A 57,188-nucleotide genomic window follows, 5' to 3' on the forward strand; every position below is an offset into this window, starting at 1 on the left:
CTCATTGCGCCACTCTCCTCTGAAATTCTGTAAGGTTACATGGGAAGAAAATATGACCCTAACAATGCGCGCTGTTGAAGTCCAAGATGATCAGTCACTGAAAATTGTCGAGCTGCCCCGGCCTGAGCCGCAGGGCGCCGAAGTGTTGATCCGGATTGAAGCGTTCGGGGTAAATCGCGGCGATCTGCTTCAGCGGATTGGTCGATACCCGTCACCTCCGGGCGCATCCCCACTGATGGGGCTGGAAGCCTGCGGTGTGGTTGAGGCAGTTGGCCCCGCAGCAGACCGCTGGTCTGTTGGTGACAAGGTCTGCGCGCTTCTGCCGGGCGGTGGCTATGCCAGCTATGCTGTGGCGGATTCCGGGTCTTGCCTACCACTGCCGGAGGGCCTCACCTTTGAGCAGGGCGCGAGCCTGACCGAGACCATGATGACGGTCTGGACCAATGTGTTTGATGTCTGCGCGCTGCAGCCGGGCGAAACTTTCCTCGTGCATGGCGGTACAAGCGGCATTGGCGTGTCCGCGATCCAGATGGCGCGCCAGCATGGCTGTAAAGTTCTCACTACGGCGGGCTCTGCAGCCAAATGCGCGGCGGCAGAAACCTTCGGCGCGCATCGCGCGATCAATTATCGCGAGGAAGATTTTGCAGCGGTCGTCAAAGAAGAGGGCGGCGTTGATGTGATCCTCGATATGGTCGGCGGCGACTATGTTGCGAAGAATATTGCGAGCCTCAACAAGCTCGGTCGCCTCGTAAACATTGCTTACATGAATGGCCCGCAGGTGGATGTGAACCTTCTGCCCGTCATGCTGAAACGTCTCACGATCACCGGCTCCACCCTTCGCGCCCGTACACCGGAAGAAAAACGGCAGGTGCGCGACGGTATGGAAAACCAGTTCTGGCACATGATCGCCGAGGATAAGATCAATCCGGTCGTCTATAAGGTCTTCCCTATGGAAGAGATCGAAGCGGCCCATGAGCTGATGAAATCATCAGAGCATATCGGAAAAATCGTGGTGAAGACTTGAGTTGGTTCGGGAGGAAACCAATCACGTTGGAAGAACTGCTCGGTAAAACAATTCTTGTTGGGCTTACGACGCATCACTCCAATGGGGAAACTTCATTGAGTCAGTTCGTTGGTCGCGTCAGTTTTGTCGAAGCTGAGTCTGGTGTCTGGATGGATCTGCTTGGGTCGAAAAGCGGAGAACAATGGGTTATGCCGCCAGACGTCCGCGGCCTTCAGAGGGCGAAAAAGGGAAGTTATACCTTAGAATCGACAGGCGAGACGGTCGAAGATCCTGACTTTCTGGCGACATGGATACAGGACGACGCGCGTAGCGTGAACTGACCTGATACCCAGACACGCGAAGTGTCAGTCTGTCGTTTCAGGCCTTTGCAATTCTGTGAAACTCGTCGTATAATAAGTGCAACGACAATTTCCCTATAGGAAAACCCCGTCGCCCGGCCAGTGTGCCGGGCGTACGTGTTTTAAGGAGTATTCACATGGCCAATATCCTGATGCCGAAAGCGACGGCTGTATGGCTCATTGATAACACGACGCTCACTTTCAAGCAGATTGGTGACTTTTGCGAACTGCATCACCTTGAAGTTCAGGGCATTGCAGACGGCGATGTTGCGCAATCCATGCGCGGTGTTGACCCTGTTGCGCGCGGCGAGCTGACCCGCGAAGAAATCCGCAAGGGCGAGGCTGACTCCAACTACAGCCTGAAAACAATCGAGCATAAAGTCGACAAGATCGTCACCCAGCAAAAGCGCAAAGGCGCTCGCTATACGCCGATCTCCCGTCGTGGGGACCGCCCGAACGCGATTGCTTGGTTCCTCTACCACCACAAGGAGGTGTCCGACGCGCAGATTTCTAAAATCATCGGCACGACCAAGGCGACAATCAACGCTGTTCGCGACCGTACGCACTGGGACTCAGCGAACATCAAGCCGGTTGACCCTGTAACGCTTGGTCTTTGCACGCAGATCGAACTCGACGACCTGATCTCCAAAGCCTCTGAGAAGCGTCGCAAGATGGACGAAGAAGCGGGTATCACGAACGATCAGGGCCTTGCTCCGATCGAGAATGAAGCGCCTGAGGAAGAAGACACAGAGCGTAAGTCTGGCGAAGGTCTGACCGCTGAGAACCTCTTCAATCTGAAATAATCTGACCGCGCGCGGGTTCGCCGCGAACGGTTTTTCGGACAAGACAATCAAACAGGCGGCTCTATAATGGGCCGCCTGTTTTGCGTTTAGGGTTTCCGGTCATGTGGATGGCGCCGATAGCTGGAGTATTGCGTTTGCGCCGCTTTGTGCAGGCCTACCGGCATGTGCTTCCGGCATTCTACTCGGTCGTTTTTATCCTCATGGTGGCCATCTGGGCGGGATTTGATCTCTGGCTGAATGATGGAGAGATGCGGGAAGTCACAGGCATCGCGATGTTTTACCCGCTTCTCTATGTGGGTTGGACGGTTTTACGTGATGTGGTGACCCATCTATGGAACGGTCTGGTCTGGTGTGTGCAGCGGCTTGACGCGATGGTGCGTAAACGTCCCTGACCAAAACGTTATACCGCCTCTGGCCGCATGAGACGGGCGGCCTAATTCATCGGCATGACTGAACTCTTCACTGATACCCATACCGTTTCGTTTCGCCCCACCCGAAAAGCAGGGCTTGAGCAGCTTGAGCATTTTGCGCCGCGCATGGGCCGCCATTATGCGCAGAACCGAAATGCCGATCTTGGCTCCGGTGAACGCACGAACGTCTCTGCCTTGTCGCCGTGGATCAGAACGCGGCTCGTGCTTGAGGAAGAAGTCGCGCGGAAGGCATTAGACGGGTTCTCTTACGCCTCCGCCGAAAAGTTTCATCAGGAGATTTGCTGGCGGGCCTATTTCAAAGGGTGGATGGAGCACAGGCCGTCCGTCTGGCAGGCGTATCTGGAGCGGCGGGACGAGCATCTCTCCGCATTGGTGGGCAATGCTGGTCTGCGCAAAGCCTATGACGAAGCGGTCAGCGGGCGAACCGGGATTGCCGGCTTCGATAACTGGGCGCGCGAACTGGTCGAAACGGGCTATCTGCACAACCATGCCCGCATGTGGTTTGCCTCCATCTGGATATTCACCCTGAAACTTCCATGGGAGCTGGGCGCGGACTTCTTCCTGAAACATCTGATGGATGGTGACCCGGCATCTAACACACTGTCCTGGCGCTGGGTTGGCGGGCTGCATACGCGCGGCAAGACCTATCTGGCCCGTAAGGATAATATTGAAAAGTACACCGATGGACGGTTTTCGCCTTCCGGGCTCGCGCAGGACGCGCCTCCGCTCGAAGGATTTGAAAATCCGTCTCCGCGCTGGCCCGACCTGCCCGCCGGCAAAGCCGAAGGCAGAACCGGCCTTCTGCTGACCGAAGAAGATATGCATCTCGCCTCGCTGGCGTCCGGCATTGAAGACCTTGTTGCGGTCGCCGGGTGCGTCTTCCCGGATGCGCGGTCTCCATCTGGCGCGGGGGAGGCTGCAAAGCGGTTTGCGAAAGGCGCATTGGACGATGTTTTGCGCCGCGCTATGGAGCGCATGGCGCTTCCGGCACGAAAGCTGAGTGCGGACGACTTTGTTCAAGCGACCGTCGAATGGGCGCTTGAGGCCAAAATGGATACCGTCGCGACGGGGTACGCACCGGTCGGCTGGGTTCGTCCAAAACTGAATGCGCTGAAAGATGCGCTTTCCGAACACGACATCCAGCTTGTAGAGATTGTGCGTGATTGGGACCGCTTGTTCTGGCCCCACGCCACAAAAGGCTTCTTCCCGCTCAAGAAACAGATTCCGGAGGTCTTTGCAGAGCTTGGCATGCCGGTCTGATCTTGGAACTCATGCCAGAGCCACCCATTTCTCTCTCATGAGTGACACAGATATCAAACGAGAGCCGCGTGGCTCCGGCGAGCAATATGTTCTGATGGCGGACGGCCATAAGGCTGTGCTGACCTTTCAGGATGTTGAAGGCGATAAACGCATCACTGACCATACTCTGGTGCCGCGGGAGCTTGGCGGACGCGGTATTGGCGAGAAACCCGTGGCGCGCGCCGTAGAAGATGCGCGCTCTGAGGGTAAGTCTATCGTGCCGACCTGCTGGTTTGTGAAACAGCAGATTGACCGTCGTGAAGAATGGCAGGATGTGCTCGCCTGAGCACTACATCCGCATACGGATGTGTTTCCAGTCATCGGCGGTCATTTCCCAGACAAGTGACTGACGCGTTTGCCCGTTCGGGCCCTTGCTCGTGACCTCACCCATACGCGTCATGCCCATGGCGTCGATCAGCTTGATTGAGCGGATATTATTTTGCGCTGCGGTGAAGCAGAGCCGGTGAACACCCAGAGTTTCGAACACGAAATCTATGCTGCGGAAAATGCCGTCACGGCCACGGCCGCTGGACTGCTGGTCAGGATGTGTGGCGCCGCCAAACTCTGCAGCTGACCAGTTCGGCCAGATGGTGAAATCAAAATATCCGGTGACGCTGCCTGCTTCATCAAAACTGGCCAGCATAAACCCTTCGCCCTTTGTTTGAGCCTCTGCCTTGCGCCGGATATGGCGCAGCACGCTGTCCTTCGTGACGGGTTTCTCGACGGTGTAGATCGGGTCTGAGACGTCCGGCAGGGTGAAGAACTCATACATCGCGTCTAGGTCGTCTTCGGTCACGATTCGGGCATTTCCATCAGGGCGCTGAAACTCAGTCACCTTACGCACGCGATCCCTGATCTTGTCTTCGGTTTTCGGGCTGACGATTTCTCTCGTGACCGGAATGGACATGAATACACCTCTATAGGGCTAACAGTTTTGTGCAGAGACGCGTTGAACGCAATCGGATATGTTTCATCGCAGACCGGGGGGATGGGACATGCAGTTTTCTGAAATCGAAGCGCGCGCCGTCGAAAAGCATGGACGCGAGGCGCTGGAAGACAGGCTAAGTCCTGTGGTCAGTGTGGCAGAAATCGAAGCGATACCTGCTGACCGGTTCCTCTCTGAAGCGACTAAGGTCATTCTTCAGGCCGGGTTTTCATGGTCCCTCATTGATAAGAAATGGCCGAACTTTGAGGCCGCATTTGAAGGTTTCGATGTACATCGCTGGTCCATGATGGGCGAAGAAGACCTCGACCGCCTTCTCAAGACGGAAGGCATCGTTCGCAATGCCGGAAAGCTTCTCAGTGTCGGGAAAAACGCGCTTTATTTTCGGGATATTATAACCGAGCACGGAAGCGTGGGAGCGTTTTTTGCCAGCTGGAAACCGGAAGATTTCTTTGAGAATCTGTCCGCAATGCAGAAACGGACAAACCGGCTCGGCGCGAAAACCGGTCAGATATTTCTGCGGCGCATGGGTGTGGAATCTGTCGTTCTGTCCAATGATGTCGTGCAGGCGCTGATTGGCGCTGGTATCGTCGCAAAAGCACCTACTGCGAAGCGGGACCTTGCAAGTGTTCAGGCTGCTCTGAATATCTGGCGGAAAGAATCGGGAAGAAGTCTCTCGCAGATCAGCCAGATCCTCGCGCTGTCGGTTTAACGCGAAGACTTTCAATGTAGTCATCGACAATTAACCCAGTTCTGTGAAAACTTACGCAAGTTCTGATGGCCGGGCCGGGTTGTGTATGACGGGCAGTAAGCTCAAAGAAAAATTTACGTGGTTCTTCCGTATGACGGAAGAAGACCATCGTGCATCAGAGGCGCTCGGCGCCGTTCTGGTGAAGGATCTTGTTTTCCGCATTGGTATCGAAGCGGTTCTCGCCTGCCTCTGGGCTGCGTGCGGACAGGAAACCTTCGCGATGGTCTGGCTGGCGCTCGTGATTCCGGCCGAGTTTGGCGAGGTTGTTCTCGAGCATCTCAAGAAGCGCGATAAGAATCCGGGTGACGGATACCTCTATGGTCAGTTCTTCGTGTCTCTCTTCGGTGGCGGCACTTGGGCTGGCGGTGGTGTCTATCTCTGGAGCACTGGTGACATCATCCTGATGGCGAGCGGCCTTTTGATGGTTGTTGGGGTCACAGCGCATGTAACTTTCAAGTATTCTGACTGGATCAAGGGCGCGATCATCGCCGCTATACCACCTTTGACAGGTTTGCTCGCTCTCGCGCTCATGCCAATGCCGTTTGTGATGTCTGTACCGGAACGTATACTTATCATCGTCGCGATCGGTGGGCTCATCTATTATATGCTCATCGTCGCGGTGGCGGATGTTCAAAAGCAAATCAAATTGCAACAAGCGCTCGCGGCCGCCTCCGAAGCAAGCCGTACCAAGTCGATTTTCCTCGCGAATATGAGCCATGAAATCCGGACACCGATGAATGGTGTTCTGGGCATGGCCGAAATGCTCGGGCGGACACCGCTCGATGGCAACCAGAAGGAAATGGTATCGGTAATCCGGTCATCAGGTGATGCGCTGATCGGTGTTATTGATGACATTCTGGACCTTTCCAAAATCGAGGCAGGTCATCTGGAACTCGATCATCAGGCCTTCTGGGTGCATGATCTTGTACGTAATCTGGTGATTACTTCCGAACTCAGCGCACATGCCAAAGGCCTTGAATTCCGCCTCGTCTGGAATGAGGAAAAGCCGCTCTGCCTTGAAGGCGACGTGCTGCGACTTCGCCAGATCGTCGGCAATCTGCTCTCCAATGCGATCAAGTTCACAGAAGATGGCGTTGTGACGCTCAGCGTTAAAGCGGATGTGCTGGAGGATAAGGGCGTTTGCGGGCTGTCTTTCGCGGTGGCTGATACCGGCTCCGGCCTGAGCGATGATGATCAGGCGCGCATTTTCGAACCTTTCGTTCAGGTTGATGATTCACTCAGCCGACGTCATGGCGGGTCTGGCTTGGGCCTGTCCATTTCGCACCGGATTGCTGCCATGATGAATGGCTCTCTCGGTGTGCGGAGCAAAAAGGGCGAGGGTGCGGAGTTCTCCTTTTTCTGCGAGCTGCCGCTGGCTGATGATTGCGAAACGGCGAGCGAGATCGACATTGAGGATACGTCAGGTGATGTGGAGCCGACCCATGGTCATCGTCCGCGTATTCTGGTCGCCGAAGATCATGCTCATAACCGGCGTGTTCTGCAGCTCATGCTCGCAACCATGAGCGTCGATGTCTGCTTTGTAGAAAACGGGTGTCAGGCTGTTGAGGCTTATGAGGCGGGTGAGTTTGACCTTCTCCTTCTGGATATCCAGATGCCGGAACTTACCGGCGTGGAAGCACTTCAGGAGATTCGACGGATTGATGCCGAACGCAGGCGTCAGGCCGTGCCGGCACTGGCGCTCACCGCGAATGCCATGAAGCATCAGGTGGATGAATATATCGAGGCAGGCTTTAACGGCCATGTCGCCAAACCGATTGTCGTCGAAACCCTCGTCAACACAATGAATGACGCTTTGACCAGAATGGGCTGACGCGGCCACCTGCACGCGGTAGTGTAGGTTGTAACTGCCGGGGGTTTTCCATTGCGTCGCATTGCCCAGTTTGATCTGAACCTGCTTGAAACCTTCGAGGCGATTTACTCTGAAGGCGGTGTGTCGCGTGCTGCGCGGCATTTAAACCTCTCCCAGCCCGCGGTGAGCCATTCTCTGGCGCGCCTGAGAGAAGCCTTCAATGACGAGCTGTTTATCCGTGAAGGCAATAACCTCGTCCCGACAGCTATGGCGCGGGATATTATTGGCCCGATCCGCGAGGCACTTCGTAATTTCGGCTTCGCGCTGGCGAGCGCTATGCATTTTGATCCGGCGACGTCCAACCGGTTGTTCCGGGTCGGCATGCGCCTGTCAGGTGAGGCGCCGAACTTTGCATCTCTCGTGACCCATATGCGCGAGGCGGCGCCGGAAGTCCGTCTGACGAGTGCCCACTTTGCGCGGCAGGACCTCACCAATCTTCTGGCGAATGGCGATCTCGATCTGGCAATTGATGTCGCCCATAAAGAGCGGGCCGGCCTGAAGCGGGAATTGCTACGCCATGACAGTTTCGTTGTCGCCGCCCGTAAAGGTCATCCAGCTATTGGCGAGACGCTGACGCTCGACACCTATCTGAAGCTGGAGCATGTGTTTGCCTCGCCGCGTTCGGTTGGCCTCGGGCATGAGGATGCCGCGCTATCAAGGATTGGCCGCGAACGAAAAATTGCTGTACGCTGCCAGAATGCTATGTCGGCCTGGCAGATTGTCTCCCGGACCGATATGATACTCACACTGTCACGGCGCTATGCAGAGACGTTTCAGGGGCTTGAAGGAAACGAGCTTCATGAACTGCCGCTCAGCCTGCCGTCTGCAGAAGCTTACATGTACTGGCACGAGGCCACAGAGGCCGATCCGGGCCTGATCTGGCTGAGAGAGCAGATCAGAACGGTTATAAACTAATCTTTATAAGTGCTTGTAGAGCCCATTCGTCAAACGAATGGGCTGCATTCAAAACCCGCATTACCAGTTATGGCCTCTGAGCGGCTAAATTCTCCGTCAAAATACGGAGATATCTATGAGCAGCTTTGTTGACCCAAGCCTGAAGATGAATGACCTCGAAATGTCGGAAGCATCCGTTCCGCTGTTTGAGGCCGTGAAGAAACACATCGAAGAGAACGTAAAGCCGATCCAGGAAGAGTATGAAGAACTCGGCCGCACGCTGGAAGATCGCTGGAGCTTTCACCCGCGCCAGCTTGAACTTCTCGAAGGCGCCAAGAACAAAGCTAAAGAGGCTGGCCTTTGGAACTTCTTCCTGCCGGATTCCCCTATCGGCCACGGCATGACGAACCTTGATTATGCCTATATCGCTGCTGAGCTTGGCAAAGTGCCGCTTGCATCTGAATCGCTGAACTGTAACGCGCCGGACACCGGCAATATGGAAGTGCTGCAGCATGTCGGCACGCCGGAGCAGAAAGAAAAATGGCTTAAACCCCTTCTGAATGGTGAGATCCGCTCTGCCTTTGCGATGACCGAGCCGAATGTTGCCTCCTCGGATGCCAAAAACATCTCCACAACGGCTGTGCTCGACGGTGATGAGTGGGTCATCAATGGCGAGAAATACTACATTTCCGGCGCTGGCGATCCGCGATGCCGCATCATGATTGTCATGGTCAAAACCAGCCCTGACGCCGAGCCGCACAAACAACAGTCTCAAATCCTCGTGCCATTGCCGCATCCGGGCGTAGAGATTGTCGGCCCGATGCATGTCTTCGGTGAGGACCATGCCCCGCGCGGCCATATGCATCTGCGTTTCAAAGATGTCCGTGTCCCGAAAGAAAATATGCTTCTGGGCGAAGGCCGCGGCTTTGAGATTTCCCAGCTTCGTCTTGGCCCGGGCCGTATCCACCACTGCATGCGCACTATCGGTAAGGCAGAACGCGCGCTTGATATGATGGTAGAGCGCGGCCTCTCCCGCGAGGCGTTTGGCCAGCCACTGATCAAGCTTGGCAAAAATCTTGAAACGGTGTCCCGCAACCGGATCGAGATTGAAGCCATGCGCCTGATGGTTCTGAAAGCGGCCAAGGCGATGGATGTAATGGGCAATAAAGAAGCCCGCATCTGGGTCTCCATGGTGAAGGCGATGGTGCCGGAAAAAGCCTGCAAAATCATCGATGACGCGATCCAGATTCATGGCGCGACAGGTATTTCCCAGTGGACGCCGCTGGCCGAGCTTTACACCGATATCCGTCATCTTCGCTTTGCAGACGGTCCGGATGAGGTTCACCACATGGTGGTCGGCCGCGCCGAGCTGAAGCGCCACTAGAATTTAAAAGTCGCTCTGTGACCTTCCAGCCCGCGCAAGCCCTTTGCGCGGGCTCTTTTTATCTCTCGAGAGACCGGATTTCGTCATAGACGCGTATTGGCAGGATGATGGTCGCCATCGCGGTCACAAGCGAAAGAGCGATGGTGAAGATGCCGTCGGTGATGAAGGATGATATGCCGAGGCCTCCGGCAACTTCCATCAGGAAAAAGACAACCAGCATCAGGATGAGCTGGCTGAACAGGCAGAGCAGTATGCCCACAATGTTCTGCCAAACCATTTGTGCGCTGCGTTTTGCGGCTTCGAAACCGAAAAGCTCCTCCACGCAAATCACCGGTACGATCAGGATAAGGAAGAAAGAGCCGACAAGCGACAAAAGCAATCCCGGCCCGTTTAATCCGGCAATAAACTGAACGGCAAATGCCGGCCAGGCGGCGGTGAGGAATGCGGTTGAGAAGATATCGCCTTTTCGCACGGCATTCGCGGTAAGCTCGAACACGGCATAGCGCTTGGCAATCAGGCTGACAGATACCACGACAAGGGCAATCAGCGTGGACATGACGGAGACCATTATCGGATGTGGCATGGCGAATAGCCCCCGAAGAATGACTGCGGCAATCAAATCCGGCAGAACAAAGCCGAATATGGTGACGATCGCGACGAGGCCAGGCCGGTATAGGGGCAGGGTCCAGACGTCTTTAACGACTCTCAGAGCATCCATTTTTCCGGTTTGCACGCGTGTCCCCTGACCTTTGATTCCTGAACCCATCATCCGGTGAACCGGCCATATATGGCAATGGTTTTCAGGTGCGGCGTATCTGAGGCGGGGAGGGCGGCTCAAAGCGGGAAAGGTCCGGCAGGCGAGAAGCCGGATCATCGCCCGGCGCTAAGCCCACACGCGTCAGCGCGCCGACTGCCACATGGTGGAGCCAGTTCAGGTCTGCGCGTTCGCCTTCATCTTCCGATGAAGCCCATAAATCTTCGGGTGGCAGCCAGTGTTGAAAGGGCTGGAACCATAACGGGTTTGGCGGCCTTGCGCGGGCCTGCGCCACCGAGACGGTTGGAAGCCCGTCTCTCCTGTTTGGTATTGGCTGTGAAATTTGTGATCCAGCGCCGTAGAACGGGCTCAAGGCTGGGTTCCTGTTGTTCTCCGCGTCAGCTGCGCTTGCGCGATAGAACGCGCTCAGGGCTGAATTCTTGTAGTTCTCCGCTCCAGCTCTGCTTTCGCGATAGAACGCGCTCAAGGCTGGGTTCTTGTAGTTCTCCGCTTCGGCTCTGCCTTCACGATAGAACGCGCTCAAGGCTGCTCTGCGCGCCAGTCGTTCGGCTATCTGGTCAGCCCGGGCGAGTATGCGCGGCAAGCGGGCCATACGGGCGATCAGATAGGACGCGTCGACAATTGATAGCGGGTCAGGGCGGAAGGCTTTGACGCGGACACGGGTGGAACCGCGCTTGCCCGTTTCAAACACAGGCGTGGTCACAGTGAAACCGCCAATGGGTGGCGTCTTGGCTGTCAGGCGGCGCAGTTCCAGCTCCTGCTGCCAGGCAAGGCCGGTTGGCTGATTATTATGGTTATGCTCGGCCTCGATTTTCGCCTTCGGCTCGACGGCCTGCGCCTGCAACATTTTCGTTTGGTCTCGCAATCCATTCGGATTGCATAGACCGTGCTCAAGGCTGTTCACTTGTGGTGTGCCGATGACAGCGTTGAAAAATTCAGGATTGGCCTGCGCCTTCTCGATCAGAATAGCTGCCAGCCAGAGGATGAAGCATCTCAGCTGGTATTCCGCGCGGCGGATATGGGTGAGCAGCGTCTCGTAATAACGGCGCTGCATATGGCGCGGCTTGTCAGTCGGGCGCGACGCTTCGCATTCAAATTCCAGATATCCGTCCGCATAGGCCTCAACGCCGCCAAAATTACGGCGGAGCCGCCCCGCCATCACGCTGGGCGAGTTCATATCCGGAAGAGATGCGGGTGCTTCATGCATGCCGCTAGTTTAGGGTGGCTCGTGCGGTGTTGGACTAATTGACTGGAAATAGTTGCTCTCGAAGACCTTCGCATACCCCGTCGATTCCTGGAAATAAGCTCCCCGCACCGATTCCCATCAGTCTTAAATCTTTCATAACTTCTGCAGCTTCGTGCTTCGGAATGTCTATTGCCTGTAGTATTTGAACGTTTTTCTCCGCCTCTAGCGTCTCAATCAACCATTCAATGTCATCCACATTAGAAATCATCAGCACTGATTGCTGTGGTATCAGTCGTTCATTCTCAAGACTCATGGGTTCAATCAATTTTACAACCGGCTGTGAATAGGTAGTGAAAAAGATTTGGCCGTTATGGGCGAAAGGGTGTTCTTGCAGAACAAAAATTCGAACCGCCCCTTCAGAAGAAGCCGTAACATTTTTAAACGCAAAGTATGCGGCGACGTAAGGAGAACGGCTCCAATCCAAAAGTGGTGTGGGGTAACCATGGTGCTGCGCGAGCGCCCAAAAAGATGCTAAGATTGTCGGGTTTTTCAAATCGTAAACATGCTTTAAGCGACCTGAAAGCGCATTGTACAATTTCGGAACGTCACCAGTAACGAAGGGTATCAGATCTGAGCGTTTACTGCGATGAAAGGTTGTCCGGAGCGGCCATGCATCGTTTTGTCCTCTGTACACGCAACCGACGGAGTTGCCCTCGTCGATAAACGTTTTGAACGCCCGCCAGCTCATTTTCTTCGCTTTCAATGTCGTTTTGGAAGCGGCATTGAAATTCCTGTTGAGCAGTTTTGCCTTTCCAGAAGTACCGACATCCGAGCGCCACTTTAAATGTAGCTCACCTTGGTTCGACCGATGAAGAACAACTGTTATTTGGCGGGGAAAGCTTGCCGTTGGGTACAATTCGGCTGCTTGTTCCATAGACAGTGGCCGTCCTCCTCCAACTTCAAAGAGGTGCGGTGTGAAGGTCAGAGACTCAGGGAGCTTGCCCTTTTGAAAATTTATAGTGTCATATATTCCCGGGATATCAGTGGCATCTGGATAAAAGAAAATATGCCCCCTTCGGTCTTGGCCAAAGTCGTCGATATCGATCACTATGGTCCCTTTTACATCCCCTTGGTCGAACCCAATCCATTGGCCAGTTAAATCCATTTGGACCCCCTAGATTTGAAGATGTGTCGCGAGGTATACGGGCCGTCCTTGGTCATCAAGCCACCATGCGCTCATCAGCAGGAATGGTGGCGGAGATAAAGCCGCCGCCCAGAACGCGGGTTTCGTCGTCCGCTGAATAGAGCACAGAGGCCTGACCGCGTGCGACGCCTTCTTCCGGATCATTAAAGAACACAGCCGGTTGACCGTTATGCCAGCCGAGATGACCAGGCTTTGGCGGGCGGGTAGACCGTACACGGATGAGTGCGCGGGCCTGACGCTCGCACGCCTCTTCCAGCGTGCCTTCGCCAAGCCAATTCAGCTCTTCCATGGCAAGGCCAGCGGTGAGCAGGGCTTCGCGCGGGCCAACGATGACGCGCCGGTTCGGGGCATCAATCTTCACCACGAAAAGCGGCTCGCCCGTTGCGACGCCAAGGCCGCGGCGCTGGCCGATTGTGTAATGGATGACGCCTTCATGCTTACCCAGAACGCGGCCATCCAGATGCACAATCTCGCCGCCACGACCGGAGCCCGGTCGCAGGCGTTCGACCACTTTTGCGTAAGAGCCATCCGGTACGAAGCAGATATCCTGACTGTCGGGCTTTTGAGCGACCGGCAGCCCGAAATACTCTGCCAGTTCGCGAACGGCTGTTTTTGGCAGGCCGCCCAGCGGGAAGCGCAGAAAGTCGAGCTGTTCCTGTGTGGTGGCAAACAGGAAGTAAGACTGGTCGCGGCTGTCATCATGGGCGCGGTGAAGCTCACCATGGCCGTTATGACCCTGCTCGCGGCGGATATAATGGCCGGTTGCCATCGCGTCAGCGCCAAGATCGTGCGCGGTCGCCAGAAGGTCTTTGAATTTGACCGTCTGGTTGCAGCGAATGCACGGAATAGGCGTGGAGCCGGAGAGGTAGGTGTCGGCAAAATCCTCCATCACCTGCTCTTTGAAGCGGGACTCATAATCCAGCACGTAATGCGGAATGCCGATCTGGTCGGCGACATTGCGGGCGTCGTGAATGTCTTGCCCGGCGCAGCACGCCCCCTTTTTCTGGATGGCGACGCCGTGGTCATACAGCTGGAGCGTGATGCCGACGACATCATAGCCCTGCGCCTTCAGAAGGGCGGCAACAACGGAGCTATCTACACCGCCGGACATGGCGGCGACGACGCGCGTTTCGGATGGGGGTTTGGCAATACCAAGGGAATTGAGGCCGTTCACCATCGGTGATGGCGCGACAAGGTCTTCGATATTCATTGTCTCTCTCCAGCGGGTTCAAGGGCCCGTGCAAAGTGGGTGTTGGTGTGAGTATAAGATATTTGCAGATACTTTGCCAGAACCGCGTGCCTTCAGCGGTCTCCGATTAAAACCGTCCTGATATCGCCTTTCTCGTGGACTGACAGATACAGGAGGTAAGGCAGAAGGAAGCCTGCGCCGCCAATCACCGCAATAAAGCCGAGGGTCAGGCCTAAAGACGAGAATTGATTTCGCCATGCCGTCCAGAGGCCCGAAATCAGTAGCATGAAAAAGAAGTCGAGATTGAATTGCCCCGGCCAGGTAATCGACCCGATGTCTCCGAAGAATATCGGCAGAAGGCCCATGCCGTGATGCGCAATAACGAAACCTGTGTACACAGCCAGTATGAGCCAGAGTGAGATGAGGAAAGCGCGAAAAAGGATCATGGCTGTGGTCTTCGGATTTAGTTTTTGTGAATCCAAATTAGTAGCTTCAGATACGCAAGAGGCAAGACAGCGATTTGACCGTGCTGCTCAGCGTGAAGGACTTTCAATTTCGAGCGTTCCGCGCGACACATTTTGAAACGGCCGAATCGGAGAGGCGCAAATGAACTGGAAAGTTCTGACTGGACCATTAGGGGTATTTCTGGTTTCGGCCTGCGCGACGATTGCGCCTGCACCGACGCTGGAAAGCGCGGAAGGCTTTATGTGGGCCTATACCGAAGCCTGGAATGCGCATGACACTGAAGCGCTGGGCCGTGACTTCTGGCAGATGACCAGCAGTGTGGAAGGAGAGACCGCGCGGCTGGAAATGGTCTTCACCCAGCTTGAAGCCGATGGCTATGACCGCTCGGTCATTCACGAGGTTCTGGTGTGTGATGTTGCGGGCGAAACGGCGCGCGCCGGTATGCGCTTCACACGGTATCTGACGTCCGGTGAGGTTATGGGCGATGATATGCGCGCATCAGGCTATGAGCTTGGATGGGCTGACGAAAAAGGCTGGCGGATTACTGGCATGTTCGCGGCGGTGGCTGATGAACCATTAAGCTGCGAGGCATTGTAAGTGACCATCGTTTCCCACGCACATAAATTCATCTTTCTGAAGACGGCGAAAACGGCAGGGACGTCCATCGAGGTCACCCTGTCGCCGCTATGCGGGCCGGAGGATGTTGTGACGCCGATTTTTCCGCTGGAGCCGGGGCATGAGGCGCGCAATTTCGAGATGGGGCCGCGAAAATTCGTCAATCATATGGGCGGGCGTCAGGTGCGCAAATTTCTCGGTGAGGAGACCTATAACGCGTATTCCAAATTCTGCGTGGAGCGTGAGCCAGTCGATAAATGCCTCTCCCATTTTGCCATGCTGAAACATTCCGGCGACCATGCGGCTGAAGATGTGCCGCAAAGCTGGGAGGCCTATGTCGAGCGGGGCAAGTTCCTCGCCGAGCACAAGCGCTACACAGATGAGGATGGCAGCCTGATTGTCGACCGCGTCATCCGCTATGAGCGGCTTGCCGAGGAGCTGGCGGAGGTGCTTCTGCCTTTGGGTGTCGCATGGCGCGGGCTGACTTCAACGGCGAAATCGGGTTTCCGCAAAGAAGGTGTGCCGCGCCGCGACGAGGTGACCCCCGAGGTTGAGGCGCTGATCTATAAAGCCTTCGAGCATCCGGCCAATCCGTATTTCGGATAGTTATAGATTGTTTCCGCAGCCTTGAGGATCGCGCGACCCATCGCAAAACGGGCGGTCAGATCACATATGTTTCACCTATATTGCCCGTTTGTTCGCAAAAGTTCGACTTAAGGCGTACTCGATTTAGGGTTTTCTCCTCTGCTAAACTCCCCTCAAAATGAAAACTCACGGGGAGACGTAACATGGCTAAATATGCAGACGTCTATAATGACTGGAAATCCGATCCTGGCGCATTTTGGATGGAAGCGGCCAAAGAGATCGACTGGGTCAGCGCACCAACCACCGCCTTCGATGGCGATGCGGGCGTGTATGGCCGCTGGTTTCCCGATGGTGTGTGCAACACGGCCTATAATTGTCTCGACCGGCATGTTGAGGCAGGCCGCGGCGCAGAGACCGCGCTCATATATGACAGCCCGATCACCGGCAGGAAGAAGAGCTACACCTTCGCTGAGCTGACCGAAGAGGTCGCGACTTTCGCGGGCATTCTGAAAGCCAAAGGCGTTGAGAAGGGCGATCGCGTGATCGTCTATATGCCGATGGTCCCGGAAGCGGCGATCGCCATGCTGGCCTGCGCGCGCATTGGCGCGATCCATTCTGTCGTGTTTGGCGGGTTCGCGCCGCACGAGCTGGCGACCCGTATCAACGATGCCAAGCCCAAGATGATGGTGTCTGCAAGCTGCGGTATCGAGCCGAACCGCGTCATCCCTTACAAGCCGATGCTCGACGCGGCGATCGAACAGTCCGTCCACAAGCCAGATGCCTGCATCATTCTCCAGCGCGAAGACGTGACGGCTGAACTCGGCGCGCGCGATCATGACTGGGCGGCATTAGTGGCCGAGGCTAAAGCTGACGGCGTGACGGCTGCGCCAGAGCCGATGGCGGCAACAGATCCGCTCTATATTCTCTACACCTCGGGCACGACGGGTGAGCCAAAGGGCGTAGTCCGCGACACGGGCGGCCATATCGTGGCGCTGAAATGGTCGATGGAAAATGTCTATGCGGTGAAGCCGGGCGATACGTTCTGGGCCGCGTCTGATGTCGGCTGGGTGGTTGGCCACTCCTACATCGTCTATGCGCCGCTGCTTCAGGGCTGCGCGACGATTATGTTCGAAGGTAAGCCTGTCGGCACGCCGGATGCGGGCGTATTCTGGCGTGTGATCGAGGAGCACAAAGTCGCTGCGCTCTTCACGGCGCCAACCGCCTTCCGTGCGATCAAAAAGGAAGATCCGAATGCGGAGCTTCTGGAAAACTACGACACATCATCCCTGCGCACGCTCTTCCTTGCGGGTGAGCGCGCCGACCCGGATACGATCCAGTGGGCCGAACGTAAGCTCGACGTGCCGGTGATCGACAATTGGTGGCAGACAGAGACCGGCTGGCCGATCACGGCCAATCCGCGCGGCATTGAAACCCTGCCGGTGAAGTATGGCTCCTCAACCGTGCCGATGCCGGGCTATGAAATCCATATTCTGGATGAGGGCGGTCATGAGGTTGGCGCGCCATCAACGCTCGGTGCTGTCTGCATCAAACTGCCTCTGCCGCCGGGCTGCCTGCCGACGCTCTGGGGCAATGATGACCGGTTTAGAAACAGCTATCTCAATCACTTCCCGGGCTACTATGAGACATCCGATGCTGGCATGATTGATGAGGATGGTTATCTCCACATCATGGCGCGCACAGATGATATCATCAATGTTGCTGGTCACCGTCTTTCCACCGGCGGTATGGAAGAGGTTCTTTCGGGTCATCAGGCGGTCGCCGAGTGCGCGGTTCTGGGCATTGCTGACCAGTTGAAAGGCCAGATCCCGCTCGGGATGATCGTGCTCAAATCAGGTGTCACCGAAGCGCCTGAAGACATTGAGAAAGCCTGCGTAAAGCTGGTGCGCGAGGAGATTGGCGCGGTGGCTGCGCTTAAACACATCCTCGTTGTGCAGCGTCTTCCAAAAACGCGTTCGGGCAAAATTCTGCGCGCAACCATCCGCAAGATTGCAGACGGGGAGCCATGGAAAATGCCGGCCACGATTGATGATCCTGCCATCCTTGATGAGATCACCGAGGTGCTGAAAGCACGCGGCCTCGTCCAGCACGATCTACAGCCGTTAGCCTGATACCCACTTTCCAGCGCTGACGCATTCTCGCCGCTCTGCCATCAACAGCAGGGCGGCTGTTTTGCGTGCGACACTAAAAGCCCTATAAAAAGTATGTTTATCTGACTAATCTGGTCGTGCGCTTTGGTATCGTCTGATGCGTGAAAGGTTTGTGATAGTCTGCTATCATAAATGGGAGGAAAGACAGATAATGAAATATCCTATCCTTGCAGGGCTCGCGTCTGCGCTCATGCTGGGCGCTTGTGGCAGCTCGGTCGAAATGCCGGAACCGGCCTATGAAGATATCAGCGCAGCGCAAAGCGCGGCGGGCATGTTACAGGAACGCCTGCAGGCGCGATTAATGTCAGCCATGCAAGAGGGCGGCATTGAGGAAGCCATTACGGCCTGTTCTGAAGATGCGCTGATGATTTCGGCTGAAGTGTCAGCTGAAACGGGCCTTGAGATTGGCCGCACATCGCTTCGTGTGCGTAACCCCGCCAATGCGCCGGATGCCTGGGAAACAGAGCAGTTCGCGGTCTTTGAAGAGGCGCGCGCATCAGGCGTGAACCAGATGGCAATGCAGTATTCTGAAGTCGTGGACGAAGAAGGCAGCCATGTCTTTCGCTGGATGAAGCCGATCTTCCTCGGTGACTTCTGCGCGACCTGCCATGGCACGGATATTTCGCCAGAGGTGCAGGCGGCGATTGATGCGGTCTACGCTGATGATCAGGCGACCGGCTTTGAAGTGGGCGATATTCGCGGCGCGTTTACAGTGCGCCGTCCGCTCTAAATTTCGATTTGCGTGTAGGGGGAAATGTGATTGGGTCTCTCCGTTCGGGGAGGCCCTTTCATGTATGGACTGGTTGGAAAATTTATTGCGGCTGACGGCAAGCGCGATGCACTGATCGAGATATTGCTCGGTGGGCTAAAAGACATGCCGGGCTGTTTGTCTTATGTGGTCGCCGCTGATCCGGCTGATGACACAACGATCTGGGTCACAGAGGTCTGGGACCGGGCTGAAAGCCATATGGCGAGCCTCCAGCTGGCGCAGGTTCAGGAAGCGATTGGCAAGGCGCGCCCGATGATTGCAGGCATGGAGCGCGTTGCAGAGACTGACGTGCGCGGTGGAGTTGGGGTTTAGGGCTTTATTGTCATCCCGGATGCTGCGCAGCATTTAATGGTGCGCTGCTGATCCGGGACCCGATGCAAGGGCGACGCGAGTTTCGGGTCCCGCGTCTACGGAGCGTGACTTCGCCCCGCACCGTGCGCGGGATGACAAAATCACACTAGTTGAAGAAACAGATCATCCCAGTTCGGATTATGCTCTTCAATTAGCTGAACCTTCCAGGCACGTCGCCAGCGTTTTAGTTTTTTCTCAGTTTCGATTGCATCTCGAACATCCGCAAAACCTTCGCTCCAGACCAAACGCTTGATTTGATACTTTCGTGTAAACGCAGACGCCTCGCCAGAGCGATGTGCAAACACTCGACCTGCCAGATCGTTTGTCACGCCCACATAGAGGGTGCCGTGCTTTTTAGAAGCAAGAATGTAGGTGTAGTACAAGCGCTCTGACATGTTCGGAACATATCATGAACATTTGCTCGTGTCATCCCGCGCACGTTGCAGCACGCAAGTGGTGCTGCGTAGACGCGAGACCTGATGTTTTGCGCACTCTTGTTATTGCGATTTCCGGCTGACAAAGCTCAGTTTCAGGCATAAAGATTTGGATATGAAAATACGTTTCGCCCTTGCGTCTGACGCGCCAAAGATTGCCGAAATTTATGCGCCATTCGTCGATGGCAGCGCGGTGTCATTCGAGATGGAGCCACCGGCGGCTGACATTATGGCTGGCCGGATTGAAAAGCTCTGGCCGACCCATCCATGGATTGTCGCCGAAGATGAGGGCGAGGTTGTGGGCTATGCCTATGGTTCGCCCTATCGCGAGCGTAAAGCCTATCAATGGGCGGTCGAAGTCACGGTCTATCTGGAACCGGCTGCACGCGGCAAAGGGCTTGGCCGCAAGCTCTACAACGTGCTGATTGATATTCTGACCCGCCAGGGCTTCACCAAAGCCTATGGTGTCGTGACACTGCCGAATGCGGGCAGTGCGGCGCTACACGAGGCGGTTGGCTTTCACCATTTTGCGACCTACCGGAATATCGGTTTCAAGAATGGTAGCTGGCATGATGTCGGCTGGTGGGAGCGTGACCTTGCGCCCTGCATCGTGCCGCAACCGGATCTGAAAACGCTTACCGGGCTTGGCTATTCAGAAGGCGGGTCAGTCTGACCCGTTCTGCGAATTGACCTTGGCGTCGATTTCGCGTGCGATCACGTCGCCAATACCTTCTTCGTCAACCTCGGCGTCTTCGAACAGTTCGGCGTCCGTGCTGTCTTCATCGTCAAAGTCGAATTCGTCCGGAATTGGTTCTGTCGGTATGGTGCGCCAGCCCGTGGCGATCATATCGGCAATCTTGGCTGTGCGCGCGCGGATTTCTGCCGGTGTCCACTGCTTATAGCTGCACACATCAGCAACGCTGCGGAAATAAAGGTCTGCGCCGGATTCTTTATAGATGGACCGTTTGGCGTTGTAGTCGCGATTGGCGACACGCTTGTCGAGGTCGCGTGAAATCGGCACGCCATTGCCCAGAAGATCGAGGCATTCGCGGTGTTCTGCGCGGGTGAAATCAATCTGCCACTGGCTGCCCTGACGCGGGTTCTTCGGCAGGACATGCTCTGACGTTGCAAGCTCCAGATAAGGCGGGGCAGGCTGTCCGTCACGTTCGCAAAGGCCAAGCTCGATCCGGCGGAGCAGGGCGCCGCGCTGATAGAGTTTCGGAAACGGTTTGGAGAGCGCCTCAATCGCTTTTTCAAGCTCGATTTGCGGCACATCGAAGGCATTGCCGCTGGCGAATGCATCCTGACCATTGCGCAGCTGCGCGATCGCATCAGAACAGGTGCGGCGGCGCGGGCCTTCAGAGGTCTCGTTGATGAACCAGACGAAGAAGAGCCGGTCGAGCGCGCGGATATGGCGGTAAATCTCGCCATAATTTCCGTCGAACTGGACAAGGATTTCCATCGCGACCGGAATGAATTCTTTCCACTCATTCGCGGACCGGCCGAGGAAATACAGGGCACGGATGAGATGGTTCGGGTTCTCTTCCGGTTCGTCGAACGGAATGTCGCCCCAGTGAATGTCTGCAAAGGCATCGCCATAGGTTTGCAGGTCTTCAAAGTGGAATTGTTCCGGGCCGCGACCGATCATGGCCGCTTTCAGGCTCGGCCCGAATGTGCGCCCCTGCGGAACCCATTCGCCAGAGGTCGCAAACACCATGGCACGCAGAAGCGTATCGAGATTGTCCGACCCCAGACGATCTTCAAGACCGTCCCAGATGATGGCTGCATCTGCCTGTCGCTCGATTGGCAGGGCTTTAAGAAGGTCCGGCTTTGTGAGGTCGGCTTCGGAAAGCTGCAGGCCGCGATTGTTCAGCACCTGGAAGAGGCGCAGGCCTGACGTGGCAGAAGACGCCGTCAGCACGATCACTTCGCAATTGTTGAGAAGGTAATCGGTAAATTCATTGAGGCGCGGCAGGCCGGTATCATTGATCGGCTGGGTCAGCAGTTCACGCATGCCGTCAGCGACCTCAAACATGGTGAGGTAGCGTTCCGGAATAATGCGTCCGCCCTGAGACGGATTATTGAGCGCCTGCCATGCTGAAATGCGGTTCTCGATCAGGGTTTGCTCTGCTGGCGCAAAGCGCAGGCGCCAGCTGGATTCCAGGAAATTCTCATTGTCGCGCTCATCGCGCACAAGACGGTGCAGGCCGCGCTTGCGGTTTGCGTCTTTCTCAAGGTCGCGCAGAATGCAGAGCAGCATGAAAAGCGTGGTCAGGCGCTGGCGGCCATCAATCACCATACAGTCGCGGCCATTGGCCTCTGTCATGACCAGATTGCCGAGGAAATAGCCCGCATCCTTACGGTTTGCGGCGGCGGCTACGTCATCAATCAGCGTGATCGCTTCTTCCATCGTCCAGCGATACGGACGCTGGAACGCAGGAAACGAAAAGACACGTTTCCCGTTGAAGAGCTCCGCCAGAGTCATCTGTTCTGTTTGGAATGGTGATGACGACGACATTCTGCCTCTCTGCTGGATTTGCCCGGCCCCGATGCACGTTCCCACAAAGATGGGTATATGGCCAGATTTGACGATACCCAAAAGCAGTAGAAGACTTTAAGTTATGGTTATCAGAAATTTCTGTGCCGATCTGGGGAGACGGGAAGACAGATGGAAGTGAGTGAAACGATTAGCCCGTCGCGCCGTCGCGCGATGGAAATCATCGAGAACAGCTATTTTAAAAATGCGATCACCACGCTGATCGTTCTGAATGCGATTACGCTGGGGCTGGAAACGGTTGAGACGCTGCCGCCGCTTTTGCATCTGGGCATCAAATTCTTCGATATTTTCGTTGTGGGCGTGTTCGTGATCGAGCTTCTGCTGAAGCTCTATGCGCACAGGCTGGATTTCTTCCGGTCCGGCTGGAACATTTTCGATTTCTTCGTTGTGGGCGTTTCGATCCTGCCGGGCTCTGGCCCGTTCCAGGTGATGCGGTCTCTGCGCGTGCTGCGGGTTCTGCGTCTTCTGCATGTCGTGCCGATGATGAAGCGGATCGTCGAGGCGCTGTTCAAGGCGCTTCCTGGCATGGGCGCGATTATCGCGGTTCTGGCGGTGCTCATCTATGCGAGCGCGGTGATGGCGACCTCGCTTTATGGCCGCACAGACGATCCCGACGTTCATGCGCTTTTTCATGATCTGCCTGCTTCGGCCTTCACCCTGTTTCAGGTGATGACCATGGATGGCTGGCGCAATGACGTCGTCCAGAAGGTGATGGATGACGGCCATCCTTATGCGTGGGTCTTCTTCCTGAGCTTCATCTTCCTTGCGAGCTTCGCGGTTCTGAACCTCTTCATCGCGCTGATCGTTGAAGCCCTTCAGGCAGAACAGGATGAGCGTACTGAAGAAGCGATCGAGCAGATCGAGGACGAGATTGAGGACACCGAAGAGAAAATGCTCAAAAAGGGCGACGAAATTCTCAGCGTCATCGCCGAGCTGAAAGCTGAAATTGCCGAATTAAAGGCCTCGCAAAACCGGTAAGCTTACCCCCAAAAAAAAGACCCCGGCCGAAGCCGGGGCGATAAGTTCCTCTCAGTGGATTTTAGTAAGTGGGGGGATGAGAGGAGGAGGGGATTACGGCATGAGGACCGTATCGATGACGTGGATAATGCCGTTAGAGGCTTCCACATCAGCCTGAATGACAGTCGCCGAGTTCACCATGACGCCGTCTGTTCCGTCGATTGAGACCGTACCGTTGAGGGTCTCAGCTTCAGTTGTTGTGCCTACCAGATCAGCGGCTTCTACGCGGCCTGCGATCACGTGGTAGGAAAGGATTGCTGCGAGCTGGTCTTTGTTTTCCGGCTCAAGCAGGGTGGCGATTGTGTCTTCACCGAGCGCGGCAAAGGCTTCATCGGTCGGTGCGAAAACTGTCAGCGGGCCGTCGCCGCGAAGGGCGTCGACAAGGCCAGCTGCTTCAGCCGCTGCGAGCAGAGTTGTGAAGCCTGCATCCTGTGCTGTGCCGACGATATCAGCCTGCATTTCAGAATGGTGGCCGGCATAAGTTGTTTCGATTTCAGTCTGTGCGGAACGTGTTGCCGACGCATTTGCACAATCTGCAAAAGCGGGCATGGAAAGAGTCGCAACCAGTGCGGTTGAGGCGATCAGAGATTTCATAATGTGTCACTCCATGTGTCGTCTGTTAGGCGAGCGAGTGAGGATCGATCCGGTGCTCGGCCACCGCGTTTTTTGCGATGGATACTGTGGTTACGACACCGGTCTGGAACTGGATGAGTGCATTACGAAATTGTAAGAGAGGTCACGCGGGCGTGACTGATCGGGCTATTCCTCGGCCCGCCCGAACAGGATGATCGTAAAGCCGCGATCAAGCGCGCAGCGATCGCATTCCCGCTATTGCAGCAGGACGAAAGCCCCGCGCAGACGCTTAGAATGACTATCGTTTCGATCACGGTTTTTTCTTTTCGATGCGCGGTGTAACGGGGATTTCAGAATTACGAAGGTTTAAGCAAAACTCAACAGAGCGTGATCTGACAAAATTAGAATTTTAGGGTATAAGACTCGCAGGATGACCATCTGGAATCGCCTTTTGGAGCGCGCTCAGCGCTTGTTTGATCCTCACCATGAGGACGACCTGCCCGCGCTGGCGGACAATTCTTCATGCGGTCCGGACCCTCAGGATGTAGGTTTTACGGCGGCTGTCGTTGGTCTGGGCGCGAAACTCGCCAAGGCTGACGGCGAAGTCACCGATGATGAGGTTCAGGTTTTCTCAAAGGTTTTCCGTGCCGCACCTGAGGATGCGGCATCTGTTCGCAGGGTGTTCAATCTCGCCCGCCAGACGGTGCGCGGATATGAGGGCTATGCCTCCAAAATTGCCCGCAAATATGGTGACCGGCCATGCCTGTTAGAGGGCGTGCTGGATGGCTTGTTCTACATTGCCGGTGCAGACGGCGTGGTGACGCTGGACGAGATGATCTACCTGCAGAAGGTGTCATCCATTTTTGGCTTCTCCGAAGATGATTTCCGCCGCATCAAAGCGAGCCATATGGGCGCAGACCCTGATGATCCGTACGAAATTCTGGGCGTGAGCCATTCGGCGAACTTTGATGATATTCGCGTCGCTTACCGTAAGCTGATGGCCGATAATCACCCGGACAGGCTGGTGATGAATGGCGTGCCACATGAGTTTGAAGCACGCGCGAATGAAAAAGCGGCAACCATCACTGGTGCATATGCAAAAATCCGTGCCGAGCGTGGCATGCTGATAAGAGCGGATTGACGAACCGCTCAATCGTCCCCACACTCCTATTAGGAGATGAATATGATCAATGCGAATATGACGACTAACGGGCTGGGCGGCGGCGGATCCTTTTTCGGATCTGTGAAACGACTATTTGCCGTTATCGCAACATTCGCGGTCGGCGCTCTGGTTCTCATGGCAGCAGGTGTCGTTGCGATTGCGACAGCGATTGTCGGCCTTATCATCGCTTGCGTAGCGATGTTCATGCGCTTTGCATCTCACTCCAAGCCACAGGCTGAACGTGCGCGCGCTTACACCTCGTCTGAGGATGGTGTTCTGGAAGCCCGTCGTACGGCACGCGGCTGGAAAGTCGACGGCTAGATAGCCCGTCAGGCTGGCATTTTAGCTGGCCTGCAAAACTTCCCTTCAGTTTCGATTGACGTGCACTCCGCTTCTTGTCATCTAGCGGGTTCGCATTTTCCGTGCCCCTGTGGCGGAATTGGTAGACGCGACGGATTCAAAATCCGTTTTCTTCGGGAGTGCCGGTTCGAGTCCGGCCGGGGGCACCATCCGCTTTCGCAAATTTTTTTTGCGAAAAATTTTTCTACAGCGCGATGAATTATGTTTGATCCCCGCTTCGCTATTGCTTCGCTATTGCTTCGCGATGGATCGCGCTCAAGGCTGCGATCCTGAGCGTGAATCGATTGCAGGAAAAATCATGCTTGTTTTGCCTCACGCCGCGCAGCGGCTCCGGCAGGGGGGGGCGAAAGCCCGGCGGCGGTCTGCCGCTGCATGGATTGGGCTTTTGGCTGATTTTGGTTCGAGATTTCACTTACGCTGTTTTCGCTGCGCTCAGTCGCTCCGTGAGGGCGGGCGAAGCCCGAACCGCAGTCGCGGTTTGACGTCACTGAATGCCTGGCGATCTGCTTAGCATATTTTAAAAATTGGTTACGCCGCGCGTTTTGCCTGCAGGATCGGCTCGCGGGCAATGCGGTATCCGAGCAGCACCACAAACAGCGCCAGATAGACATACTGCTCCGTGTCCAGAACTTTGGTCGCCATGAAGAGGTGGATCGCAGCCAGAATGCTGATCACATAGATCAGTTTGTGCAGCTTGTTCCAGTTCTTGCGCAGCTTGCGAATTGCGAAGTTAAAGCTCGTCAGCGCTAGCGGTATGAGCAGGACAAGCGCTGCCATACCCAGCATGATGAAAGGCCGCTTGGTGATGTCTTCAATCGCCTGCGCCATCATGAGCTGCTGATCCAGGATCAGCCAGACAAGGAAATGGAACAACACATACCAGAAGACCAGCAGGCCGAGCCCGCGCCGGTATTTGATAAGGTTCACGCCCGCCAGATCACGCAGCGGCGTAATCGCCAGAGTGAGTAGCAGAAAGCGGATCGCCCAGAGGCCAAGAAATATCTCGAAGGTTTTGACAGGGTCGGTGCCGAGCTGGTTGGTCGCGCCGAGGTAAAAGCCCCATACCGCAGGTATGAGGCCGAGAATATAAAGCGGCCATGCCGGAATTTTACGGACGGCGGAATTAACGCTGCTGGAAACGGACATCAGAAATAACGCGTCAGGTCCATGTCGGCGTACATGTCGGCAACTTCGTCAGCATAGCCATTGAACATGAGCGTTTCACGGCGGTCGGCCCCGAAGAAGCCGCCTGTGCCAATACGACGCTCGGTGGCCTGGCTCCAGCGCGGGTGCGGCACGTTCGGGTTCACATTGGCGTAGAAGCCGTACTCGCTCGGCGCGGAGACATTCCATGTAGATGGAGGCTCCTGCTCTGTAAGGGTGATCTTCACGATGGATTTTATGCCCTTAAAGCCATACTTCCACGGCACAACGAGGCGGACAGGTGCACCGTTCTGGTTCGGCAGGGTTTCACCAAACACGCCCGTCGACAAAATCGTAAGCGGGTGCATGGCTTCATCAAGGCGCAGGCCTTCGCGATATGGCCATGGCAGGGGCTGGAAGAAACCGCGCTGGCCCGGCATTTCTTCAGGACGTACGACTGTTTCAAACGCGACATATTTCGCGCTGGAAAGCGGCTCGACCTGATTGAGAAGTGCGGAAAGCGGGAAGCCGTTCCACGGAATGACCATGGACCAGGCCTCAACGCAGCGCATGCGATAAATGCGCTCTTCGATTGTCTGGCTGGCGATCAGGTCGTCAATGTCGAATGTGCGTGGATTGTTTACGAGGCCGTCGACTTCGATTGTCCACGGGCGCGGGTTGAAGTCGCCGGAATGGCGGGCAGGATCCGTCTTTTGAAGGCCGAATTCGTAGAAATTGTTATAGCCGGTGACGTCCTGATAGGGCGTGACCGGTTCATTGGTTGTGTAGCTGGTGCCGGTCGCAGATTCCTGACCGCAGGCTGCAAGAGGTGCGGCGAGCGTTGTCGCGCCAAGGGCTGCGGCGCTCTTCAGAATAGATCGTCGGTTCAGCCAGACATCCTTCGGCGTGATCTCAGAGGATGGAATATGCGGTGGGCGATAAACAGCCATGTGAGTTAAGTCTCCTCTGGTCTCGTACGCGTCGGGCCAGTGTTAGTTCCGCTAGGTAAGCTATACTGAACAAATTATGGGACATGGCGCTCAAGTCAAAACCAACTTTCTGTGTTCATCCGGTGAAGCGTCTGACATGATTGCTTTTAAAGGGTGGGCACCTAGTTTCCGTTTTCTCAGTCAAAGGGATGTGTTCATGAAAAATCTGTTCGCCGGTGCCGGGCTTAGTCTCGCAATTGCCATCACACCAAACGCGTTTGCGCAGACAGTCGCTCCGCCAAGCGAAGTTATGGACCTGTATGATATTGCGCATGCGCCATCTCCGGAGCGTATTCGCGCTGACATCCAGACGCTTGTCGATTTCGGAACACGTCACACCCTGTCTGAAACTGAAAGCGATACGCGCGGTATTGGCGCTGCGCGTCGCTGGATTTTCGAAGAGTTTGAAGCGATCTCTGCCGAATGCGGTGGCTGTCTGGAGGTCATGTATATCGGCGATACAGTCGAAAACGAGCGACGTGTGCCGGGCCCTGCCGATGTGATCAGTGTCGTGGCCATTCAGCGCGGGACAACCGACCCCAACCGTTTCGTGATGATGTCAGGTGATATCGATAGCCGCGTCTCTGACGTGATGAATTCGACATCAGACTCGCCGGGCGCGAACGACAATGCATCCGGCGTTGCGGGCGCTCTGGAAGCGGCGCGCATCCTTTCGCAGTACGAGTTTGACGGCTCAATCATTTATGCGGCGCTGGCCGGTGAAGAGCAGGGGCTGATCGGTGGTCGTATCGTCGCTCAGCATGCGCTTGATAATGGCTGGGAGATCAAAGCCGTTCTCAACAATGATATGATCTCGAATATTTCCGGCATTGATGGCGTCATCGATAACTCGACTGTGCGAGTATTCTCTGAAGGCACGCGCGCTGTTGAAACCCCTGAAGAGGCGCGTATCCGTCGCTTCACAGGCGGGGAAGTCGACAGCCCGTCGCGAAATCTTGCGCGCTATATCGACCGTATGGCCGATGACTATATGACCAATATGGACGTGATGATGGTCTATCGTCTGGACCGGTTTGGCCGCGGTGGTCACCACCGTCCGTTCAACGAGGTTGGCATTCCTGGCGTGCGGATCATGGAAGTCCACGAGCATTATGATCGACAGCACCAGGATCTGCGCACCGAAGATGGCATTGTCTATGGTGACACGATGGAAGGCGTTGACGAGGTCTATGCGGCCCAGCTGACCGCGCTCAATGCGATCACTATGGCGGGTATTGCAGGCGCGCCGCCATTCCCTGCAAATGTCGAGATTGAAGGTGCGGTGACGGCCAACACCACACTCACATGGGAGAAGCCGGAGAACTCAGACAATCTGGCGGGTTATCGCGTCTGGTGGCGTCTGACAGATGAGTCCCAGTGGGCTTACTCACGCTTCGTGGGCGATGTTACCGAATACACGCTCGAGAATATCGTCATCGACAACTATTATTTCGGCGTATCGGCTGTCGCGACAGACGGTAGCGAGACCCCGGTTGTCTTCCCGGGGCCTGCTGGTCGTTTCTGATCAGTTCCGTCCGATATAAAAGACGACATTGTAATCATAAGGGTAGAGGGAGAGCCTGCAGTTCTCCCTCTCTTCGTCTGCGGCAACTTCATAATGCCACTGGCGGACGGTTTCCAATGTGTCTTCTTCAAAGTCTGATGAAGCAGGAATGGAGGCAAGCAGCTCTACGTCGTTCACGCTCCCATCTTCTTCAAAGTGAAGCTTGACATAGACGACGCCGACACCGGCCCAGAAATTGGTGATGCTGTTCGGATACTCCAGCTCTGGTTCCTGAATGAGTTCGCCGCGGCAGAATGGTAGTTGGTCCTCAGGAATGCTGAAGAAGAATAACTCTTCGGGAATAGCCAGAGGGTATTCAGCTAAAACCCGCTGACGCTGGGCGTCGGTCATGGGCTGGATGCGTCGTCCCTGCGCGCGCATGGATGCGAGCGAATTGTCCGTGTCGTAGGAATAAAACCAATAGTCGGCGAGGCGCAGCAGGGCTTCACTTTGCCAGTAATTGGCCTCCAGCCATTCAGGCGCGGCATAACCTGCATCTACGACCTGAGAGACGGCTTGTGCTGTTTCAGCGTGCCAGCGGGCGATCAGCTCGTGAGATTCGCGTGTTTGTTCAGAGTAGAAGAAAGACACCGCCGCGTTCTGGCGTGCGCCATAATAGGCTTCTGAGACGACGCTGCGCACAGGGTAGAGGTGGTCGGCCTCGGCGCTCGCAATACGCCAGGCATCGCGCCAGTCTCCGCGACGGACAAACTCTGAATAGAGCGCATGGCCCGCACGCATGCTGAGATAGCTCGGGTCGCGATCGCGGACGGCTTCGAGGGCTTCACGCAGACCGCGGCGGCTGGAACCGTCTGAATCTGTCGCAAACTCTGCATAGGCGCGTAACAGCTCGCGGTCTGACATAAGCGGGTGCGCGCCCGTGTCGGGCTGGCGGGTTGTGAACTCGGCGCCGCGAAGAGCTGTCTCGCACGCCTGACGCTCACAGAGTTTTAGCGCGGCTTCATAGGCGGCAACCGTCGCGTTTGGGTCTGATGGATTGGCAATGGCGTTATCCATGAGCGCGGTAGAGGCAGAGATTATAGCGCCATTGTCACCGCTCTGAACGGCGGTATTGAACGCGCCGAGCGCATCATTGCTAAGCTGTGCGTGTGCGATAGGTGCCAATGCGCCGACAGCCAATGCGGCCAGCGCAAATCTCACTCTACTCATGGATTGTCCTCCCCGAACGTTATGTAACCAGAATAACGCCGGAGAAGGGTCTTTCAATCAGAAAGTTATGAGTTGAGCTCTTCTGTTTCTTCCTCGATCCATGCCTTGGACTTTTTGTGCTCGTCCACCATGCCGAGATACAGCGTCACGCAACTGACGAGGAGAATGATCGTGAACGGAATAGCCGCAGTGATCGTGCCCGCCTGCAGAGACTGGAGCGCATTTTCGCCGCCGCCATAGAGGAGTGCAGATGCAGTCAGACCAAGCGAGCAGGCCCAGAAGATGCGCTGATAAACGGGCGCATCCGTCTTGCCGCCGGAGGTGATCGTGTCGACAACGAGTGCGCCGGAGTCGGCTGATGTCACAATGAAGACGATGAGAAGCGTGATCGCTGCAATCGATGTGAACATGCCGAACGGCAAGGAATCGAGCATCTGGAACAGGACAATGGATGAATCGCTCACGCCCTCCGCCAGATCGCCAACGCCCTGATCAAATTGCAGGATTGCTGTCTCGCCAAAGGCGGTGAACCAGATCAGGCAAATGGCGAACGGGGCGAGCAGAACCACGGTGAAATACTCGCGAACCGTGCGGCCTTTGGAAATGCGCGCAATGAACATGCCCACAAATGGTGACCATGAAATCCACCATGCCCAGTAGAAGATGGTCCAGTCATGGAACCAGGAGAGGTCCTCACGGCCACGCCATTCGGTGAGTGCAGGTGTGTCGGTAACGTAGGCCAGAAGGTGGTCGCCGAGTCCGGTGAAGATCAACACAGTCGGGCCAGCGATGATGACGAATACGAGCAGGCAGAACGCCACGCCCATATTGATGTCGGAGAGGAGTTTGACCCCGCCATCCATGCCGCGGATTACCGAAATAACGGCAAGGCCTGTCATGGAGCAAATCAGGCCGATCTGAAGCCAGATGCTGGATTCAATTCCAAACATGTAGGCGATGCCGTTTGCGGCTTGTGTGCCACCAAGGCCGATTGTCGTTGCGAGGCCGAAAATGGTGGAGACAACTGCGAACAGGTCGATGATATGGCCCGGCCAGCCCCAGATACGTTCGCCGAGGATCGGGTAGAAGGCCGAACGAATGCTGAGCGGCAGGCCTTTATTATGGGCAAAGAAGCCAAGACAGAGGCCGGCGACAGCGTAAATCGCCCATGGTGAGAGGCCCCAGTGGAAGAGCGTGGAGGAGAACGCCAAGCTTTTGGCCTCTGGCGTCGCGCCCTCAACATTCAGCGGGGTGCCATACCAGTCTGTATAATAGGCCAGCGGTTCTGCCGCGCCCCAGAACATGAAGCCGACGCCCACGCCAGCGGCAAACAACATGGCGATCCATGAGAGAATGCTGAAATCAGGTGTCGCGTCCTGCCCGCCAAGGCGGATACGACCAAGCGGTGAAATGCTGAGGCCAACACAGAAGATCAGAATGATTGGCGGCGTAATCGCAAACAGCCAGTCGAAGTTCTGCAGCGTGCCTGCTTTCGCGCCGAGTAGGAAATCGGACGCAGCCTCGGGGAAGATCAGTGTCAGGACTGAGAAGAAAAGTACGATGCCCGCAGACAGGAAAAAAACCGGATTATGAATATCGAGGCCCATGACCTCGACATTGTCCTGACCGATTTCATAGTCGGTGTCGTATTCCAGAATATCCTGAGGGACGATGAGCTCTTCTTCAGAGCCGGTCTGTTCGATATCAGTCATCACACCGTCATGCAGGAAATATCTAGATCGTCAAACAAAAGATTCTCCGTTTCTTGCTTTCCACCCCTTCATATAGTGCCGAACGCTACGGAAATCGAAGGAAAGTGTGACACAAAAGCCCCAAAATGTGCGGCTTTTTGGTCGCGAGCCGTTGCTGACCTTTCCATTGTCGAAATAATCGACTAACCAAACGCCCAAGCTTAACGGGTCTCTCTGGGGCCCGTGGGGGATTCGATTGGGCTGGATTCCTTTTAATGATCGAAACAAAGTGAAAGAGGACATCATGAGAAGACTTCTTCAAAGCGTCTCTGTTGTTGCATTTGCAAGTGCGACCGCGGCCGGAGCTTTTGCGCAGGATGCACCTGCACAGCCAGAAGACCGCCGCCTGCAAGCCGTTCAGGTTACAGCGACGAAACGTGAAGAATCCGCTCAGACAATTCCGGTGACTGTAACAGCACTGGGTGAGCAAGAGCTGGAAAGCCTCGGCGTTTCCAACTTTAATGACTACCTCGTGCAGCTGCCGGGCGTAACAGCTGGTGGTTCTGGCCCGGGTCAGAACACGATCTACATTCGTGGCCTCGCGTCTACGACGCCAAACCTGACAACTGCGGGCGTTGCGGGTCTTGCGCCTAACGTTGCGCTTTATCTCGACGAGCAGCCAGTCTCTCAGCCAGGTCGTAACCTCGACGTTTACGCGGCTGATATGCAACGTGTTGAGGTTCTGTCTGGTCCACAGGGTACGCTCTTCGGCGCGAGCTCTCAGGCTGGTACAGTTCGTCTGATCACAAACAAGCCAAGCCTTGATGGCTTCGAAGCTGGTTTTGACGCGTCTACGTCCTTCACTGAAGGCGGCGAAATGTCGAACAGCGTTGAGGCGGTCATCAACCTGCCAGTGACAGATAACTTCGCGCTTCGCGGCGTTGTCTACACAGACCATGCTGGCGGCTACATCGATAACGTTCCAGGTACACTCAACGTTCGTGAATCTGCGCGCTTCCGTGAAGCGAGCACAGTTCGCGCGAACGGTACGGTTGTCGGCGCAAACCGCGCGGGCTTCCAGGCACAGGGCAACACAGCTGCTACTGACGCTTACCTCTCTGGTGTAACGTTCATCGACGCCGACAACGCGACAATCGCTGAAGACGACTTCAACGACGCGACATATAACGGCTTCCGTCTGTCCGGTTACTATGAGTTCAATGACGACTGGAACCTTCTGGTCGCTCACTCCCAGCAGCAGCTTGAAGCTGACGGTGTCTTCTATGACGATCCGGAACTTGGCGACTATGAAGTCACACGCTTCACAGAAGACGAGCTGGATGACAGCTACCACAACACTGCGTGGACCCTCGAAGGCCGTATCGGCTTCCTCGAAGCGGTTTACACCGGTGCTTACACAGAGCGTACAACAGATCAGGTCGTAGATTACTCTGACTATCTGTTCGTCGGTCAGTACCTGCCATATTACATCTGTGACTATGATGTAACCTACCCGACTGGTCCTGCACCAGCTGGCACATGTTACGCGCCGGATATGTTCGTAGAATCGTCTACAGAAACAAAAATCCAGACACACGAAGTTCGCTTCAACACACCGGCTGACGAGCGTTTCCGCGCGACATTCGGTGCGTTCTATTCTAATCTTGAACTGGCAGAGCTGAACGACTTTACCTATCCGGGTTCAACTCAGGTCGTTTACACAGACGGTTCAGTCGGCTTCGCGCCGAACTATCCGCTGACGAACGGCGCTGCGACACCTGGTCAGGTTGGTAACGAAACTCAGGGCTACTTCTCTGACCCGGGTCCGTTCCCGAACGGCGTAATCTTCCGTAATGATGTTCTGCGTACGGACGAGCAAATGGGCGTCTTCGGTGAAGCGACATTCGACCTGTCAGACCAGTTCGCTGTGACAGTTGGTGCGCGTTGGTACGACGTAGAGGTTGATCTGGAAGGGTCTGCGAACTCTTCATTCTTCAACCTGTTTGCTGATACTGACCAACAGGTGTTCGGTACGAACATCTCTGCTCAGTTCGCACCTGGCAACACAGTTGGCGCGCCTGACACAGCGTCTACAGACGGTGTGATCTTCAAAGCAACTGGTGAATGGACACCGACAGATGATGTTCTGCTTTACGCGACATATTCTGAAGGCTTCCGTCCAGGTCTTCTGAACCGTCCAGGCGGTGCATCAGGTCCGGGTGGCTTCACAGTACCTTACGCAGTCGACACCGACGAAGTGAAAAACTATGAGATCGGTTGGAAAACCGAGCTGTTTAACCGCTCTCTGCGCTTCAACGGTTCTGCGTTCTTCGTAGACATTTCCGGTCTGCAGACGACGATCTTTGACCCGTCCATCACGAACCTCTTCTTCTCTGATAACGCAGCAAACGCAGAGCTTCAGGGTGTTGAAGGTGAGTTCACATGGGCTCCGGCATCTATCAACGGCCTGACTGTTGCGGGTGGCTTCTCATTCCTCGACTCAGAGGTGACGGAAGTCCTCACGCCGACAAACGACGTTCTGGTTGGTTCCGAGCTGGCGTTCGCGCCGGGTTATCAGGGTAACATCCGTGCACGCTACGAGTGGGATCTGGAGCAAACGATTGCTGGCTCTCCACTGACAGCGCACGTTATGCCTCAGCTGATCTTCTCTGACTCAAGCGTCACAGACATTATCGAGATCAACAAAATGGAACTCGACAGCTACACAACTCTCGGCGGCACGCTGGGTGTGACGGCTGACAGCTGGTCTGCAGAACTCTTCGTGACAAACCTCACAAACGAGCACGCAGAACTGTCTGGTAACTTCGTCAATGACCGTGAGCGCATTACGCCAATGCGTCCACGTACGATCGGTGTTCGTTTCTCATACGATTACAACTGATCTGAACATCCTGACGGATTGATTTAATTAGATGGCGCCCTGAAATGAGAGTTTCAGGGCGCTGTTGCCTTCAGGACGTGTCTCTTTAAAAGCATCTCATGACTGTGATTTCACCGCACCAACTCAAACAACTTCAATCCCTTATGAAGGCAGGCCGTTTCGACGAGGCTTTGCGTCAGGGCGAGGCGTTGCTTGGTGAAACCGGCGAGCATCAGGACACGCTCTATATGTGCGCCGTGTGTGCGCGCTATCTCAAAGAATTCGACAAAGCTTCAGCCCTGATCGAACGCTTGAAACGGTCTGCGCCGGACTTTGGTCGCGGCTTTCAGGAAGAAGGGCATTTGCGCCTTGCTATGGGCGACGAGCGCGGTGCGCGCGAGGGGTATGGCCGCGCTGTGCGCTATAACCCTGCACTCATTGCCAGCTGGGAAAAGCTGGCCGATCTGAATTACCGCACAGGTGATCAGGCAGGTGCTAACGAGGCCTATGCGCAGGCTGAACGTATGAAGACGTTGCCGCGCGACCTGATCGCGGTGATCAACCATCTCCATGAGGGCCGTATTCTGCGCGCCGAGGAGATTGTTCGCGCCTATCTGCAGAAGAACCCGCGCGACACGGAAGGCATGCGCCTACTCGCGGATATTGGTTCGCGTCTGTCTGTGCTCACAGATGCAGATTTCCTTCTGGAAACGGCCATCGAGTTCGAGCCGGAAAATCTGCAGCTGCGCATTGATCATATTCAGGTGCTGCGCAAGCGTCAGAAATATGAGGCGGCGCACAAACAGGCTGAATATCTCTATCAGAAAGACCCGAACAGCCCGCTCTTCCAGTCGCTTCTGGCGATTGAGAGTATGCATGCCGGTGAGATCGATCGCGCGCTGGAGCTGTTCGAGCAGGTTCTGGACAAGAACCCGAATGATCTGGCGGCGCTTACTTCGCGCGGTCATGCGCTGAAGACATTTGGCCGCTCAGACGAAGCGGTGGCCTCCTATCAGCGGGCGCTTGATGTGACGCCGCTTCATGGTGATGGCTGGTATGCGCTGGCCAATCTGAAAACCTACAAGTTTGACACTGCGGACATCGCGAAGATGGAGGCCGCGCTAGACAACCCGAACCTCGCTTTCATGGCGCGTATTCATATCTGTTTTGCGCTTGGTAAGGCGCATGAGGATGCGGGCGATTATGATGCTGCCTTCGAAGCCTGGCGCGAAGGCAATGCGCTGAAGACACGTCAGACGCGCTATACGTCCGAGCAGATGGACATCGAATTCGAGTCCCAGAAAAAGCACTGCACACCGGCCTTGTTCACTGCGCGTGACGGTGTTGGCCATCAGGCACCGGACCCGATTTTCATTCTGGGTCTGCCACGTGCTGGCTCTACGCTACTTGAGCAAATCCTCGCCTCTCACAGCATGGTGGATGGCACGCTGGAACTGCCGAATGTTCTGGCGACAGCGCACCGTCTGCGTGGCCGGAACATGATTTCGGACCGGGAGCGCTATCCGCGCTGTCTGCACGAAATGGATGACGGCGACTTTGAACGTCTGGGTGCGGAGTATATTGAAAATACACGCGTGCACCGTCAGGGCGCACCATTCTTTACCGATAAGATGCCGAACAATTTCAGGCATATCGGCCTCATCCATCTGATGCTGCCGAACGCGAAGATTATTGATGCGCGACGCAATCCGCTTGATTGCTGCTGGTCCGGCTTCAAGCAGTTGTTTGCCGAAGGACAGGAATTCACTTACGGCCTGCAGGAAATCGGGCATTATTATCGTGGCTATGTGGACCTGATGAACCACTGGCATGACGTGCTGCCCGAGGGCCGTATTCTGAAAGTGCAGCACGAAGACGTGCTGGACGATACAGAAGGTCAGGTGCGCCGCATGCTGGAGTATTGCGGTTTGCCGTTTGAGCAGGCCTGCCTCGATTTCCACAAAACCGATCGTGCGGTAAGAACAGCCAGCTCCGAGCAGGTGCGCCAGCCCATCAACCGGTCTGGTATGGAGCAATGGCGTCCGTACGAGGCGCATCTGGAACCATTAAAAGAAGCGCTCGGTCCTGCGCTGCATGATTTTTGAGAGGGTGAGGCCAATGAGCGAGCGCTCCGCTGAAGCACTGATTGCCATCCGCCAGATACAAAGGAAGATTGAACAGTCTTCCAAGCGTCTGGCCGAGATTGAAGGCCTCACGCCGTCGCAGCTGAAAGTGCTGCAAATGCTGACGGAATACCCCGAGGTTTCAGTTGGCTGGATCTGTGAACAGACCCAGTTGAAGAATGCGACCATAACCAATCTTGTAGACCGGTTGGTGGCAAGAAACATGGTCAGTCGGCGGCGCTCTGAATCTGACCGCAGACGGGTCTGGATCAAGCTGGAAGATGCAGGCCGTGCTGCGCTGGAACATGCGCCGGATCTTCTTCAGGCCGAGTTTGAAGGCCGTTTCGACGAGTTGCCAGCCTGGCAGCAATCCATGGTGGTCGCATCACTCGAATTGGTGTCCAGCATGATGGACGCGGACAAGATTGAAGCGGCACCGCTTCTGCAAACCGGCTGGCTTGGCGAGAAAACGAAGTAGATTTACCCCACAGCCAAACGAGCAGATTTTAACCATTCATTAATCGCGCAAGCGCAGCTTGCGGCGTATGCGATGGATTTACTGGGCCATATTTCTGGGCGTGCTCGCCTTTGCTGCTTCGGCGACAACGGACCGTTCTGGCAATGTCCAGACGGCGGAAAATATCTATTGGTCAGATGGCGATTCGGGCCGGATTGATGGCCAGCCGTTTCGTCTGGCGAATGTGGACTCTCCGGAAACCGGCGGTGTCGGTGCGAGAGGCGGCGCACGTTGTGAGGCCGAACGCGAGATCGGCTATGAGGCCAAGGAATTTATCGTCGCGCTTACCCGTAGTGCGGATGTGCAGATCGCGCAGTCCTATGGCGAGGACCGGTATGGTCGTCTCGTCGTCGATCTGACCGTGAATGGACGCAACCTCGCCGAGATTGGCATGGAGGCAGGGCATTACCAGCCATGGCCGCATCGCGGCCAACTTGCCCTTGCACCCAAGCCTGACTGGTGCGGCCAGCTCATGGCATCTCTCGACTAATCATAGGTCAGGTCGCATGGCGACAGTGTCAGCAACGACGGCATTACGTTCACCGAGCGGTGCCGGTTCGCCGGTTGTCGTATCGCAGATGATTTCACGCTCCAGCTCTGAATTTAGTTCCGCGCCGACCAGCACGATGAGATAGGTCCAGTGCAGCCATAAGAGCAGCACGATGATCGCGCCGAACGAGCCATAAACCGCGTCGAAATTGGCAAAGTTCGATATGTAGAGCGAGAAGAGCGCAGATGCGCCGAGCCATGCGAGTGTCGCGAACAGAGAGCCCGGCACAACCCAGTTCCAACGCGCAAGGCTACGCGAAGGAGCACGTCTGTACAGGATGAACAGCGCAGCAAAGAAGGTGAAGGCCAGAAGCGGCCAACGCAGAATGGTAAGCGTCGCTTCAAACGCGCCGCCAAAGCCGAACAGGTTGAGCAGAACCGGCACGACGGAAATCAGAAGCTGGGCAAAAACGAGCACCAGAATCGCCAGAAGCGTGAAGCCCATTATTCGAAGATTGAGGCTCAGAAAGCTCCGGTCTTCTGTTTCATCATAGACAATATTCATCGCGTTCAGCACGGCGCGCATGGCATTAGCTGACGACCAGATGGCAATGAAAACAGAAACGGCGAGGCCCAGACTGAGCGCAGGCTCGGAAGACTGGGTGATCTCCATCATCCGGTCGCGCAGGAAGGTCGCGCCATCGCCCGGAATGATCACAAAGAGCAGCTCGAAATGGTTGGCGGCCTGCGTTGCGTCTGCGAGGAGCCCGTAAAGCAGCACCACCGATGTGATCAGCGGGACAAGCGCCATCAGCGTGAAGAACGAACAGCCCGCGGCGACGACAGCGAGGTTATCGCGGCCGAATTTTACCGCCACGCGTTTCAGAACATTCCACCAGGCTTTTAACGGCAGTTTGAACGGATTGCCCGCGCTTTTCAGCTCGTTTTCCATGCTCGCATGAGGCGGATAACCGGTGTCATGCTGGTCGGAATTTTCAATATCGGAGTCGGATGCGGTTTGCATATCAGAAAGACAACGCGCAATGGACGTTCTGGTTCTCTGTAAAATGAAAAAGCCCCGCCAGAGAGACGGGGCTTTTACAAATTGTGCTGGTCTCGGATCAGATGATCGAGCCAATACCCTTGCCGTGAACTTCGTCCATGGTGTCTTCCATGGCCGAGAATTCAGCGAGCACTTCCTCTTTCGGCTTGCCGGACACCATGGAAACCACGACGCCTGCAATGGCCGAGAAGGCAACGCCCGGGATCATCGCATAGATGAGGCTTTCGAGCGGCGCGCCGTCGAGAACCGGCACATAGAGCCAGACGAGTACGGTCACCGCGCCAACAATCATGGAGGCCAGCGCGCCGTTACGCGTATAGCCCTTCCAGAAGAGGCTCAGCACGACCAGCGGGCCAAAGGCAGAGCCAAAGCCTGCCCATGCGTTGGAGACAAGGCCAAGGATGGAGCTGTCAGGGTTCCATGCGAGCGCAATCGCGACCACTGAGACGCCAACCGTCGTCAGACGGCCAATCGTCACCAGAAGGCCTTGCGGCGCATCCTTGTTGAAGAAGGTCTTGTAGATGTCCTCTGTCAGCGAGCTGGAAGAGACCAGAAGCTGGGACGAAATCGTGGACATGATCGCCGCCAGAATAGCTGCCAGCAGGAAGCCGGACACGAGCGGGTGGAACAGAGTCTGCGAGAGAAGGATGAAGATCGTCTCGTTATCGCGCAGGTTCTCCTGAAGGCCGTTTTCATTGACGTAAGCCACGCCAACAATACCCACCAGAACCGCACCGATCACGGTGAAGAGCATCCAGCTCATGCCGATGTAACGCGCTGTTGCGACGTCCTTCAGAGTGCGGATCGCCATGAAGCGGACGATGATGTGCGGCTGACCGAAATAGCCTAGGCCCCACGCCATAAGCGATGCGAAGCCAAGCCCTGTCATGCCATCAAACCAGTTGAAGAAACCTTCTCGCGTCGGGCCATCAGACCCGTCAATGTCGGTGAATGGCGGCGCTGTCGCGACCGTTTGTGCGATGACGTCTGTGCTGCCGTTAAAGTGCATATAGCAGACGATTGGCACAAGGATCAGCGCAAGGAACATGATGCAGCCCTGCACAAAGTCTGTGAGGGACACCGCAAGGAAGCCGCCCACAACCGTGTAGGCCAAAACCACACCAGCGGTCACAAACAGACCCATCTGGTAGTTCATGCCAAAGCTTTCAGCGAAGAGCTTGCCGCCGGAAACAATGCCGGCAGAGGTGTAAACCGTGAAGAAGACAATGATCACCAGCGCCGAGATGAGGCGCAGAATGTGGGAATTATCGTGGAAGCGGTTCTCGAAGAAATCCGGAAGTGTGATCGAGTCTTTGGCGATCTCGGTATAGATGCGCAAACGCGGTGCCACGAAGCGATAGTTCAGATAAGCGCCAATGAACAGGCCCACGGCGATCCAGGCTTGCCCCACGCCTGCCAGATAAACCGCGCCGGGCAGGCCCATCAGCATCCAGCCGGACATGTCAGATGCGCCCGCAGAGAGCGCGCCAACAGCCGGGTGAAGCTTACGGCCACCGAGCATGTATTCGTTCAGGTCAGACGTTGATTCCTTGTATGCGTAGAGGCCAATGCCCAGCATCAATAGGAAGTAGGCGCCTAGCGATACCATTTCGAAAATGTTGATCGTCATGTCGTTTGGTCAGCCCCTCATATGGTTCTTCATAATCGTCGGATTGGAAAAAGGGCGCTTGCGGCGCCCTTTTTTGGAATGGTGGTTATGGGCGGGTCTGGCCCAAGCCGTGCACCAGATATTTAAAGCTTGTCAGCTGTTCGAGGCCAACCGGCCCGCGCGCATGCATCTTGCCTGTCGCGATACCGATTTCGGCGCCCATGCCGAACTCGCCGCCATCTGCAAATTGCGTGGAGGCGTTGTGCATGACAATCGCGCTATCAACTTCCTGCTGGAAGCGGCGCGCTGCCGCTTCGTCTTCAGCCATGATGGAATCTGTGTGCGCAGACGAGTGGGCTTTGACGTGAGCAATGCCCTCATCAATGCCGTCGACCACTTTCACAGACAGAATGGCGTCGAGGAATTCTGTATCGAAATCTTCTTCGCTTGCCGCAATGACGCGTGGATCGATGGCTTGCGCAGCAGCATCCCCGCGGAATTCACATTCCGGCATATTGTCGAGAAGCTTCGGCAGAATGTCGCCTGCAATGGCTTTATCCAGCACAAGGCTCTCCGTCGCGCCGCAAACGCCCAGACGGCGAAGCTTGGCGTTACGGACAACGTCTTTGGCTTTGTCGAGATCAGCGGACTCGTGAACGTAGATATGGCAGTTGCCATCAAGGTGTAGCAGCGTCGGCACAGCAGCCTGATCGCGTACCAGTTCAACGAGGCCACGGCCACCGCGTGGGATGACGAGGTCAACATACTTGGTGCAACGCAGAAGCGCTGTCACAGCCTGACGGTCCGGAATACCGATTGTCTGAACGGCATGCTCTGGCAGGCCTGCCTCTTTGAGGCCTTTGGCGAGGCATTCCACAATCACTTTGGTGGAGTGCTGGCTGTCTGAGCCGCCACGCAGGATGACTGCGTTACCTGATTTCAGGCAAAGCGCACTGGCGTCAGAGCCGACATTCGGGCGGGATTCGTAAATCATGCCGATTACGCCGAGCGGCACTGCAACGCGTTCGATACGCAGACCGTTCGGACGATCAAATTGCGCCAGCTGGCGGCCGACCGGATCCGGCAGCTTTGCAATATCTTCAAGCGCTTTAGCCATGCCCTCAATGCGCTCTTCATTCAGCATGAGGCGGTCAATGAAGGAGTCCGGCTTGCCAGCTTCTTTGGCGTAAGCCACGTCTTTTTCGTTTGCGGCGATCAGCTCTGGTGTCGCGGCGCGCAGATTTGCGGCAGACTTACGCAGAGCGTCGTCCTTCTGTTCGGTTGTCGCAGTGAGGAGACCTTGCGCCGCGGCTTTAGCGCGGGCGCCCAGTTCGTCCACATAGGCTTCGATTTTCTTGTCGAGCGTACTCATAATAATTTCCTGATCGGTATTCTGTGTGTTTAGCAGGTTTAGCGGAGCTCTACAGCCCTGTTATACGCGGCCTGCGTGGTGTCTGCGAATAGCTGACGGAGCGTATCCTCGCGCATCAACTGTTCGAGACCGGCTTGTGTTGTGCCGTTTTTGCTGGTGACGGACTTGCGAAGATCTTCCAGTGTTTTTTCGCTTTGTTCAGCCATGGCCGCCGTGCCGAGCACTGTGCCGATGGCTAGCATGCGCGCATCTTCTTCTTCGAAACCAAGATCCATCGCCGCCATCGCAAAGAGGCGAAGCACTTCAAAGAAATAACCCGGCCCGGAACCCGCAATAGCGGTGAAACGGTCGATCTTGTCTTCTTCATCAAGCCAGATGAACTTGCCGTTATTCGTCGCCATGGCATCGATGACAGCCTTATCGGCGTCACCGCATTTTTCGTTTCCGTAAAGCGCAGACAGGCCAAGCTTCACGGAAGCTGGCATGTTCGGCATCATGCGGACAATCGGCCGTTCACCAAGGTAAGACTGCAGCGTGTTCATTGATGTGCCCGCGGCGATGGACAGCACGAGGCAGTCTGTACGCATAAGGTGCGGCGCATTCTTGATAACGTCTTCGATAAGCTGGGGCTTCACTGCGATGACGATCAGATCGAAATCGCTGTCTTTTACATCTTCAGCAGAGCCGTAAACCGTCACATCGTCGGCAATGACAGGTTTGGCGGGGTCAACAACAGTGAACTCGATGTTTTCCACTTCATTCCAGCCGGAGATGAGGGCCTGGCCCATATTTCCGCAGCCGAACATGAGGGCTTTTTTTGTTTGAGTTCCGGTCGAGCCAGACAAGTCATTCATATGTGTGTTTCCGTTTTGCATCTTGCAGATATAGTTAGTGTTCTAAGTATTCAAGGGGCAGAAAGTTCCCAAATAATCGGGCCCTGAATGCCGTTAATCGCGGCTTAGCACAAATTTCAGAGAAAGGAATGGGGAACATAGCGGTGACTGAGGGGTTGTTTCCACAAGGGACCCCCTCTAGATAGTCCCGCAAGAAACTTTGAGGAGAAAGTATTGGTTGCTGAAAACCGCATCGTCGTAAAAGTCGGATCGAGCCTTCTGGTAAATGAAGAGCACCTGACCCCAAGCTACGCATTCATTCACGGGCTGCTTGGAGACATTGCCGCGCTGCGAAAAGAAGGAAAAGAGGTCGTTCTGACGTCTTCCGGATCAGTCGCGCTGGGCCTCGGGCTCCTTGGCGCAGACCCAGCTGAAGCTGGCGTACAGGATAAGCAGGCGGCGGCTGCTGTCGGTCAACCGTTCCTTCTGAATGTCTACAAGCAGGTTGCCACAGAGTATGGCTTCGACATTGCGCAAGTGCTCATCACGGCGGAGGATCTTGAGAACCGCCGCCGCTTCCTGAACACGCGCAACACGATCACCCGCCTGCTTGAGCGAGGCATCCTTCCAATCGTCAACGAGAACGATACCGTCACGACCGAGGAAATCCGCGTCGGCGACAATGACCGTCTTGCGGCGAAGGTTGCCCAGATGCTTATGGCGTCCAAACTGCTCATCCTCACCAGTATTGACGGCCTTTACGACCGTAATCCGGAAGAGGAAGGCGCGCAGTTCGTGGAGAAAGTTCACGACGTCGCCGAGTATCTGGAAGTTACCAAGTCCACGAGTTCGCTCGGGTCTGGCGGTATGATGACCAAGATGCAGGCTGCCAACATGGCGCAGAACGCCGGTTGTGCGACTCTGATTGCCAAAGGTGAGATCGATCAGCCGATCCTCGCGGTGCTGAACGGTGAGCGACGTTACACTGAATGTGTTGCTGAGACTGATCCGGCATCAAGCTGGGCCGTCTGGCTTACAGACCGTCTGAACATGGCGGGGTCTATCACCGTGCGGAATAACCCTGCGCGCGACATCCGCTCAGGCGAAATTGGTGTCCGTGCTCAGGACGTCGCATCCATTCAGGGTGACTTCGGCAAGGGTGATGTTCTGCACATCTTTGATGAGGACGGTCTTGAGGTTGCGCGCGGTCTGACGAATTTCGGGTCACAGGAAGCGCTTATTCTGGCGCTTAACCAGGATAAAACGCCTAAAGAGCTGCTGGGCTATAAAGCCAGTGACGTGATCATCAACCAAAAGAACCTTATTCTTCTGGAAGAACGTCACCTCAACTGGGACCAGCCTGTAGACGACGTTCTGCAGGTCGACGAAGTCTCTCTCGACTAGAATGTATCAGAGTGTTGGAGGTCGCCGATTTCAAGAATTGGCGCAACGTCCAGCGCTTCGGCATTCATCATTCCGGCAATGCGCTGCAGCGACGAGATCAGCTGCAGCCTTTCCCATTCTTCAAGCTTTGAAAACCGCTCGATAAAGCCCGCCTGCAAGAGGTCGGGTGCGTTCGCCATTTTCTCTTTGCCGGCATCGGTCAGGGTGAGGTGGACGACGCGTTTGTCTTCACTGCTTCGTTCTCTAATGATCAGACCTGCGGATACAAGGCGGTCGATGATTGAGGTCACGGTCGCCTGGGAAAGGTGTACCGCTTTGGCGATGAGGGACGGCTTTGCGCGTTCCAGAAGTTCGATCTCTTTCATCACAAGAAGCTGCGGTGAGGTAAGACCGATTTCCCGCACCATTTTTTTGGAGTGCAGGTCAATGGCGCGCGTAATCTGGCGCAGCGCGATCAGGACATCGTTCGAATTGGACATAAGCTGAATCTAATGAAGGCGCGCCGTCATGCAAGGCAAAACGCCGCTCCATAATGAAGCGGCGTTTCAGGTATCTCAATTGAGCGGGTCAGCTTACTCGCCGACCACGTTCATTTCTTCGATCAGGTAATCAGCGCCGGACACGTAATCCATGACCCAGAGCATGTAGCGTGTATCCACGTGGATAGAACGCGTTGTACGCGGGTCAAAGTGCCAGTCGGAGTTCACAGATTCGATTGTACCGTCGAACAGAAGACCAACGAGCTGGCCTTGTGCGTTCAGCGTCGCCGAACCGGAGTTACCACCTGTAGAGTCGAGATCTGTCAGATAGTTGACCGGAACAGAACCGAGGCTTTCCAGCTCGTAAGGGCCGTATGTGCCGTTCTCGATGAGCTCGAGCTGTTCTGGTGGTGCGTCGAACGGTGCAATGCCGCTGTCTTTTTCCAGAATGCCTTCCAGTGTCGTGAATGGCAGGTACGCCATGCCGTCACGTGGAGAGCCGCCCAGTACGGAACCGTAAGTTACGCGCAGAGTGGAGTTAGCATCCGGGTAAGTGACTTCGCCTTGAGAGCGCTGCCATGCGATGATCGCTTCCATGTACGCAGGACGCAGAGCATTCATACGGCCAGCTGTTTCATTGCCGCGTGCTTCCATTTCCATTTCGAACTCATAGAGCGCGATAGCCAGCTGCATGAATGGATCGTCGAGGGCTTCGAGATCTTCAACGCTTGCGTCCATCAGTGCGATGCGTGTGTCCGCGTCGCCGAGTGTCGTGCCTTCATAATAAGGCGCGATGATCGCAGCGACTTCATCAGCATTGTATGTGTCGCCGAGGCCGAGTGCTTCGTCGAGAACAGCTACGCGGTTTTCTTCACCCGCATTCATGTAGAATTCGAGCATGCGCTGCCAGATGGCCATATCGACGGTCGCGTCATAGCGGCGGTCGATGCGCTGCATGCTTTGCGTGAAGAAGTTCATGTCGCGGTCCTGATAACCGCTGCGACGCTCTGCATCCGGAAGCTCGCGCTCGTTCGCAAGGCGATAGAGACGGTATGCTGTGCCGAGGTGTGTCGGGCTGGTCGCGTAGTTGTACCAGAAGTCACGCTCGTCATTCGCGTTGGATTCAGCTGACAGCGCATCCAGTGCCGCAATCGCTTCACCGAAGTGTGCACGGGACGGATCTTCTGAGATCCATGCGTCCAGAGCCGCTTCACGCTCAGCGCGCAGATCTGTCAGGCCTACACGACGTGCGCCTTCAATCTGGCCGCCACGGTTTTTGATGTAGTTGTTGAGGCCAGCAAGACGGGACTCGTAACGAATGCGAGCGTCAGAGCCTTCTGGTGCAACGTCCATGATAGTGTCGACAGTCGCCTGGCTGACGTCCATCCATGTCGGATAGTACCAGTCAAATGTGTGCGCAGTATCGATCAGGCGGACATAGCGGGATGTGCTGCCCGGATAGCCTGCAACCATGACGAAGTCGCCATCATCAAGGCCTGCAGAAGAGACCTCCAGAACGTGTTCTGGTTCGTAAGGGACGTTCTCTTCAGAATAGTCAGCTGGCTGGCCATCTGGACCGACATAAGCACGGTAGAAACCGAAATCGCCGGTATGGCGTGGCCACATCCAGTTATCGATATCGCCGCCATATTTACCGATATTGTCGCCCGGTGCGTAAACGAGGCGAACGTCGCGGATTTCCATCTGCTTGATCAGCTTGTACTGGAGGCCGCCGAAGAAAGAACGGACGCTGCAGCGGTAGCCGGCTTCGGCTTCACACTCTGCGACGATTGCTTTGCGTGCTGCGTCGATCGCGTCATAACGCTCTGTGCCCGTCATGTCTTCGTTGACGGCTGCGTAGACGCGCTCTGTGACGTCAGTCAGTTCGGTTGTCACATAGATACGTGAACCCGGCGCAGCAGGGACTTCGCCTTCGCGGTCCGCCGCGAGGAAGCCGTCGGCCAGATAGTTGTTTTCTTCAGTAGAGTTGTACTGGATAGAGCCGCGCACACAGTGGTGGTTGGACACGACCAGACCTTCAGGGGATACGAAAGAAGCTGTACAGCCGCCGAGGGAAACAACAGCGCCCATCGGGAACGCGGTCAGGTCTGTCAGCGTGTTTGGATCAAGCTCAAGACCTGCTTCACGCAGATCATCGGCGATCTCTGGGAGCTGGTCCGGCGTGTACATGCCTTCGACAGCCATTGCCGGTGCAGACATTGCAAGAAGGCAAACTGATGCCAGTGCAAAACGTTTCATAAAATACTCCAGATGCGAAATCAAAATGCCAGATTTCCGTGGCGCGGAACGTAAACCGCCCCAAGCCAGTGTGACAAGCCGGTAAGCTGTTTCCTTACAAGAATGTCATTAAGGGAGGGAAAGCTCCGCTGCGAGCGTATTAAGCTGTGCCTCTGCCTCGGCATTTCCAGCATAAAATGTACGTGCAGATGCGAGCGCTTCGGCGGCAGCTTCCGATTCGCCCAGAACAGTCCGTGCACGGATAAGGCGAAGCCAGCCCGTCAGGTCGTCTGGGTTGTCTTCGAGGCGAATGGCGAGGCCTTCAACCATGGACCGGATCTGAGCCTGTTGGTCTTCCTGGCTCATGGATGTGATGGCGCGGCGTTGTTCATCAGAGATGTCTGGCGCAGCCGAGTTTGGTGCCTGTCCACGGGCCTGAGCAATATAATCGACAACCATCTGGCGCTCTTCAACGATGCGCGGATCATTGTTCGTCAGTTCTAGTGCCGCATCGTAAGAGGCAAGCCCTTCATCGAATTTGCCCTGTTCAATCTGCACACGGCCGAGCACCATATAGGCGATCGGGTCCGGTTCTTCAGCGAGGCGGGCCGACAGAACGCGTTCGATTTCTTCCGGCGTGCCGTTCTGCAATAGCTCCACCAGCGCATTGGTTGCTTCGGCAGGTGGCTGGGTGTCATTGCGCTCGTAAAATGGCTGGCCAACCAGAGCGTAGCCGCCTCCGGCGACGAGAACGATGACGGCCGGGACTGAATAGCGAATCCAGTTCGCAAGCGCCGGTTCGTCGCCGTCTTTATCCAGAGCATCCAGGCGCTCGCCGAGTTTCAGAATACGGCGCTCCATAGCGCGGCGGGCACGTCTGGCGCCGTCTTCGTCCAGAAAACCGGACTCTACTTCGGCTTTGATCTGTTCAAGCTGGGCCTTGCTCGCTTCAAGCTCGCGGTTGAGCGAAGCACGGGCTGTGATCGTGGACGGACGCATGAGTGGCGACATCACAACAAGAAGTGTGAGGGCCATAAGGACGGCCAGAATAACAAGTGTCATCATGAGGAGGCGTTTTCATCCATAAGCTTTTGCAGGCGGGCCTGATCTTCGGCCGACAAGTCTTCATCGCCAAGTTCGGTTCCGGTCGCTTCAGCGGCACGTTTGCGCGCAGACATGACATACCAGATCAGGCCTCCGCCAACGATGAGTAACGGGCTGAACCAGAGTAGATAGGTTGTAGGTTTCACCGGCGGGCTCATCAGAACGAAGTCGCCATAATTGGTCTGCATATAGGCGCGCACTTCATCATCAGTGTCGCCGGCACGGACGCGCACTTCAACGAGGCGGCGCATATCTTCAGCGAGGGTCGCGTTGGAATCCGCGATAGACTGGTTCTGGCATACGACGCAGCGCAGCGTGCGGGAAATGTCCTCCGTACGCTGTTCGACTGTGGCATCATCCAGCTCTGCACTTTGTGCAAAGGCCGCAGGGGCAGAGAGGAGGGCGAAAGATAATAAGAGCGCGCGTAGCATTACTTGTCGGCCTCCTGGCTGGTCGCGGGCGTCACCATGGCTGAGCCGTGACGCTGTCGGAAATACGCTCTGTTCTCGTCATCACTCTGTCCGGCACGGACCTGTTCTTCGATGAGTTCGATGGCGGATGCGGCAAATTCGGTGCCAGAGCTTGCCAGCGTTTGTCCCTCGACAAGAGGACTGTTGAGCGATTGCGCAACAGCCATCACCCGAGCGTCCACGTCTGCATCAGAGAGTATCGCCTCTGTGCCGGCCATGGCAGCAGGCGTGAGCATAATGGCGGATACGAGCAAACCTGAACGGATCATGCAGCACCTGTCGGGGGCGTATAATTCTCAATGAGCGGAACGAAAACATCGTTCCAGATCTGAGGGTTCATTTCGCCGACATGCTTGTAGCGGATGATGCCTTCCGGATCGATGAGGAAGGTTTCCGGCGCGCCGGTCACGCCCAGACCGATCGCGACCTCGGAATGCTCGTCAAAGCCGATAATATCATACGGGTTGCCGAGGCGGTCGAGCCATTCCAGTGCTGCCGGACGCGTATCGCGCCAGTCGAGGCCAATAATGCGAATGCCCGTCTCTTCTTTCAGCTGCACCAGATACGGGTGCTCGATAATGCAGGTCCGGCACCATGAGCCGAAGACGTTGAGCAAGGTGAACTCACCGGTAAGAGTCTCGGACCTTACGTTCGGTTCGTCTTCAAACAGGTTGGCTATTTCAAACTGCGGCACGGGTTCGTTGATGAACTCGGACGGAAGCTCCTGAGGCTTCAGCGTCAGGCCAATCCCGAAGACGGCGATCAGGCCCACAAAGAGTGCAAATGGCAGGTAAGATTTCCAGGACATGTCGGGTTCCTATTCCGCCAGAGAGGACGCGGCGTTGTGCGTCACCTTCGGTTGCGGTGCGCTGACACGGAAGCGGGCATCGGTCAGCGAGATGAAGCCGCCAAAGGCCATAATGATGCAGCCAATCCAGATCCAGCTAACAAGCGGGTGGACATAGAAGCGGACCTGAAGACCGGTTTCTGTAATCTCGCCAATTGCGGTGTAGAGAATGCGGAATACGCCGTAATCAAGCGCGGTTTCAGTCGTCATGTTTTGTTCGACCGGATAGAAGCGGCGTTCCGGATGCAGGCGGGCAACTTCCACATCATTCCGGAAGATGTTCACCTGCGCGCTCTGGCGCACATAGTTTGCGCCTTCGGATTCAGAGACATCGACCAGCATCAGTTCATAGCCGGAGACGCTCGCCGTCTCGCCCGGATTGAGCACGAACTGCTCTTCCTGTGCCCAGACGCTCATGCCGGTAATACCGATCACAGTGACCGCAAGGCCGACATGGCCAAGAAGGAAGCCGTAAGCGGCAGCGGGCAGGCGGCCCATAAGCTTGATTGAACTTGCGAGCGGCGCTTTGCCGAACTTGGCTTTTTCGCCAAAGGAAATCAGCGCGCCAGCAATAAGACCGACGCCGAGCGCCATGCCAGCCGCGCCCCAGACCGTCTTGCCGAACATCACCGTCAGAACCCCCATCAGCAGCGCTGCGCCCGCAATCATCAGGAGCGGTTTTACGATACGCTTCGGGTCATCAATGCGCCATTTGAGCAGCGGACCAAAGGCCATAAAGAAGATCAGGCCGACCATAATCGGTGCGAATGTTTTGTCATAGAAAGGAGGGCCAACGGTGAGTTTGTCGCCGGTCGCCGCTTCCATGAAGAGCGGATAGAATGTGCCGATGAAAACGGTCGCCGTCGCGGCGCAGAGCAGAAGGTTGTTCAGAACCAGACTGCCTTCGCGGCTGACGGCATCAAACGTCGTCGTGGAGGCTATTTTGGCCGCACGGGTGGCATAGAGGAAAAGCGCGCCGCCGGTCGCAATCGCCAGAAGGCCGAGCAAATAGACACCGCGCTCAGGGTCAACGGCAAATGCGTGGACGGAGGTCAGAACGCCCGACCGCACGATGAACGTGCCGACAAGACTGAGCGAGAAGGTCGCGATCGCGAGCAGTAGCGTCCAGTTCATGAAGGTGTTGCGCTTCTCGACCACGAGTGTGGAATGGAGAAGAGCCGTACCGGCCAGCCATGGCATGAGGGAGACGTTCTCAACCGGGTCCCAGAACCACCAGCCACCCCAGCCGAGCTCGTAATATGCCCAATAGCTGCCAAGCGCGATGCCGAGCGTCAGGAACGACCATGCGGCCAGTACCCATGGGCGCACAAAACGTGCCCAGAGCGCATCAACACGGCCCTCAATCAGGGCAGCGATGGCGAACGAGAATGCGACGGAGAAGCCGACATAGCCGAGATAAAGGAATGGCGGGTGGAAGGCGAGGCCAGGGTCTTGCAGAAGCGGGTTCAGACCGGAGCCGTCAGCCGGAATAGGAGAGAGGCGCTCGAACGGGTTTGAGGTGAAGATCAGAAAGCCGAGAAAGCCGAGGCCGATCAGCCCCTGAACACCAATGGCGCGGGCGCGCAGTGTTGCAGGAAGCGATTGTCCGAACACTGCCATAGCACCGCCAAACAGAGCGACAATCATCACCCAGAGCAGCATGGAGCCTTCATGGTTTCCCCATGCGCCGGAGAGTTTGTAGAGCCATGGCTTCGCCGTATGTGAGTGTGCAGCCACAAGCCGGACCGAGAAATCCGACGCGAGGAAAAGCAGGATCAGAATAACGAAAGCTGCGATCAGAAACAGAGCCTGCGCCTGCGCCGCTCTGTCGGCGAAGGACATCATTCTGCCATTCAGCTTGTGTGCGCCCCAGATGCCAGACGCACCCTGTAACAGGCACAGTGCCAGTGATATCAGGAGTAATATCTGTCCAATTTCAGCAAGCATCTAAGAGCCTTCTATCTGTTTGCGGGCCGTTTTCCCGAACATATCGCGTTTCACGTTTCTTGGTAGTCAGATGACAATCTGTTGATCTCGAATATAGCGAGATACATCAATTGAACGGGTTTGCTTAGACTTACATCCCGCAGACGGTGGGCGAAAGTGCCAGATTGGCGCACTGTGCAGTTGGGGCTTTTGCGACTGCACCACGAACTCGCCTTGATGGCGAGTATACTTGCTCTGACGGGGCGGTTTCTCGTAAACAATTAGTTAATTAAACAATCGCCACCAATACCGGTGGAGTTGCAGGCGCGCTGGCACTCAACTGAGCATGACAGCAGGTAAGGCGGAATGGCTCGTAAAACTCTCAGCCCCGGAACCAGAGTTGGACGGTATGTCATTCAGGCTGAACAGTATCAGGACGATTCTGGCGTTACTTATGTCGGCGAAGATCATGGTATTTCGCACAAGCCGCTTGTTTATATTCGCGAGTTCTTTCCCGCCACGCTGAGCCGTCGCCGCCGCAATGAAGTGACGCCGTCACGCCGTGCGCTGAAGGTGGAATTTGCGCGGGCTCTTTCTCATCAGGCCGACCGTATCAACCGCTATCTGGATGTCCGCAAGAAGGGCATCGTCAAAGGCTTTGAGAAAGTCGAAGAAAACGGCACCGTGTATCTTGTGACGCCATGGCCGAGCGGCGACACATTGCAGACAATGCAGGAGCGGGACGGCAAGCTGTCACCTGGCTTTGTGCGCTCCCTTCTGGATGAACTTGAGCCGGGTTTACAAAAGCTGGGCGAGATGGGCCTCGTGCATGGCCAGATAGCGCCGGATATGATCCGCCGTCTGGACAATGGTGAGCTGGCCATCACGCATCCGGACCGCTTGGAGTATTGCTCCGGCGAAGGCCCTGCGACGCTCGCTGATCCGATCAATACGCCGTATCTGGCGCCCGAATTCATCAGCCCCGAAGCAGGTCGGATTGGCCCATGGTGTGATGTCTATTCCCTGTCTGCGAGCTTCTATCAGCTGATTACCGGTGTGGTTCCGGTCTCCGCTCAGGAGCGCCTCGAGGCCGTTGCCGAGGGCAGGGATGATCCGCTCGACATGCTGATGCTGGATACATTCCTTGATGACGATGCTGCGCTCTTCAAGGCGCTGGAACAGGGCTTGTCATTGTCGGCTGACGCGCGGCATGACAGCATCTGGTCGCTCATCAAAGCGGCGGAGTTTTCTGCCATGCCGGCCAAGGGCGAGAGCACCGGCGCGACCGGACTTTCAACATCCAATCCGCGCGAGTTCTGGGAGACGAATGGCCGGTTGATTGCCGCGTTGGCGGCAATTTTCCTGATCGTCGCGGTCGCGATCCCTGTCTTCCTGCTGAACGATGGCGGGAATGACGCGCCGACAGTGCTCGCGCAGAATGAGGTCGCGGACGAAGCTGGCGAACCGGCTAATGAACAAGTCGCGCTCGCTGATGCAGAAGATGAAGCCACGGCACCCGCTGAGGAGGTTCGTAGCGAGCCAGTTCAGACTGAGCCGGAAGAGGAACTGCCAGAAATCGTTTCGGCATGGCTGGCGGTGGACCAACGGGACCCCGATGCGGTCCTCGCTTTTTATGAAACGGTAGAGAACAATCCTGTGCTGCGTGCGCAGGTGCGTGCTCGCTGGATCACGCTTGAGAGCGAAGCCTGGGTAACGGCGCGCGCCCGCGATACTGAAGACGCTTATCTGGCAATGCAGGACATGTATGGCGAAGCGCCGCCGACATTTGCCCGCCATGTCGAAGATGTAGACGATGCGCTGGCCCGCATTCAGGCCGCCGAGGCAGGCGCGGAGGAAGATTCATCTGGCGCTGAGGCCGTGCTTGCAGAAGCCGAAACTGAGGCTCTGCCAGAGGAAGATACCAGTTCGCCTGAAGTGACTGAGGCGCCGCCTGAAACGGATGCGACTGACGAAGACGAGGCTAGCTCAGAGGCGGATACTGAAGCCGACGCACCAACGCCGTCAGACGGCGAAGAGGTTGGTGATGTAGACACTGACGCAGAAGCTGAAATCGTTCCGGACGCGGCAGATGAAACGGAGACACCTGACGCTGATGCAGAAACGGACCCGGTTGTTGAACCGGATGAAGCGGCAGGTTCTGAAGAAGAAGTCTCCGAGGCTGAAAGCGATACCGCGCCTGAGGGCGAAGCGGACGCAAACTCAGATGAGGCCGCTGGCGAAACTGAAGGCGATGCTGACGCCACCGATGAAGCGGATGCAACCACGCCGGATGCTGATCAGCCTGAAGAAGATACGTCAGAGGCTGATGAAGCAGAGCGGGCAGAAACCGACACGGAAGCAGCGGGCGAGGTTGATACTGACTGTGAAACCTGTCCTGTCATGGTGTCAGCACCAGGTCTTGCTGAGGTTTCCGTCTCTGCGCATGAAATCAGCGTGGCAGAGTTCCGCCGCTATCTGACCGCTACAAATCGGAGCGCGCCGACAGGCTGTTTCACACATCGTCTCGAGAGCGAAAGCATTTGGGGCTATACCTCCGGTGCCAGCTATGCCGATCCCGGCTATCCGGTGACAGATGCCTCACCGGCAAGCTGTATCTCCTATGATGAGGCGGTCCAGTACACAGACTGGCTGAGCGCCGAAAGCGGTGAAACCTATCGCTTGCTGTCGGCCGAGGAGTGGACAGCAATGGCGGGGCCGCCTGCGCCGGGCCTGATGGCGTGCAGCGCCAATATGGCAGATCAGTCTCTCGGGGCTGAAGGGCTGCAGACACCGCTTCTGAACTGCGATGATGGCGAGCCTTACGCCAGCCCTGCGAGCGGCAACACTCTGTCATCTACCTATGGAAACATTGCTGAATGGGTCAGTGATTGCCGTGATGATGACTGCAACCAGAGGGTGGCTATGGGTGGTTCCTGGGTCACGGGGCCGGTCCAGCTGCGTGGGAATGTTGAAGACATTTTCTCGCCGAATAGCCGGTCTAACTCCTTGGGATTCCGCGTTTTAAGAGAGTGAAGGGTGATGCTGGGGAAGGCGTTTCCGCGTTAACATCTTGAGCGATCTGAGTTATATGCACGCTTAGCGTGTATCGATAAAATGCGAAGGAACTCTGTTGGAGGATTAAAAACGCCTTAACAGACTATCTGAACCTTGGAAGCATACGTTTCCAAAGTAATTTTCTTTTCCTGATAAACGTGAACTCAACAGGATGAAGAGTTCGCGAATGATGAATTTTCTGAAGGACAGTCGAGGCAATGTCGCGATGATTTTCGCGCTATGCCTGATTCCGCTTGTCGTACTGATGGGCGGAGCGATCGACTTTTCCAGGCAGCGTAGTGGTGAAGGGCTCGCGCAGGACGCGGTTGATGCTGCGCTGCTCGCGATTGCCGGTACTGCACAGGACAAAACCGACGCTCAGCTGACGCGCGAAGCGCTCGTCTGGTTCGAGAACCATATGCAGGATCTCAATCTCGACATTGACGATTTTCAGGTTGTCAAAGTGGGTGATGAGCTGACCGCGACCGTCAATGGTCACGTGGATACAGCGTTCCTCGGCCTGATTGGCATTAATGATCTGGACGTCGTGCGTACGGCATCTGTGCGGATCGGCCTGACAGCGGTTGAGCTGGTTATGGTGCTGGATACGACTGGTTCCATGATGGCGACGCCGTCAGGGCAGTCCATGACCAAACTTGAATCCATGCAGGATGCTGCGCTCGACATGGTCGATATGCTGAGCGATCTGGATAATGGTCGCGGCAATATCGAGATCGGTCTCGTGCCATTTGCGACTTACGTGAATGTCGGAGCGGACAATATTGATGCGAACTGGATGGATTCCAGCGCAGACAGCCCGGTTCACGGCGACAATCTGGTTGATGGTCTTAACCGCTTTGATCTCTATGAACATATGGGATTTGACTGGAAAGGTTGCGTCATGGCGCGTCCTGCGCCGCATGATGTTGAAGACACGCGTCCTCGCCCAAGCGACCCTGACACGCTGTTCGTGCCTGTGTTCCACCCGGATGAGACGGACTCTCGCTATCGCTGGTATCAGGAATACCCGAACAACTATGTGCCGGATTCCAGCACGTCGCTTGGCTCTGAACTCCTGAACATCAGCAACCCTGTGAAATATGGCGTACCGGACAGCATACTTGCATATGTGGACGGTATTTCTAACACGGTGCTCGGCACGCTGAACGTCGAGTGTGCCGATGGTACAGATGTTAATCTCGGGATTGGTCAGGAGTGTAATGAGGGCTGGGCAGGAAGCCCATTCAATCCGGATAACTGGGAAGATGTAACCATCAATCGCGACTATGATTATTATAGCGACGTCGATACCCAGATCGGGCCGGGATTTAGCTGTGAAATGCCATCAATTTTGCCACTCAGCGCGAATTTCCAGACGGTTCGCAACAATATCAACAGCCTGACAGCGTCCGGTTCGACAAATATCGCGCAAGGTGCTGTCTGGGGTTATCACGCACTGTCACCATCTGCGCCTTTCACTGAAGGTGACCGCTATTCGCATAGCGTGCAGAAGGTCATGATTATTCTGTCGGATGGTAACAATGTCGTTGTCGCGCGCGAGAACCATCCGGGTGGGTCGGACTTTTCCGCTTACGGCTATATGGAAAACCGCCGTCTTGAAGGCTTGCCGCGGAACTATGATACATCTGACATTATGGACACGATGGACGAGCGCACTCTGATGGTTTGCGACAATGCGAAAGAAGACGGCATTCGCATCTTCACCATTCGTGTGTCTCTCGAAGACCAGCGATCTGAAGATTTGCTTCAGGCCTGCGCAAGCACACCGGAAGACTATATTGACGTGCCGGATTCAGACCGGCTGGATGAAGCGTTCAGAGAGATCACCGATCGCATCTCGCAACTCTATCTGACCCGATAGATTCAAGTCTGCGTCTCACGGAAATATCAACAAGGCCAGCTCTGCAAAGGGCTGGCCTTTTCGCTGGTTGGTGATAGGTTCCTCTCATAAACAATCAAAATAGACTGTTTCTTAGGGAGGAACACATGAAATCCATTCTACCAGCGCTTGGCGCTGTCTTACTGGTATCGGCCTGCGCGACGTCCACGCCGCGCGCACCGACAATGATTGGCGATGTTGTCGACACACCGCTTGGCAGTGTGCGCGGTGAGACGGTTACCGAGAACGGCGTTACGGCGCATATTTATCGCGGTATTCCGTATGCCCAACCGCCTGTCGGTGAGCTTCGCTGGCGCGCGCCAGAACCGGCTGAAGCGTGGGATGGTGTGCACGATGCGACCGAGTGGCCGAACCGCTGTCCGCAAGGCGAAAGCAGTATGGGGGCTGGTGGTCCGATCAGCGAGGACTGCCTCTATGTGAACGTTGTCACGGCGGCAGAGCGTTCTGATGAAGGCCGTCCGGTCATGGTCTTCTTCCATGGCGGCGGCCTGACAACGGGGACGGGCAATTCCACGACCTATAACCACCCAATGCTGCCGAATAAGGGCGTTGTCGTTGTGACGGTGAATAGCCGCCTCGGCCCGATCGGGTATCTCGCCCATCCGGAGCTTTCTGAAGAAACCCGCTACGGTTCGGGCAATTACGGCACGCTTGATCTGCGCGCATCCCTGCAATGGGTGGAAGAGAATATCGAAGCCTTTGGTGGTGATCCTGACAACGTAACGATCTTCGGCGAGTCCGGTGGCGGCACGAAAACGATCTCGCAAATGGCTACGCCGCTCTCTGAAGGTCTGTTCGATGCAGCAATCGTTGAGTCCGGTTCTGCGCTTGTCTCCGAGCAGCGTATTACGATGCTCGATGACGCGGAGGCCGTAGGCGTTCGCCTGGCAGATGAGCTCGGTGCTTCCAGCGCTGACGAACTGCGCGAACTCAGCTGGCAGGAGATTATCGCCGCAGCTGATGAGGTCGGCTTCCGCGCCAATGTTGTCGTTGATGGTTATGTCATTCCAGAGCCGGTCAGCACCATGTTTGCAAATGGCGATCAGGCTCAGGTGCCGCTTATTGTGGGTGCCAATCAGGGTGAGCGTTCGCTGCAAACCTCTGTGCCGCTCATGGCAAACCTTCATAGTGCGGCCGGTGCGCCGACTTATGTT

At 55.9% G+C, this 57,188-nt stretch carries 53 protein-coding genes and 1 tRNA gene (2 of these 54 running past the window's edge); 29 read left to right on the forward strand and 25 right to left on the reverse strand.

The genetic code is table 11. The annotated features are described in order from the left end of the window. A protein-coding gene (locus tag P1U45_RS06850; protein ID WP_293610105.1) for a DUF1192 domain-containing protein crosses the window boundary here: on the reverse strand, window positions 1–5 show its start. The gene continues 184 nt to the left of window position 1, outside the view; the window shows 5 of its 189 coding nt (coding positions 1–5); the start codon lies at window positions 3–5; its stop codon lies beyond the left edge, outside the window. A 47-nt stretch (window positions 6–52) separates the two neighbouring features. Here P1U45_RS06850 and P1U45_RS06855 point away from each other — a divergent pair, with 47 nt between their 5' ends. From P1U45_RS06855 to P1U45_RS06880, 6 genes are all read left to right on the forward strand, one after another. Beyond that, the gene (locus tag P1U45_RS06855) at window positions 53–1,024 is read left to right on the forward strand and encodes an NAD(P)H-quinone oxidoreductase (protein ID WP_301058363.1); all 972 of its coding nucleotides are present in this window, start codon (window positions 53–55) and stop codon (window positions 1,022–1,024) included. Window positions 1,025–1,119: 95 nt separating this feature from the next. Further along, entirely contained in the window at window positions 1,120–1,344 is a 225-nt protein-coding gene (locus P1U45_RS06860) for a hypothetical protein (protein WP_301058365.1), read from the forward strand. A 155-nt stretch (window positions 1,345–1,499) separates the two neighbouring features. Beyond that, a complete protein-coding gene (locus tag P1U45_RS06865; protein ID WP_301058366.1) occupies window positions 1,500–2,165 on the forward strand; it encodes a cell cycle transcriptional regulator TrcR in 666 nt (221 codons plus the stop codon). Window positions 2,166–2,299: 134 nt separating this feature from the next. Further along, complete coding sequence (locus P1U45_RS06870; RefSeq protein WP_301058367.1) at window positions 2,300–2,557, forward strand: hypothetical protein; 258 nt, start codon at window positions 2,300–2,302, stop codon at window positions 2,555–2,557. 54 nt (window positions 2,558–2,611) lie between these two features. Then, window positions 2,612–3,856: an FAD-binding domain-containing protein gene (locus P1U45_RS06875; RefSeq protein WP_301058368.1), complete on the forward strand. Its 1,245-nt coding sequence runs from the start codon at window positions 2,612–2,614 to the stop codon at window positions 3,854–3,856. A 37-nt stretch (window positions 3,857–3,893) separates the two neighbouring features. Next, window positions 3,894–4,181: a GNAT family N-acetyltransferase gene (locus P1U45_RS06880; protein WP_301058369.1), complete on the forward strand. Its 288-nt coding sequence runs from the start codon at window positions 3,894–3,896 to the stop codon at window positions 4,179–4,181. Window positions 4,182–4,184: 3 nt separating this feature from the next. Here the strand turns inward: P1U45_RS06880 and P1U45_RS06885 are convergent, their stop codons facing one another. Then, window positions 4,185–4,802 carry a GNAT family N-acetyltransferase gene (locus P1U45_RS06885; protein WP_301058370.1) on the reverse strand — a complete coding sequence of 206 codons (618 nt, stop codon included), beginning with the start codon at window positions 4,800–4,802 and terminating at the stop codon, window positions 4,185–4,187. 88 nt (window positions 4,803–4,890) lie between these two features. On the opposite strand from P1U45_RS06885, the gene P1U45_RS06890 reads away from it, so the two are divergent. The 4 genes from P1U45_RS06890 to P1U45_RS06905 all read left to right on the forward strand — a co-directional run bounded on the left by P1U45_RS06890 (window position 4,891) and on the right by P1U45_RS06905 (window position 9,737). Then, window positions 4,891–5,550, forward strand: coding sequence for a DNA-3-methyladenine glycosylase I (locus tag P1U45_RS06890; RefSeq protein ID WP_301058371.1), 660 nt, complete (start codon window positions 4,891–4,893; stop codon window positions 5,548–5,550). Between the two features lie 85 nt (window positions 5,551–5,635). Beyond that, window positions 5,636–7,420, forward strand: a complete 1,785-nt coding sequence (locus tag P1U45_RS06895) for an ATP-binding protein (RefSeq protein ID WP_301058373.1) — start codon at window positions 5,636–5,638, stop codon at window positions 7,418–7,420. 51 nt (window positions 7,421–7,471) lie between these two features. Continuing rightward, a complete protein-coding gene (locus P1U45_RS06900; protein ID WP_301058374.1) occupies window positions 7,472–8,374 on the forward strand; it encodes a LysR family transcriptional regulator in 903 nt (300 codons plus the stop codon). 115 nt (window positions 8,375–8,489) lie between these two features. After that, entirely contained in the window at window positions 8,490–9,737 is a 1,248-nt protein-coding gene (locus tag P1U45_RS06905; RefSeq protein ID WP_293619228.1) for an acyl-CoA dehydrogenase family protein, read from the forward strand. A gap of 58 nt (window positions 9,738–9,795) precedes the next feature. Here the strand turns inward: P1U45_RS06905 and P1U45_RS06910 are convergent, their stop codons facing one another. From P1U45_RS06910 to P1U45_RS06930, 5 genes are all read right to left on the reverse strand, one after another. Further along, window positions 9,796–10,470: a hypothetical protein gene (locus P1U45_RS06910; protein WP_301058375.1), complete on the reverse strand. Its 675-nt coding sequence runs from the start codon at window positions 10,468–10,470 to the stop codon at window positions 9,796–9,798. 67 nt (window positions 10,471–10,537) lie between these two features. After that, window positions 10,538–11,719, reverse strand: coding sequence for a hypothetical protein (locus P1U45_RS06915; protein ID WP_301058376.1), 1,182 nt, complete (start codon window positions 11,717–11,719; stop codon window positions 10,538–10,540). A 34-nt stretch (window positions 11,720–11,753) separates the two neighbouring features. Continuing rightward, a complete protein-coding gene (locus tag P1U45_RS06920; RefSeq protein ID WP_301058377.1) occupies window positions 11,754–12,863 on the reverse strand; it encodes an FRG domain-containing protein in 1,110 nt (369 codons plus the stop codon). Window positions 12,864–12,918: 55 nt separating this feature from the next. After that, window positions 12,919–14,079, reverse strand: a complete 1,161-nt coding sequence (gene mnmA / locus P1U45_RS06925) for a tRNA 2-thiouridine(34) synthase MnmA (protein ID WP_366144986.1) — start codon at window positions 14,077–14,079, stop codon at window positions 12,919–12,921. Window positions 14,080–14,204: 125 nt separating this feature from the next. After that, the gene (locus P1U45_RS06930) at window positions 14,205–14,537 is read right to left on the reverse strand and encodes a hypothetical protein (protein ID WP_301058379.1); all 333 of its coding nucleotides are present in this window, start codon (window positions 14,535–14,537) and stop codon (window positions 14,205–14,207) included. A 160-nt stretch (window positions 14,538–14,697) separates the two neighbouring features. On the opposite strand from P1U45_RS06930, the gene P1U45_RS06935 reads away from it, so the two are divergent. From P1U45_RS06935 to P1U45_RS06955, 5 genes are all read left to right on the forward strand, one after another. Then, window positions 14,698–15,153, forward strand: coding sequence for a hypothetical protein (locus tag P1U45_RS06935; RefSeq protein ID WP_301058380.1), 456 nt, complete (start codon window positions 14,698–14,700; stop codon window positions 15,151–15,153). Then, window positions 15,154–15,777, forward strand: coding sequence for a hypothetical protein (locus P1U45_RS06940; RefSeq protein WP_301058381.1), 624 nt, complete (start codon window positions 15,154–15,156; stop codon window positions 15,775–15,777). It begins immediately after the preceding gene. A 182-nt stretch (window positions 15,778–15,959) separates the two neighbouring features. Next, window positions 15,960–17,885, forward strand: coding sequence for a propionyl-CoA synthetase (locus P1U45_RS06945; protein ID WP_301058382.1), 1,926 nt, complete (start codon window positions 15,960–15,962; stop codon window positions 17,883–17,885). Between the two features lie 190 nt (window positions 17,886–18,075). Then, window positions 18,076–18,654 carry a DUF3365 domain-containing protein gene (locus P1U45_RS06950; protein WP_301058384.1) on the forward strand — a complete coding sequence of 193 codons (579 nt, stop codon included), beginning with the start codon at window positions 18,076–18,078 and terminating at the stop codon, window positions 18,652–18,654. A gap of 60 nt (window positions 18,655–18,714) precedes the next feature. Further along, window positions 18,715–19,005 carry a putative quinol monooxygenase gene (locus P1U45_RS06955; protein WP_301058386.1) on the forward strand — a complete coding sequence of 97 codons (291 nt, stop codon included), beginning with the start codon at window positions 18,715–18,717 and terminating at the stop codon, window positions 19,003–19,005. 140 nt (window positions 19,006–19,145) lie between these two features. Here P1U45_RS06955 and P1U45_RS06960 read toward each other — a convergent pair whose 3' ends face one another. Beyond that, a complete protein-coding gene (locus P1U45_RS06960) occupies window positions 19,146–19,439 on the reverse strand; it encodes a GIY-YIG nuclease family protein (RefSeq protein WP_301058387.1) in 294 nt (97 codons plus the stop codon). Between the two features lie 154 nt (window positions 19,440–19,593). Here P1U45_RS06960 and P1U45_RS06965 point away from each other — a divergent pair, with 154 nt between their 5' ends. Continuing rightward, on the forward strand, window positions 19,594–20,151 hold the full coding sequence (locus P1U45_RS06965) for an arsinothricin resistance N-acetyltransferase ArsN1 family B (protein ID WP_301058388.1): 558 nt from the start codon (window positions 19,594–19,596) through the stop codon (window positions 20,149–20,151). Here the strand turns inward: P1U45_RS06965 and P1U45_RS06970 are convergent. After that, window positions 20,143–21,996, reverse strand: a complete 1,854-nt coding sequence (locus P1U45_RS06970) for a DUF262 domain-containing HNH endonuclease family protein (protein ID WP_301058389.1) — start codon at window positions 21,994–21,996, stop codon at window positions 20,143–20,145. The genes P1U45_RS06965 and P1U45_RS06970 overlap by 9 nt on opposite strands. Window positions 21,997–22,146: 150 nt before the next feature. Between P1U45_RS06970 and P1U45_RS06975 the strand changes: the two genes are divergently transcribed. Continuing rightward, window positions 22,147–23,013 (forward strand): ion transporter, encoded by an 867-nt coding sequence (locus P1U45_RS06975; RefSeq protein WP_301058390.1) that lies wholly within the window; start codon window positions 22,147–22,149, stop codon window positions 23,011–23,013. A 93-nt stretch (window positions 23,014–23,106) separates the two neighbouring features. Here P1U45_RS06975 and P1U45_RS06980 read toward each other — a convergent pair whose 3' ends face one another. Then, a complete protein-coding gene (locus P1U45_RS06980; RefSeq protein WP_301058391.1) occupies window positions 23,107–23,646 on the reverse strand; it encodes a fasciclin domain-containing protein in 540 nt (179 codons plus the stop codon). Window positions 23,647–24,055: 409 nt separating this feature from the next. On the opposite strand from P1U45_RS06980, the gene P1U45_RS06985 reads away from it, so the two are divergent. The 3 genes from P1U45_RS06985 (at window position 24,056) to P1U45_RS06995 (ending at window position 25,296) form a co-directional block, all read left to right on the forward strand. Then, window positions 24,056–24,766, forward strand: coding sequence for a molecular chaperone DjiA (locus tag P1U45_RS06985; RefSeq protein ID WP_301058392.1), 711 nt, complete (start codon window positions 24,056–24,058; stop codon window positions 24,764–24,766). Between the two features lie 42 nt (window positions 24,767–24,808). Further along, complete coding sequence (locus tag P1U45_RS06990) at window positions 24,809–25,108, forward strand: hypothetical protein (RefSeq protein WP_301058393.1); 300 nt, start codon at window positions 24,809–24,811, stop codon at window positions 25,106–25,108. A 103-nt stretch (window positions 25,109–25,211) separates the two neighbouring features. Continuing rightward, window positions 25,212–25,296 (forward strand) — tRNA-Leu (locus P1U45_RS06995). 379 nt (window positions 25,297–25,675) lie between these two features. Here the strand turns inward: P1U45_RS06995 and msrQ are convergent. Together msrQ and msrP are read right to left on the reverse strand one after the other, a co-directional pair. Continuing rightward, window positions 25,676–26,293: a protein-methionine-sulfoxide reductase heme-binding subunit MsrQ gene (gene msrQ / locus P1U45_RS07000; RefSeq protein ID WP_301058394.1), complete on the reverse strand. Its 618-nt coding sequence runs from the start codon at window positions 26,291–26,293 to the stop codon at window positions 25,676–25,678. Continuing rightward, window positions 26,293–27,240 (reverse strand): protein-methionine-sulfoxide reductase catalytic subunit MsrP, encoded by a 948-nt coding sequence (gene msrP, locus P1U45_RS07005; RefSeq protein WP_293610135.1) that lies wholly within the window; start codon window positions 27,238–27,240, stop codon window positions 26,293–26,295. Before msrP ends, msrQ begins: the two co-directional genes overlap by 1 nt. A gap of 196 nt (window positions 27,241–27,436) precedes the next feature. Between msrP and P1U45_RS07010 the strand changes: the two genes are divergently transcribed. Next, window positions 27,437–28,804 (forward strand): M28 family metallopeptidase, encoded by a 1,368-nt coding sequence (locus tag P1U45_RS07010; RefSeq protein ID WP_301058395.1) that lies wholly within the window; start codon window positions 27,437–27,439, stop codon window positions 28,802–28,804. Here the strand turns inward: P1U45_RS07010 and P1U45_RS07015 are convergent, their stop codons facing one another. Both P1U45_RS07015 and P1U45_RS07020 read right to left on the reverse strand, forming a co-directional pair. Continuing rightward, window positions 28,805–30,013 (reverse strand): energy transducer TonB, encoded by a 1,209-nt coding sequence (locus tag P1U45_RS07015; RefSeq protein WP_301058396.1) that lies wholly within the window; start codon window positions 30,011–30,013, stop codon window positions 28,805–28,807. 65 nt (window positions 30,014–30,078) lie between these two features. Further along, window positions 30,079–31,725, reverse strand: a complete 1,647-nt coding sequence (locus tag P1U45_RS07020) for a BCCT family transporter (protein ID WP_301058397.1) — start codon at window positions 31,723–31,725, stop codon at window positions 30,079–30,081. Window positions 31,726–32,008: 283 nt separating this feature from the next. On the opposite strand from P1U45_RS07020, the gene P1U45_RS07025 reads away from it, so the two are divergent. From P1U45_RS07025 to P1U45_RS07040, 4 genes are all read left to right on the forward strand, one after another. Beyond that, window positions 32,009–34,606, forward strand: coding sequence for a TonB-dependent receptor (locus P1U45_RS07025; protein ID WP_301058398.1), 2,598 nt, complete (start codon window positions 32,009–32,011; stop codon window positions 34,604–34,606). A 98-nt stretch (window positions 34,607–34,704) separates the two neighbouring features. Next, window positions 34,705–36,690 (forward strand): tetratricopeptide repeat-containing sulfotransferase family protein, encoded by a 1,986-nt coding sequence (locus tag P1U45_RS07030; protein ID WP_301058399.1) that lies wholly within the window; start codon window positions 34,705–34,707, stop codon window positions 36,688–36,690. Between the two features lie 13 nt (window positions 36,691–36,703). Continuing rightward, complete coding sequence (locus P1U45_RS07035) at window positions 36,704–37,186, forward strand: MarR family transcriptional regulator (protein WP_293610141.1); 483 nt, start codon at window positions 36,704–36,706, stop codon at window positions 37,184–37,186. A gap of 67 nt (window positions 37,187–37,253) precedes the next feature. Then, a complete protein-coding gene (locus P1U45_RS07040) occupies window positions 37,254–37,715 on the forward strand; it encodes a thermonuclease family protein (protein ID WP_301058400.1) in 462 nt (153 codons plus the stop codon). Here the strand turns inward: P1U45_RS07040 and P1U45_RS07045 are convergent, their stop codons facing one another. From P1U45_RS07045 to proC, 4 genes are all read right to left on the reverse strand, one after another. After that, window positions 37,716–38,738 carry a YihY/virulence factor BrkB family protein gene (locus P1U45_RS07045; RefSeq protein ID WP_301058402.1) on the reverse strand — a complete coding sequence of 341 codons (1,023 nt, stop codon included), beginning with the start codon at window positions 38,736–38,738 and terminating at the stop codon, window positions 37,716–37,718. A 97-nt stretch (window positions 38,739–38,835) separates the two neighbouring features. Next, window positions 38,836–40,407: a sodium/proline symporter PutP gene (gene putP, locus P1U45_RS07050; protein WP_301058403.1), complete on the reverse strand. Its 1,572-nt coding sequence runs from the start codon at window positions 40,405–40,407 to the stop codon at window positions 38,836–38,838. 85 nt (window positions 40,408–40,492) lie between these two features. Further along, entirely contained in the window at window positions 40,493–41,758 is a 1,266-nt protein-coding gene (locus tag P1U45_RS07055; protein ID WP_301058404.1) for a glutamate-5-semialdehyde dehydrogenase, read from the reverse strand. Window positions 41,759–41,796: 38 nt separating this feature from the next. Then, the gene (gene proC, locus P1U45_RS07060) at window positions 41,797–42,612 is read right to left on the reverse strand and encodes a pyrroline-5-carboxylate reductase (protein ID WP_301058405.1); all 816 of its coding nucleotides are present in this window, start codon (window positions 42,610–42,612) and stop codon (window positions 41,797–41,799) included. Between the two features lie 213 nt (window positions 42,613–42,825). Between proC and proB the strand changes: the two genes are divergently transcribed. After that, window positions 42,826–43,995 carry a glutamate 5-kinase gene (gene proB / locus P1U45_RS07065; protein ID WP_293610147.1) on the forward strand — a complete coding sequence of 390 codons (1,170 nt, stop codon included), beginning with the start codon at window positions 42,826–42,828 and terminating at the stop codon, window positions 43,993–43,995. Here proB and P1U45_RS07070 read toward each other — a convergent pair. The 7 genes from P1U45_RS07070 to P1U45_RS07100 form a co-directional block, all read right to left on the reverse strand. Continuing rightward, the gene (locus P1U45_RS07070; protein ID WP_293610148.1) at window positions 43,992–44,474 is read right to left on the reverse strand and encodes a MarR family transcriptional regulator; all 483 of its coding nucleotides are present in this window, start codon (window positions 44,472–44,474) and stop codon (window positions 43,992–43,994) included. The genes proB and P1U45_RS07070 overlap by 4 nt on opposite strands. 93 nt (window positions 44,475–44,567) lie before the next feature. Then, the gene (locus P1U45_RS07075; RefSeq protein ID WP_366144987.1) at window positions 44,568–46,694 is read right to left on the reverse strand and encodes a S46 family peptidase; all 2,127 of its coding nucleotides are present in this window, start codon (window positions 46,692–46,694) and stop codon (window positions 44,568–44,570) included. Window positions 46,695–46,841: 147 nt separating this feature from the next. After that, on the reverse strand, window positions 46,842–47,777 hold the full coding sequence (gene ccmI, locus P1U45_RS07080) for a c-type cytochrome biogenesis protein CcmI (RefSeq protein WP_301058409.1): 936 nt from the start codon (window positions 47,775–47,777) through the stop codon (window positions 46,842–46,844). Beyond that, window positions 47,774–48,247, reverse strand: a complete 474-nt coding sequence (locus P1U45_RS07085) for a cytochrome c-type biogenesis protein (protein ID WP_301058410.1) — start codon at window positions 48,245–48,247, stop codon at window positions 47,774–47,776. Before P1U45_RS07085 ends, ccmI begins: the two co-directional genes overlap by 4 nt. Next, window positions 48,247–48,555, reverse strand: coding sequence for a cytochrome c-type biogenesis protein CcmH (locus P1U45_RS07090; protein ID WP_301058411.1), 309 nt, complete (start codon window positions 48,553–48,555; stop codon window positions 48,247–48,249). Before P1U45_RS07090 ends, P1U45_RS07085 begins: the two co-directional genes overlap by 1 nt. Further along, window positions 48,552–49,094 carry a DsbE family thiol:disulfide interchange protein gene (locus tag P1U45_RS07095; RefSeq protein WP_301058412.1) on the reverse strand — a complete coding sequence of 181 codons (543 nt, stop codon included), beginning with the start codon at window positions 49,092–49,094 and terminating at the stop codon, window positions 48,552–48,554. The genes P1U45_RS07090 and P1U45_RS07095 overlap by 4 nt, the downstream gene beginning before the upstream one ends. Window positions 49,095–49,103: 9 nt before the next feature. Next, entirely contained in the window at window positions 49,104–51,080 is a 1,977-nt protein-coding gene (locus P1U45_RS07100) for a heme lyase CcmF/NrfE family subunit (RefSeq protein WP_301058413.1), read from the reverse strand. Between the two features lie 345 nt (window positions 51,081–51,425). Between P1U45_RS07100 and P1U45_RS07105 the strand changes: the two genes are divergently transcribed. The 3 genes from P1U45_RS07105 to P1U45_RS07115 form a co-directional block, all read left to right on the forward strand. Further along, a complete protein-coding gene (locus P1U45_RS07105) occupies window positions 51,426–54,092 on the forward strand; it encodes an SUMF1/EgtB/PvdO family nonheme iron enzyme (RefSeq protein WP_301058414.1) in 2,667 nt (888 codons plus the stop codon). 208 nt (window positions 54,093–54,300) lie between these two features. Continuing rightward, the gene (locus P1U45_RS07110; RefSeq protein WP_301058415.1) at window positions 54,301–55,995 is read left to right on the forward strand and encodes a pilus assembly protein; all 1,695 of its coding nucleotides are present in this window, start codon (window positions 54,301–54,303) and stop codon (window positions 55,993–55,995) included. A gap of 125 nt (window positions 55,996–56,120) precedes the next feature. Then, window positions 56,121–57,188, forward strand: partial view of a carboxylesterase family protein gene (locus P1U45_RS07115; protein WP_301058416.1) — the 5' portion only. The gene runs 378 nt beyond the window's last position; only the first 1,068 of its 1,446 coding nucleotides appear in the window; its start codon is at window positions 56,121–56,123; its stop codon lies beyond the right edge, outside the window.

The sequence above is a fragment of the Ponticaulis sp. genome, assembly GCF_029210165.1.
Lineage (GTDB): Bacteria > Pseudomonadota > Alphaproteobacteria > Caulobacterales > Hyphomonadaceae > Ponticaulis.

Excerpts from the sequence above, each read along its gene's own strand:
- P1U45_RS06855 (WP_301058363.1), top strand. The coding sequence starts at position 53 with ATGACCCTAACAATGCGCGCTGTTGAAGTCCAAGATGATCAGTCACTG.
- P1U45_RS06865 (WP_301058366.1), top strand. The coding sequence starts at position 1,500 with ATGGCCAATATCCTGATGCCGAAAGCGACGGCTGTATGGCTCATTGAT.
- P1U45_RS06875 (WP_301058368.1), top strand. The coding sequence starts at position 2,612 with ATGACTGAACTCTTCACTGATACCCATACCGTTTCGTTTCGCCCCACC.
- P1U45_RS06880 (WP_301058369.1), top strand. The coding sequence starts at position 3,894 with ATGAGTGACACAGATATCAAACGAGAGCCGCGTGGCTCCGGCGAGCAA.
- P1U45_RS06885 (WP_301058370.1), bottom strand. The coding sequence starts at position 4,802 with ATGTCCATTCCGGTCACGAGAGAAATCGTCAGCCCGAAAACCGAAGAC.
- P1U45_RS06890 (WP_301058371.1), top strand. The coding sequence starts at position 4,891 with ATGCAGTTTTCTGAAATCGAAGCGCGCGCCGTCGAAAAGCATGGACGC.
- P1U45_RS06895 (WP_301058373.1), top strand. The coding sequence starts at position 5,636 with ATGACGGGCAGTAAGCTCAAAGAAAAATTTACGTGGTTCTTCCGTATG.
- P1U45_RS06905 (WP_293619228.1), top strand. The coding sequence starts at position 8,490 with ATGAGCAGCTTTGTTGACCCAAGCCTGAAGATGAATGACCTCGAAATG.
- P1U45_RS06915 (WP_301058376.1), bottom strand. The coding sequence starts at position 11,719 with ATGCATGAAGCACCCGCATCTCTTCCGGATATGAACTCGCCCAGCGTG.
- P1U45_RS06920 (WP_301058377.1), bottom strand. The coding sequence starts at position 12,863 with ATGGATTTAACTGGCCAATGGATTGGGTTCGACCAAGGGGATGTAAAA.
- mnmA (WP_366144986.1), bottom strand. The coding sequence starts at position 14,079 with ATGGTGAACGGCCTCAATTCCCTTGGTATTGCCAAACCCCCATCCGAA.
- P1U45_RS06930 (WP_301058379.1), bottom strand. The coding sequence starts at position 14,537 with ATGATCCTTTTTCGCGCTTTCCTCATCTCACTCTGGCTCATACTGGCT.
- P1U45_RS06935 (WP_301058380.1), top strand. The coding sequence starts at position 14,698 with ATGAACTGGAAAGTTCTGACTGGACCATTAGGGGTATTTCTGGTTTCG.
- P1U45_RS06945 (WP_301058382.1), top strand. The coding sequence starts at position 15,960 with ATGGCTAAATATGCAGACGTCTATAATGACTGGAAATCCGATCCTGGC.
- P1U45_RS06950 (WP_301058384.1), top strand. The coding sequence starts at position 18,076 with ATGAAATATCCTATCCTTGCAGGGCTCGCGTCTGCGCTCATGCTGGGC.
- P1U45_RS06955 (WP_301058386.1), top strand. The coding sequence starts at position 18,715 with ATGTATGGACTGGTTGGAAAATTTATTGCGGCTGACGGCAAGCGCGAT.
- P1U45_RS06960 (WP_301058387.1), bottom strand. The coding sequence starts at position 19,439 with ATGTCAGAGCGCTTGTACTACACCTACATTCTTGCTTCTAAAAAGCAC.
- P1U45_RS06965 (WP_301058388.1), top strand. The coding sequence starts at position 19,594 with ATGAAAATACGTTTCGCCCTTGCGTCTGACGCGCCAAAGATTGCCGAA.
- P1U45_RS06970 (WP_301058389.1), bottom strand. The coding sequence starts at position 21,996 with ATGTCGTCGTCATCACCATTCCAAACAGAACAGATGACTCTGGCGGAG.
- P1U45_RS06975 (WP_301058390.1), top strand. The coding sequence starts at position 22,147 with ATGGAAGTGAGTGAAACGATTAGCCCGTCGCGCCGTCGCGCGATGGAA.
- P1U45_RS06980 (WP_301058391.1), bottom strand. The coding sequence starts at position 23,646 with ATGAAATCTCTGATCGCCTCAACCGCACTGGTTGCGACTCTTTCCATG.
- P1U45_RS06985 (WP_301058392.1), top strand. The coding sequence starts at position 24,056 with ATGACCATCTGGAATCGCCTTTTGGAGCGCGCTCAGCGCTTGTTTGAT.
- P1U45_RS06990 (WP_301058393.1), top strand. The coding sequence starts at position 24,809 with ATGATCAATGCGAATATGACGACTAACGGGCTGGGCGGCGGCGGATCC.
- msrQ (WP_301058394.1), bottom strand. The coding sequence starts at position 26,293 with ATGTCCGTTTCCAGCAGCGTTAATTCCGCCGTCCGTAAAATTCCGGCA.
- msrP (WP_293610135.1), bottom strand. The coding sequence starts at position 27,240 with ATGGCTGTTTATCGCCCACCGCATATTCCATCCTCTGAGATCACGCCG.
- P1U45_RS07010 (WP_301058395.1), top strand. The coding sequence starts at position 27,437 with ATGAAAAATCTGTTCGCCGGTGCCGGGCTTAGTCTCGCAATTGCCATC.
- P1U45_RS07015 (WP_301058396.1), bottom strand. The coding sequence starts at position 30,013 with ATGAGTAGAGTGAGATTTGCGCTGGCCGCATTGGCTGTCGGCGCATTG.
- P1U45_RS07020 (WP_301058397.1), bottom strand. The coding sequence starts at position 31,725 with ATGACTGATATCGAACAGACCGGCTCTGAAGAAGAGCTCATCGTCCCT.
- P1U45_RS07025 (WP_301058398.1), top strand. The coding sequence starts at position 32,009 with ATGAGAAGACTTCTTCAAAGCGTCTCTGTTGTTGCATTTGCAAGTGCG.
- P1U45_RS07030 (WP_301058399.1), top strand. The coding sequence starts at position 34,705 with ATGACTGTGATTTCACCGCACCAACTCAAACAACTTCAATCCCTTATG.
- P1U45_RS07035 (WP_293610141.1), top strand. The coding sequence starts at position 36,704 with ATGAGCGAGCGCTCCGCTGAAGCACTGATTGCCATCCGCCAGATACAA.
- P1U45_RS07040 (WP_301058400.1), top strand. The coding sequence starts at position 37,254 with ATGCGATGGATTTACTGGGCCATATTTCTGGGCGTGCTCGCCTTTGCT.
- P1U45_RS07045 (WP_301058402.1), bottom strand. The coding sequence starts at position 38,738 with ATGCAAACCGCATCCGACTCCGATATTGAAAATTCCGACCAGCATGAC.
- putP (WP_301058403.1), bottom strand. The coding sequence starts at position 40,407 with ATGACGATCAACATTTTCGAAATGGTATCGCTAGGCGCCTACTTCCTA.
- P1U45_RS07055 (WP_301058404.1), bottom strand. The coding sequence starts at position 41,758 with ATGAGTACGCTCGACAAGAAAATCGAAGCCTATGTGGACGAACTGGGC.
- proC (WP_301058405.1), bottom strand. The coding sequence starts at position 42,612 with ATGAATGACTTGTCTGGCTCGACCGGAACTCAAACAAAAAAAGCCCTC.
- P1U45_RS07070 (WP_293610148.1), bottom strand. The coding sequence starts at position 44,474 with ATGTCCAATTCGAACGATGTCCTGATCGCGCTGCGCCAGATTACGCGC.
- P1U45_RS07075 (WP_366144987.1), bottom strand. The coding sequence starts at position 46,694 with ATGTCTGCACCGGCAATGGCTGTCGAAGGCATGTACACGCCGGACCAG.
- ccmI (WP_301058409.1), bottom strand. The coding sequence starts at position 47,777 with ATGATGACACTTGTTATTCTGGCCGTCCTTATGGCCCTCACACTTCTT.
- P1U45_RS07085 (WP_301058410.1), bottom strand. The coding sequence starts at position 48,247 with ATGCTACGCGCGCTCTTATTATCTTTCGCCCTCCTCTCTGCCCCTGCG.
- P1U45_RS07090 (WP_301058411.1), bottom strand. The coding sequence starts at position 48,555 with ATGATCCGTTCAGGTTTGCTCGTATCCGCCATTATGCTCACGCCTGCT.
- P1U45_RS07095 (WP_301058412.1), bottom strand. The coding sequence starts at position 49,094 with ATGTCCTGGAAATCTTACCTGCCATTTGCACTCTTTGTGGGCCTGATC.
- P1U45_RS07100 (WP_301058413.1), bottom strand. The coding sequence starts at position 51,080 with ATGCTTGCTGAAATTGGACAGATATTACTCCTGATATCACTGGCACTG.
- P1U45_RS07105 (WP_301058414.1), top strand. The coding sequence starts at position 51,426 with ATGGCTCGTAAAACTCTCAGCCCCGGAACCAGAGTTGGACGGTATGTC.
- P1U45_RS07110 (WP_301058415.1), top strand. The coding sequence starts at position 54,301 with ATGATGAATTTTCTGAAGGACAGTCGAGGCAATGTCGCGATGATTTTC.